The organism is Clostridium sp. USBA 49 (assembly GCF_900167505.1).
Taxonomy (GTDB): domain Bacteria; phylum Bacillota; class Clostridia; order Clostridiales; family Clostridiaceae; genus Clostridium_AT; species Clostridium_AT prolinivorans.
In genome coordinates, this window is the sequence record NZ_FUYD01000016.1 from 1 (window position 1) to 41,058 (window position 41,058).

A 41,058-nucleotide genomic window follows, 5' to 3' on the forward strand; every position below is an offset into this window, starting at 1 on the left:
CCCATCTCATAGCGGATTGCTCCTTTCATTAAATCTTCATGCGAAGATTTAATAATATGCGGTATTAATCTCCCTTTCGGGAGGCTATCCCCCACTATGAGGCAGGTTATCCACGTGTTACTCACCCGTCCGCCGCTAGAAACAAAAGTTTCTCGCTCGACTTGCATGTGTTAGGCACGCCGCCAGCGTTCGTCCTGAGCCAGGATCAAACTCTCAATTTAAAAGTCTGATTTTAAGCTCATGCTTTATTTATCAAAAGAATTGCTGGTTATTACCTTATTCTCTGTTTAATTTTCAAAGACCAATCATTTCGCTGTCATCTGACAGCTTTTATAGTTTATCATCTATTAATTTTTTTGTCAACAATTTTTAATATATTTTTAAAAAATTACTTTTTATATTTTAAAAAGTTCTTCAATTTCCTCTTGTGTCATTTGTGATATTAAATTTTCTTCAACATTTTGCTCATCATTCATAACATTTTTTATTATAGATTTCTTTTTTTCTTGTATATTATATATCTTTTCTTCTATAGTTCCACGAGCTATAATTTTAATTACTTCTACAGTTTTCTTTTGGCCTATTCTATGTGCTCTATCTGTAGCTTGATCTTCAACTGCAGGATTCCACCAAGGATCAAAATGAATAACAACATCTGCTCCTGTTAAATTAAGCCCTGTACCCCCAGCTTTTAGAGAAATTAAAAATACACTTCCCTTTCCTTCATTAAATTGTTTAACCATTTTTCCTCTTTCTTCACTCTTTGTTTGCCCATCTAAATACATATAATCAATTTTATTATTATCTAATCTTTTAGCAATATTTTTTAATACAGTAGTAAATTGAGAAAATAATAAAATTCTATGGCCTTTTATAATGCTTTCTTCAAGAAGATAATCTAATGCTTCCATCTTTCCGCTTTCTCCATTAAAATTTTCTACAAACACAGATGGATCGCAGCAGATTTGTCTAAGCCTAGTTAACGTTGATAATATTTTAATTTTACTTTTATTAAAACCTTTTTCTTTTATTTCTTTAGAAATATCATTTTTAGCGTCTTCAATATAAGCTGCATAAAGCTTTTTTTGTTCTTCTGACATCTCTACTACAAGTTTTTGTTCAATCTTTGGCGGCAGCTCTTTTATAACGTCTTTTTTAAGCCTTCTTAAAATAAAAGGCTTTATATGTTTATTAAGTTCTTCTAATGCTTTCATATCTTTGTTTTTAACTATAGGTATTTCATATTTTTGAGAAAATTTTCTATTAGATAGTAAATAACCTGGCATTAAAAAATCAAAAATAGACCACAATTCAATAAGTGAATTCTCTATTGGAGTACCTGTTAATGCAAAATATCCATCTGCTTTTATATCTTTTACTGATTGAGCATTAACAGAAGAAGGATTTTTAATTTGCTGAGCTTCATCTATTATACAATATCTGAATTTTATATTTTTATAACTTTCTATATCTTTTCTTATAAGAGGATAAGAAGTTATAACTATATCAAATTTTTCTATTTCTTTTACTTTTTCTTCTCTTTCTTCTTTGCTCCCGGAAAGAACTAAAACTTTTAAATTCGGTGCAAATTTTTCTATTTCATTTTCCCAATTATATATTAAAGAAGTAGGTGCTACTACTAAAGATGGCTTTTTATTTTCATTATTTTCTTCTATTTCCGATTCTATAAATGCAATTGTTTGAAGTGTTTTCCCAAGCCCCATTTCATCTGCTAATATACCTCCAAATCCACAAGCAGCCAATGTTTTAAGCCATTTAAATCCAAATTTTTGATAGTCCCTCATTATACTTTCTAAATGTTTAGGAGGGGTAAAATCTATATCTTTTACTTCTTTAATAGTATTTACAAGTTCTCTGAATTTTTTATTTTTTTCTATTGAAATCTTACTATTTTTTAATTTTTCATCTATGTAAAAGGCATTATACTTTGAAAGCAAAACCTTTTGCTTTTCTAAATCTGAAGCTTTTATATCAAGATATTCTACCATATTTCCTATATCTTGAATTTCCTCATTTTCAAGAAACACAAAATTGCCTTCTTTAAGTTTATAATATTTTTTCTTTTGTTTTATTGCTTCTAAAATGTTTTTAAGTTCTTTTTTATCTACTCCATCTATATTAAATGTAAATTCTAAAAGATCTTCATCGTTAAGTTTTATACTAGACTTAATATTTGAAGAAGTATAGACTTTCATATTTTTAAAGCTTTCAGAATAATAAATATCTGCATATTCCTGAAGTTTATTTATATCTTCTGTTAAAAACTGAATTATTTTTTCTTCATCTTTAAGAGCATACTTATATCTTTCCTCTTCAAAGCCTATACTTTTTAATAACGCTATTAAATTTAATTCTTCTTTTATATTTCTTATTAAAATTTTATTATCATTATTTTTATAATTTTCATTTAAAGAATTTATTTGTATATCACCATAATTAAATATTACATCACATAATATTGATTCTTCAACTTTATCAAAATATATAGTAGTTTTAAGATCTTCTCTATATAAATCTTTTTTTAACGATTCATCAATATTTATATTTTTACTTATCTCTTTTAAATTAGGTATAACATATGCTGCTACTTTTTCTATATCTTTTTTATTAAAAACCATACTTTTATTTGAAGAATTTATAACTTCATTAAAAAAAGGAATATATGTCTTAGCCTGATTTTCACTAGGCTTGTATATATTATTTTTATAAAAAAAATACTCTGCTTTTCTTGTTATAGGAATTGGAATATCATTGTTTTGCTTAATAATTAATCCATTACTATTTATTTTAATATCAAATTCTAAAGGAATATCTTCTTCTAATATAACTACATTTTCCATATTAATATCATTTATAATAATATGAAATTTTTTACCTTTCATTAAATCTAAAAGCTTTTTTACCTGAGTATCATTCAAAAAAACTTTTTTACCCGAAAACACTCCTTTAAATTTACCTAAAAATCTATTTCTATCAAGTGATGATATAAATTCATCCATTTCATATATTTCAACAAGTAAATCAATAATCTTTTTATCTTCGTATTTAAAATCAAATATTTCAGGATCATAAATAAAATTTTTGCTAAATTCAATAACTTTATGTTTATTTTTTGCTACAGATAAAAATTCTTTTATATTTTTTATAACATATGTTTTGCCTTCACCAACCTTTAATTCAATTGAATTAAAAGTTTCTTCATTAAAGTTATTTATTTCAAATTTTATATCTAAATCCAGTTCCCTTTTATTAATTTTATCTGAATTGTTTATAATATTGTTTTTAAAATATTCAATTATTTCGTCAACATCCTTTGAAATTACTGTACCTTTTCTTTTCATTAATTCTTCTTTTTCTCTATTCCATTTTAATAATACTGCTACACAATGTTTACATATATTATTATTATTTATTGTATAAATACAATTACAATCATATTGTAAATTCCCAGTATCAATTTCTATATCTAAATTTACATCATATACATTAATTCCATAAGCTGATTCAACTGATGATTTTATATGCAAAATATTTCCTTTACTTGATTCATACATATTAAAGTCTATACTTCTTACTTTATTTCTTAAATATAAATCAAGTCCTCTAGAATATATTACATCCCCAATTTGTTTTTTCATAAGTTTTTCATCTATATCAAACATTATTCCACCTCAACTATATTTTGCATATTATAAATATCTAATTTCAAAAATAAACTCCTATTAAAATAATACTCATCTATTTTTAAAATAAATTTTTATTTGCTTAAACTATTTTATTTTACTAAGCTATATTTAGTTCTCATATTAAATACCTATATTAATATATTTTAAACAAAAAATTTAAATAATAAAATAAATATTTATAAAACTTAATATTTATTTGTTAAATATTATTATTTTATTAAAAAGAGTAAATTTTTGTTATATAATAAATATATAATAATTGCACCAAATTTTGGAGAATATAATTATATAAATTTAGAAAGGAGTAACAATATATGAAACTTGAATTAAATAAAACATATAATGGTTTTAAATTACTTGAAGAAAAAAATATTGAAGAATTAAATTCTATAGGAAGAATTTTTGAACATGAAAAAAGCGGGGCAAAATTATTTCATTTAGAAAACGATGATGATAATAAAGTTTTTTCAATAAGTTTTAGAACACCTCCAAAAGACAGTACAGGGCTCACTCATATACTTGAGCATTCAGTACTTTGTGGTTCTAGAAAATTTCCATCAAAAGAGCCATTTGTAGAACTTATAAAGGGATCTTTAAATACATTTTTAAATGCTATGACTTTCCCTGACAAAACAATGTATCCTGTTGCCAGCAGAAATCTTAAAGATTTCCATAATTTAATGGATGTATATCTTGATGCAGTTTTTTATCCTAACATATATAAATACCCTGAAATAATGATGCAAGAGGGTTGGCATTATGAATTAGAAAATAAAGATGATGAACTTACATATAAAGGTGTAGTTTATAATGAAATGAAGGGAGCTTTTTCTTCTCCAGAATCAATACTTATGAGAAAAATTCAAGAATCTTTATTTCCTGATACTCCTTATAGTTTTGAATCTGGCGGAGATCCTGATGTAATACCAGAACTTACTTACGAGCAATTTATTAATTTTCACAAAAAATACTATCATCCATCTAACAGCTATATTTTTCTTTATGGAGATATGGACATATTAGAAGAATTAAAATTTATTAATGAAGAATATCTAAATAATTTTAATAAACTTGAGATAAATTCTGAAATTGCTGAGCAAAAACCTTTTATTGAAGAAAAAAAAGTTATATATAATTATCCTATTTCTTGCAATGAAAAAGAAGAAGATAAAACTTTTTTAAGTTTAAACTTTGTAATAGGTAAAGGAACTGATAAAGAATTATCTTTAGCTTTTGATATTATTGAACATCTATTGCTTGAAACTCCTGCAGCTCCATTAAAAAAAGCTTTAATTAATGCTAATTTAGGCAAAGATGTATTTGGTTCTTATGATAATAGTATACTGCAACCTACTTTCAGCATAGTGGTTAAAAATTCTAATGAAAATAAAATTGAAGATTTTAAAAAAGTTATATTTGATACTCTTACTGATCTTGTAAATAATGGAATAGATAAAAAATTAATTGAATCTTCAATTAATATTAAAGAATTTCAATTAAGAGAGGCCGAGTATAACGGATATCCTAAAGGACTAATGTACGGAATAAGGTGTATGGACAGTTGGTTGTATGGTGAAAGTCCTTTTGTACATTTAGAATATCAAGAAGCTTTAAATTCTATAAAAAAAGCTCTAACAACAGATTATTTTGAAAAACTTATAAGTAAATATCTTATTAATAATCTTCATCGTTCTTTAGTTGTAATTAAACCTAAAAAAGGTCTTGCTGAAGAAAAAAATGAAGAACTTAGAAAAAAGCTTGCAAATTATAAAGCTAGTCTAACAGAAAACGAAATTTCTAAAATTATTGAAAATACACATAAATTAAAAGAAAGGCAAGAAACTCCTGACCCACAGGAAATATTAGAAACTATTCCTTTACTATCATTAAAAGATATTGAAGTTAAAACTGAAAAACTTCCTCTTTTAGAAAAAGATTTATTAGGAATAAAAACTCTCTTTCATCCATTATTTACAAGTGGAATAGGCTATGTAAATTTATATTTTGATTCAAGTACTGTCCCACAAAATTTACTGCCTTATATTAGTTTATTATCTTCTATACTTGGCAAAATAGGAACTGAAAAATACAGCTATGAAGAACTTTCAAATATAATAAATATAAATACTGGAGGCATAAGATTTTCCGGAGAGGCTTTTTCTGAATGTGGCAGTAACACTATTTTTTATCCTAAGTTTTCAGTAAGAGCTAAAGCTTTAATAACAAAGCTTCCTAACCTTATGGAAATATTAGGTGAAATATTAACTCATAGTAAATTCGATGATGAAAAACGTTTAAAAGAAATAATTCAAGAAATGAAATCAAGATTAGAAATGAGAATGTTACAAAGAGGTCATACTGTAGCTGCTAAAAGAGTTTGTTCTTATTTTTCACCTATAGCTAAATACGAAGAAACTCTTATGGGATTATCTTTTTATAAATTTATTGTAGATTTAGAAAGTAATTTTAAAGATAAAGTTAAAGAAATTATAGAAAATTTAAATAAAGTTTCTACATTAATATTTAATAAAAATAATCTTCTTGTAAGTTTTACTGCTGAAGACAAATATTATAAAATTTTTGAAGAAAATTTTCCTGCGTTATTTGAAAATCTAAATGACGAAAATTTATCTTATAATGATTATAAATTTGAATTTGGTGCATTAAATGAAGGTCTTATGACTTCTTCTAAAGTTCAATACGTTGCTAAGGCATATAATTTTAAAGAATTAGGATACTCTTATAACGGACATCTACAAGTTTTAAAAACTATAATAGGCTATGATTATTTATGGAATAAAATTAGAGTTCAAGGAGGAGCTTATGGTGCCTTTGCTAATTTTCAATGGGGAGGTAACACAGTTTTCAGCTCTTATAGAGATCCTAATTTAAAAGAAACTTTAGATGTTTATTCTAAAGCTGGAGATTTTATTAAAAATTTTGATGCAGATAATCGAGAAATGACAAAATATATAATTGGTACTATAAGTGAACTTGATTCACCATTGACGCCTGCAATGAAAGCTATTGTATCAGATGAATATTATATAAGACATGTAAGTTATGAATCTTTGCAAAAAGAAAGAACTGAAATACTAAATACTACTAAAGAAGATATTAAAAATCTTGCTAATTTAATTACCGATGTTATGAATCAAAATTATTTCTGTGTTCTTGGAAGTGAAGAAAAAATTAAAGACAATAAAGATATATTCGGCTCTATAATAAATGTATTTGAATAAATATAAAGGATACAGTATTAAACTGTATCCTTTTCACTTTCCGCTAAAACCACCCAAAGTTTTCTTTAAGTTTTAAATTCCATGTATATTTATTCTTGATATTTATTCTGATTACTATTTAAAACTTCATCATATTTTTTTCTTACACTCTTTAAATCATGCCAAAATAACTTTTTTTTACTTTCATCTCTAAATAATGCTGCTGGATGAAATGTTGCAATCATATAGCATCCTTTTCTTTCAATCCATTTACCTCTATCTCTTGTTATTTTCCAATCTTTGCTTATTACAAATTTCATAGCTACAGAACCTAAACAAACTATAATTTTAGGTCTTATTAAAGCTGCCTGATTTCTTAAATAAGGAAGACAGGTTAAAGCTTCTTCATCATAAGGAGTTCGATTATTTTCAGGTCTGCACTTACATACATTACATATATAATAGTCTCTTTCTCTTAATAAATCTAACGCTGTTAATCCTTTTGTTAGAAGCTGCCCTGCTTTTCCTACAAATGGTTTACCAAGTCTATCTTCATCTGCTCCAGGTGCTTCTCCAATAAACATAATAGGTGCTCTTAAATTTCCTTCTCCAAAAACAACATTTTTTCTGTTATTTTTCAGTTCACATTTTTCACATGTATTACACTGCTCATAGAGTTCTTTCCATTTAAGCACAATAACCACTCCAAAATTTACTAATATGAGTTTTTAATTTTCATTCTTTCTCTTGTAATTATATTCTCTATTGGTCAGCTTATTGCTAACTTTATTATACATTATTACCCTATGTTTTTTCACAACATTATTATATCACAATATCCTAAGAATAAAAAAATCAGCTTAAAAGCTGATTTTTTTATTCTATTTTACTAAATAATTTTACTCCAACAGAAGTTAATAAAAAATATAAAATTAAATCAAAAGCACCATAAATAACAGCCAATACTCCAAAAGCAGTCCATAGATTTAATTTAAGCCAAACAACAGCCCCAATAGTTAATGCTAAAATTATAAATCCTAAAATCATTGATATTAAAGCATTCATATTATTTTTAACTGCCCTTTGTTCATTATCCCATAATAGTTTAGGGAACATTAAATCTATAAATATACCTACAAAATTTGTGAAAAATGTAATTATTATTGATAATATAGTAATCTGTATAATTAAATAAAAGGGTGGCTTTAATATTATAGAGGATGTCAATATTAAAAGTGCTAACCCTATAAAGTTTAATATTACACCTGATAATACTTTAGAAATAATTTGTTTTTTATAACTTATCGGAAGATATTTACATGTAAAAATGTATTTTCCTTCTCTAGATATAGCTGTAGATGCTGTTGGATTAGATGTAGATATAAACATAATTACTCCAAAACATATTGCAATTACAATTCCTGATAAAGTAGAGCTATTTAATAAATTTCTAACCTTGCTTAATTCTTTCATCATATCCGGTTGAGATAAAAATGGTAAAAATAAAATTATAGGAAATAAAAAATTTATTACTACACAATTCATAAAGTAAGCTGGTGTCCTAAATAAAATTTTTAATTCTTTAATTAAATAGGCTCTTAAAATAGAATTTTCTTTAATATTTTTCTTTATTTCATATTTGCTTAATTTTCTCTGCTTTGATGAAGTTTCTGAAATACCAATAACACCTTTAAAATAAATTTTTTCCCCAATAAAGAGTAATATTAATATAAAAACTGCATTTATTAATAAAAAAATAAATATGTTAAATAAGCCTTTTATTTCTCCACTATAAAGCATAGAATTTACTGCAAATTTTGTATTTGGAAATATAGTTTTTGAAGTTCCAACTAATGAGTTTTTTCCCTGCATCATAATATTTATCATATCTTCAGTATTTTGGGTACTTGATCCTAATTTTTGAAAAATCCAATTAAATCCTAATCCAATTGCAAGACCTAAAATACCAGAAACAGTTTTAAAAAGATCTTTATTTTTGGTAAGTGGAATAAATTTCATAATTACAATGCTTATAATAGATGAAATTACTAAAGGTACAATAGGTAAAGTAAAAAAAACTATCGCTAAATATAAATAATAAATAGCACCTATATTGCTCATAACTCCGTAAATAATCATTATAGGAAGCAAGAATATAATTTCAGTTATATATTCATATATTAATACTACTGTAAACTTTGATCCTAATATTATAGATGGCTTTAATGGTAGTGGTAATAAATTTTCTATATCTGATGAAAAATAAAAAGTATTTAAAACATAAAAAAATCCAAATATAAATATTATAAAATTAGATACTGAAATTACTAATTCAATCAATAATCCTTCTTGATTTATTTTAATAAGTTCTTCATAGGAAGCTTTTGCCATAGCTGCAAAACCAAAAATCATAGGTATAAAAGCTATAGCTATAAGTACAATAAAAGCTATAGTTTTAGGGAGCTTTTTCTTATCCTTTTGTACTAAACTTTCTCCACTGCTTTTTAATAAAACTTTAGTTAAAATTAAAAATTTACTCATTTTCAGTCAACTCCAAAAACATCTTTTCTAATGATTCATTAGACTTAAAATGCTCCCTCATTTCGTCTAAAGTCCCACAAAATAATATATTGCCTTTATTTATAATAGCTACTTTATCACATATTTTTTCAGCTACTTCTAATACATGAGTTGAAAAAAATACAGTTTTACCATTTGAAACATGCTCTCTCATCATTTCTTTTAATGTATAAGAAGATTTAGGATCAAGCCCTGTTAAAGGTTCGTCTAAAATCCAAACTGAAGGTTCATGTATTAAAGCTCCAATAAGTACTATTTTTTGTCTCATACCATGAGAATAGCTTTGTATTTTATCATTTAAAGAATCTATCATTTCAAATCTTTTAGAAAGTTTTTCAATTCTTTCTTCCCTAATTTCTTTTGGTACTTCATAAATATCTGCCATAAAATTTAAATATTCAAGTCCTTTAAGTCTTAAAAACATATCTGGATTATCAGGAACATATCCAAACTGTTTTTTAGCTTCAATTGGATTGTCTTTTATACTTATACCGTTTATTTTTATTTCTCCACTATCACTATTTAAAATTCCAGTAATCATTTTAATAGTAGTACTCTTTCCCGCACCATTAGGTCCTAAAAATCCGAAAATAACTCCTTCTGGTATTGTTAAGTTTAAATCGTTCACCGCCTTTGTAGTACCATTATAACTTTTGTTTACATTATTAATTTCAATCATATAAATTTCCCCCAAATAAAAAATATTATTACTATATGTAATTATGTGATAATTATATATATAAAAATACCAATTTTCAAGTTATGGTAATCTGTATTATATAGTATTAATTACCGTTTATTGTTGCAAAATGTGTATTTTTTAGATAAATCTATAATTATCTTAATTTATCTTAATCTTTAATTAAAATATAAGTCTGGTCAATGTAACTGCGGCAATTATTGCAGTTATATCTGCTAAAATTGCTGCCCATAAAGTATGTCTTATTTTTTTGATTTTAACTGCTCCAAAATATACAGTTAGTGTATAAAAAATTGTCTCTGTAGTACCCATTATTATTGAAGAAAGCATACCTATAAAGCTATCAGGTCCATATTTTATTAATATATCAGAAAGAACTCCTAAAGCTCCACTTCCTGAAAGAGGCTTTATAAATATTAAAGGAAGAATCTCTGGAGGAAGTCCTATAATGCTTACCAATGGTTTTACTAAAAAAATAAAATAATCTAATGCCTTAGATTCTCTAAAAACAGCAATAGCAACTAACATAGCTAAAAGATATGGAAATATTCTAATACATATTAATATTCCATCTTTTGCTCCTTCTACAAAACATTCATAAACTTTAACCCCTTTAATCATTCCATAAACTATAATAATTAATATAATTATAGCTATTATAGACTTTATAGCATAATCAAAAGAAAAAATTTTTTCAAAAGGTAGTTTCGTAAAAAGTAGTATTGATGACTTTAAAAAAAATTGTCCTAAATAATTAATAAATATCATATTATAATTTCTCCTTGTTTATTTTTAATGCTTTGTTTATATACTACTTATTTTTAAAAATATCTTTGAAGTATTTTACAATATATTACGCCCATAACTGCGGCTATTATTGAAGCTATTAATGCTGGAATAATAACTCCACCTGGATTTTGAGAACCACTTGCAGCTCTTACAGATATAACAGTTGTTGGTACAAGCTGAATACAAGCTGCATTTAATACTAAAAACAAAGACATATCATCACTAGCAACACCTTTATTATGATTTAATCTATCCATTTCTTCCATAGCTTTTATTCCAAAAGGAGTAGCGGCATTAGAAAGCCCCATCATATTTGCAGTCAAATTCATTATAATTGCACCCATAGCTTTTTCATCTTTGGCAGCATCTTTAAAAATTAATTTTAATATAGGTTTTAAAAACTTAGCTAAATTTTCAGTTAATCCACTTTTTTCTGCAATTTTCATTACACCGCACCAAATACATAAAATTCCTGATAATTTAATAATAAAATCTACTGTAGATGAAGCTGTGGATATAATTGAATTAGATATAATATCTCCTCTGCCTGTAATTAATCCAATAATTATTCCAATTGCTAAAATAAAAAACCAAATAATATTAATCACATTTCATAGCTCCCTTCAAAGACTAATATAATCTTAAATGTTTTATAAATTATAGTTTATTTTTTTAATACTGTTATTTATTTTATTCTCTATTATTTATATGATAGTATTTCATTACTATTGCATTTAATTTTATATAGTGCTACCATTTATATATAAATTTAAGAATTAAATAGGAGGCAAAATATGACCTTAAGAGATATAATGAAATATATCGAAAGCGAATATAAAGTTATAAACCATACTCCTTGTGAAATATGTGGCGGTGATTATTTAACTGAAGATATACAAATTGCACTTATTGATGATATTCCTTATGATTTATGTGCATGTGTTTGTTCACATTGTGGACATGAAAAAATATTTGAATTTTCAGCGCCTTTTATAAATGAAAATGGAATGAAAAAAATAAGAAATAATTTAAACTAAAGGAGAGTGCAAATGAAAGAAGATAGTTTAAAGATAGTTCAAAAAGATATTGATGAGGCTTTAGAAATGGTTGAATCTATGGAAAAAAATTTAAGTCAGCAAAGTTTTTCTAAGGAAACGGTAAAAGAAAAATTTGTTTTTTTATCTCAAAAACTTCAAGAACTTGAATCCATATTAAAATCTGAAGGTATACTTTAGTGGAGATACTTTTAAAAAATAGAAAATAAATTCTAGATTTTACTCAACGTTTATTGTTCATATTTTATTTATTTACGCTAAAAATCTCCATATTCATTTTTGATTTATAATTTATAATTTAATAAAATAAATCCAGTAGTAAATAGCAAAGCCTTCTACTGGATTTATTTTTAATATTTTAATAGTTAACTCAACATGACATCTATCATAAAAAGTCTTGTCTTCATCGGAGTGAAACTTTTCCACTCCGATTTAAAATATTTTATTCAAAGTATCTAAAACACTATATTTTTAATGATTTTTTATTTTTGGAAATATCTATTAAGAAGTCCCTGGAATGCCTTCCCATGTCTTGCTTCGTCTTTAGCCATTTCATGTACTGTGTCATGAATTGCATCATAGCCTAGTTGTTTTGCAAGTGTAGCTAGTTCTTTTTTACCTGCTGTAGCTCCATTTTCAGCAGCAACTCTCATTTCAAGATTTTTCTTAGTAGAATTTGTTACAACTTCTCCAAGAAGTTCACAGAATTTAGCAGCATGTTCAGCTTCTTCATAAGCTGCTTTTTCATAATATAATCCTACTTCTGGATATCCTTCTCTAAACGCTTGTCTAGCCATTGCTAAATATAGACCAACTTCAAAGCACTCTCCATTAAGATTTTCTTTTAAGCCTGCTATTACTCTTTCGTCAAGTCCTTGAGCTACACCAATTCTGTGTTCATCTGCCCAAACTAATTCTTCAGATTGTTCTTCAAATTTTTCTGCTGGAGCACCACAAACTGGACATTTTTCTGGTGCAGTTTCTCCTTCATAAATAAATCCACATACTTTACAAACAAATTTTTTCATAGTCAATTCCCTCCATATAACATGATATATTTTATTTAATTATTTTTGTTTTGAACAATTATTATTTATTAATAATTATTTTCCTTACATAAAATATAATATCACTTTTTAAATTTTTGTCAATAGAAAAAATAAAAAAAATTGCCTTTTTTACGATTGATTGATTTATAATAATGCCATAATATATAACAATTTTTCCTGATAAATGTACAAAAATAATAAAAAAGCTGCCAAATTGGCAGCTTTTTTATTTTAATGTACTGTATTACTAAAGACCTAGTAGTGAATCTATTTTCTCTTTATCAAATCCAAGTATTGTTTCATCATCAATTTTTATAACGGGTACACTCATAAAACCCATATCCATAAGTTCTCTTCTATATGAAGCGTCTTTTATATTCCTTTCTTCAAAAGCTATTCCTTTTGATTTTAAATATTCTTTTGCTTGTGTACAATATGTGCATGTATCTGAAGTATAGATTGTAACATTTTTCATTATTATCCCTCCAATTTATATTAAACAAAAAAAATTATTATATAATAATATATTAATCATTGGACAAATTATTTGTCAATATATTTTTATATTTGATTAAATGAAAATATTTTATACAATATAAATATCTAACTTCAAAAATTAATATATTTTTTATAAAATAATAATCGTCTTTTTGCTAAAAATAATATATTTTCTTATTATATGTGCAACAAGCAGTTATGTTAGTGATATACTGACTTATATTATTGTTTTAACAAATTATATTTATGTTTAATATTTGATGTATATAATAATAGTAAAATATTTTACAGTAAAGGAGATTGTAATGAAAAAAAATAATAAAATCTACAAAGATAAAAATATTATTTCAAATAAAAATATAATTACACATAAAGAACAAAATTCTGAAATTAGAATAAATAAATTTATAAGTGAAAAAGGAATATGCTCAAGAAGAGAAGCTGATAAACTTATTGACGAAGGAAGAGTTACTATAAATGGTATTAAAGCTGAAACAGGAAGTAAAGTAAAAAAAGGTGATATAGTTAAATTAGACGGAAAGCCTCTAAAAAATAAAGAAAATCTTGTATATATAGCTCTTAATAAACCTGTAGGAATAGTATCTACCACTGAAAAAAAAGTAAAGAACAATATAATTGATTTTGTAAATTATCCAAAAAGAATATTTCCAATAGGCAGATTAGATAAAGATTCTCAAGGGCTTATTCTTTTAACCAATGATGGAGATATAGTAAATAAAATTTTAAGAGCTGGGAATAACCATGATAAAGAATATATAGTAACTGTTGATAAACCTATAACACCTGAATTTATAAAAGGAATGTCTATGGGAGTTAAAATTTTAGGTACTATTACTAAGCCATGTATTGTAAAAAAAGAAAGTAAATATGTATTTAGAATAATTCTTACTCAAGGATTAAACAGGCAAATTAGAAGAATGTGTGAAGTTTTTGGGTATAAAGTATTAAAATTAAACAGAATAAGAATTATGAATATACATCTTAAAGATCTTCCTATAGGTAAATGGAGATATCTTACAGAAGAAGAACTTATAACTTTAAATAAGCTTATACATAACTCTATAAAAACCGAAGAAGCTTCAAGGGTAAAATAATATGAACATTATCCACAACACTGTGGATAATGTGTTTATACTTTTGTGGATTATTTTATTTTAAATATAGCCATTAAATTATTAGAATTTTCTTAACTTTCTTTTAAATATATGTTATTATATATTTAAGGATAATTTAAATTGGGAGGCAAAGCATCATGAGTGATAACGTTATCTGGGTTGATTTTAAAAATAAAAACAAATTTAAAAACAATAATAAAAATAAATTTAAAGAATTTTTTATGAAAATTCTTAATAAATTAAAGAATATTTTTTACTTTTTCTCAAAAACTCATAATTCTAATAATCATAATAATCGTAAATCTACATCCCCTTATCATAAATCTATATTATAACTCTATTATTTTTGTAATTAATTTTTAAATATTAAAATCTATAATTTATAATTTTAAACCAAATAAAATTTTTATAAAAACTATTAAGTTTTATAGTATTTAGGATGTAAATATTTATAAAGCAATTTGTAGTCTATTTTTTTCAAATTATAAATATATAAAATAATTATCTTTCAAAAACTATTTTTTCTTAGAATTGACCACTATATTTTAAAGTAAATTGATAATAAACATACTACTCATTGTATAATGAAAATTTATTTACAGCTTATTGCAAGATTAATCATAAAATTTATATTGCAAAATAAAAGGCTCTTAATTTTTAAGAACCTTTAAAATCCATAAAGTTAAGAGCCTTTTATCATTATCTAATAATATATATCAGAAAATTCAATATGAATTCTCTCTACTTTTTCTTGGGCATTATCAATAGTTACTGCAATTTCATTTTCACTTGTTAATTTTACTGGAAGTTTAATAGTAAACTCACTTCCTACATTAACTTTGCTTTTTAAAGATATGCTTCCTCCATGAAGTTCAACCAATGATTTTACAAGATTAAGTCCTATACCGCTTCCTATAATATTTTTTGTAAAACTTGTATCTACTTGTTTAAATCTATCAAACACAACTTCAATTTTATCTTCTGGTATACCTATTCCTGAATCTTTAACTTTTATTACAATCCAATCCCCTTTATCATAAATATTAACCCAAATTTTGCCCCCTTTATTAGTAAATTTAATAGCATTAGATAATAAGTTTAATATTATTCTTTCAATTACATATACATCACAAGCCATGTATTTTTCTTCAACTTCAGTATCAAATTCAATATTTATACCTTTACTTTCAATATATTGCACAACAGAGAGTGTAATGTCTTCAACGACACTTACTATATTATAGTTTTGCAGATTTAACTTTAAAAAACCAGAATCAATTTTGCTTAAATCAATAAGATTGTTTACAAGTTTAAGCATTCTATAAGAATTTTGTTTCATACTTTTTATATATTTTTTTATATTTTGCTTATTTTCATATATGTTATCATTTATAATATAATATTCTATAAGCTGTAATGCTCCAAATATAACGTTAAGAGGTGTTCTAAGTTCATGAGATATGTTTGCCATAAATTCATTTTTTACTCTATCACATTCTTTAGCTTCTTCTAATGCTTTTCCTTTCTTTTGTGCATCTTTTCTTTCTCTTATATCTCCAGCAACTACTAAAACTCCTTTTTTATCTTTTAAAACATAAGGAGAAGATTTAGTTTCTACATCTATAATTTCTCCATCTTTAGCAATTAATTTTATTTCTATCAAATCTGTAGTTATTCCTTCTTTATATACTTTATTCATTCTATCTATAATTATTTTATGATAATCTTCATGAACATAATTCATTACTTCTTTACCTAATATATCACTATAATTTTCATATTTTAAAAGCTTTAAAGTAGCATTATTTACAAACACAAATTTGCCATCGCATTGAGCAAACATTGCATATGGCAGAAAATCTAAAAGAGCTTGATAATTTTTTTTACTTTGATTTAATTTTTTGTTTATGTCTTCTAGTTCTTTTGTCCTATTTTCTAAATCACCATAAGCTTTTCTAAGTTCATAAAAAATCATATCATAAGGCTTTTGAAGCGTAATATTAACTATAAATTTATATATAAAGTAAAAAGATATTAATTTAAATATATGACCTAATATACTAATAATGCTTGTATAATTTATATAAACAGCAAAACATAATTGTGAAGCAGCCATAAAAGCTGTGGATAATATTAAGAATTTAGACATTCCTTCACGAGCTTTATTATTATTAAATAAAATCACTGTTATTATAAAAAATATAGCAAACATTATATACTCGCTTATTCTTTTAAATAATGTTAGTCCTATGTTTGGATCATAACAAACTGGGAAATAATGAAATTTAAAAATTAAAAAGAAAAATATTAGTGCTGATACGTAATGAAAAATTATAAAGTTTGAAGCTTTGGTTATTTTTTCTTCTTTTAAATTAAATATACAAAATAAAAAGAATACACTTGTTTGTATATATCTTGCTACTAAATAAAATTGAATTGATAAATTGTATTTTTCTATATTAAATATTCCTCCATTATAAGATGTTAAAACATGTAAAAAATCAAAAGAGCTTATAAGTAAAAAACACATACCTAAAAACATAAAATTTGAATTTTTAGAAACCCCATAAGTATTTTTTGCTATTATAAATATACTAAATCCTGTTATTACACTTAATATTTCAACCAAATTATGGAAAATAAAATAATCTTTAATATTTACATGATACAAAATTAACATTATAATTACGCCTATTGTTAATTTTTCCATAATTTTTAATTTATATTTTTTATTATTTAATTTTTCTGCATAATAATTAAGTTCTCTAACCATAACTTCTTCTCCTCTTTAGTAAATAATAAAATAATAATACTTATTTAGCATTATTATTTATCTATATTCTACATATTAACTATATTTCCTCCATAAAAATTTATTTTATGATTTATTATATTCAAATACTAAAATATGTAATGTATTATATTGTCTTTTTATGTTAAAATAATTTTGATAATTATTATGAAAATTTTATATGTATAAATAAAAAATATATTTTATTTTAAAGGAGATATATATGAGAATTGGAATGGGTTATGATGTGCATAAATTAAAAGAAGGTAGAAAACTTATATTAGGAGGCGTAGAAATACCTTATGAAAAAGGTCTTTTAGGACACTCAGATGCAGATGTACTTTTGCACGCTATAATGGATAGCCTTTTAGGAGCTGCTGCTCTTGGCGATATAGGGAAACATTTCCCAGATACAGATGATAAATATAAAGGGATATCAAGCCTTATTCTTTTAAAAGAAGTTGGAAAACTTATAAAAAGCGAAGGTTATTATATAGAAAATATAGATTCAACTATTATAGCTCAAAAGCCTAAAATGGCAAGTTATATTCCTAATATGATAAAAAATATATCAGAAGCTTTAGATTTAAGTTACAATAAAGTTAATGTAAAAGCTACTACAGAAGAAGGATTAGGTTTTACAGGAAAAGGCGAAGGAATATCCGCACAAAGTATATGTTTATTAAACAAATAGACATCCAACATAAAAATAAATAACTTTGAAATCTTTTATATCTATAAATAATAATTGTGTTTTCATAAATAGAGTATAAATAGGAAATACTAGGGAAAAATAATATTATAATGCTTAATTTTAATGAATGGAGGTATATTTATGACTGGAGCAAATAACAATGAAAACAATTCATTAGATGATCTTTACAGTAATTTTGGAAGCACAAGCGATAGCGAAATGGCTCAAGAAATAAGCAGTCTTAAAGAACAGCTAAGCAGTATGCAGCAGGCTCTTTATGATATACAATCCAGTTCTCTTATTTCTTCAGAGAATTTTAATTCCTCTCAAAATAACGGGAATAATGGAAATCAAAATAAACAAAATAACCAGAATTCTAATGGAAACTTTAAAAATTCTCAAGCTTTAAATACACTTTTAAAGCAAATAAGTGATTTTAGAAAAGAAGCTCAAAAGCAGCAAGAACAAGCTCAAATGGAAGTAGAAAAGTCTATTTCTCAGGCTATACAAATTTTACAGCAAGCTAATGATCAAATACATTCAAATGCAGCACTAACGCAAATGAATGTACTTATAGATCAAGCTCAGCAGCAACTAAACGGTATGGGTTCTATGCCAAAAAATAACGAAGGTAAAAAAGATAAAAATAAGGCTTAAAATAATAAAGTTATGGAAAAGCTTAAAAGAGAATTTTACAAAAAAGATGCAGTTACAGTTGCAAAATGCCTTTTAGGAAAATATCTTGTTCACTTAATAGATAATGAAGAAGTTATAGGAAAAATTGTAGAAACAGAGGCATATATGGGCCCTACTGATAAAGCTGCTCATTCTTATAATAATAGAAGAACTCCTAGAAATGAAGTTATGTATGGTAATCCAGGTTTTGCCTATGTTTATATGATATATGGAATGTATAACTGTATGAATGTTGTTGTAGAGGAAATAAATAAGCCTCAAGCTGTATTAATAAGAGCTTTAGAACCTGTAAAAGGTTTTGAAATCATGAGTAAATTTAGATATAAAAAAGATTATAAAATAATTTCTAAAAGAGAAAAATTAGGCTTGACTAACGGTCCAGGTAAACTTTGTAAAGCACTAAATATAGATAGAACTTTAAACGGAGAAGATTTATGCGGATCAAGGCTTTATATATTAGAAAATGATATTAAAGAAAATTTTCATATAGTGGCTTCTAAAAGAATAAATATAGATTACGCAGAAGAAGCTAAAGACTATCTTTGGAGATTTTATATAAAAGATAATACTTATGTATCTATTAAATAATTATATAATCACTTTTATTATCCTTTCTTAATATAATATTTCTCTTATAATTAAACTCATAATTAATTATTTTATAATAAAAACTCAATTAAATAGTATTTTATTAGTAGTTACAATTAACTTATAATTGCTTGTATTTATAACACACAAATCAAACCAACAGAAAGTTACATAACTTGCAATTAACATAACATATATTTGCTTGTATTTTTATCATAGATTTGTAACATAATAAATTTAAAATAAATTAAATAAAGGAAGGATAATATTTATGGAAACAGGAATAGTTAAATGGTTTAATCCAGAAAAAGGTTATGGATTTATATCTCAAGATGGAGGAGACGATATTTTTGTTCATTATACAGCTGTAAAAATGGATAAGCAACTTGAAGCTGGTAATGAAGTACAGTTTGAAATAGTTCAAGGACGGAAAGGTCCTCAAGCTGCTAATGTAAAAATATACTAAATTAGATATTATACTAAATTAAATCTGAAAATTTTAATATAAAGCTAATATAAAACTAATATAAAACTAATAAATAACTAATATAATAAGACTTATATATAAATCATGCACATAAAAGTAAAATATTTATTCGTACTTTTATATGCATGATTTTTTATATTTTGTTATTTTCCCATAGATTTTATAAATGAACTATTTAAGTATTTGATTACAAATATTTTTATGTTGTTATTTTTCCATCTTTGTATTGAGGTACAATATTTATTATACTTTTTTGGCAACAATAATTAATATCATCTATAAGATTTAATTTTTTAATCTTTTTATAGTGATTAGCATATTTTATAAAGCTAAAAATATCTTCATTGTTTTTATAAATATAATGGGCAGTTGTACCTATATCAGAAAGTTCTATATCTTTTTTTAAAATTTTTAAACAATCAATTATATATCCACTGCAAATAAAATCATCTATAGAAAATTCATCATAAGTTCCAGCATTTATAAATACAACATCATTATTAAGTTCTATTATCTTTTTAGCTGCAGCCTCTCCATTTATTAAAGCTGCAATTAAAATATTTTCAGCTCCTTCTGCACTTTTTATAGCTCTAGTTCCATTAGTAGTTGTAAGCACTATTGTTTTATCTTTAACTGTTTCTTTTGTATATTCAAGAGGAGAATTAGAACAATCAAATCCTTCTATTTTTACAGCCTTTCTTTCGCCCCCTAATATATACTTATCTCTATTTTCTTTTAAAAATTTTAAAGCATCTTCAATAGTTAAAACAGGTATAACTTCTTTACATCTATTATTGATAGCTGTAACTATCACTGAAGTTGCTCTGAGCATATCTATAACAACTACCGTTTTATCTAAAATTTTTTCTTTTTTTATATCCCCTGCAGAAATAATAATATCCACTTTCATAAATCTCACCTTTATATAATTAAATTAATAATTGCAATATTATTAATTTAATTATATCACGGTTATATTAATTATCCATTATTTATATTTGTAATTATTTTTTTATATCTTATTTTGCATATAAAAAAAGTTAAAAGTGGTAATATTACCTCAAATATAAAACCATAATATGGATAAACTTTTAAATTCCATTCCGTAAGTTCCATCATATCATCTGAAACTAAAAATGCTAAATTCATTAAAATTAAAGCTGTAGGTGTAACTATAAATCTATAATCATTAAAATTAAAAATTTTAGAAATGCCTTTTGAAGCACCTAAAAGAGAAATACTTATCTGAACAAATCCTGCAATTAAAAGCACAATTGATACAGCTGATTCAAGTCTTTGAAGAAAATACCCTATATTTATTTTTTCAACAGCATTATATGTAGAATAATAAGTTGTAGACATAAAATATGAACCTAATACCATTATATTTCTTGCTGCAATAAAAACTAAAACAGTTCCTGATAATAAAAGACCTGATATATAAGTTTTAAAAATAGATTTTTTATCTTTTAAACATGAAAAAACCATTGTGAATATAACTGTTTCTGCAAATGGAAAAGAAAAGGCAGAAAAGCCTCCTTTAATAACTGGTTTTACTCCATTTTCAAGTATAGGTAATAAATTGTTAATCTTCATATTAGGTATAGACAATATTAAATTCATAAAAATTATAAATACAAGAAATACTATCAATATTTCTGCCCATCTTCCAAGAACTTCAATTCCTTCTTTTACTGCCCAAGTAGAAAGAAACATAAGCATTCCCATAAACACTATTTTAGGAGTTTCATTTAATCCTATAGTAGATACAAATTCGCTAAAAGTATATAATACTAAAGCTCCTATATGAAGAGCATACCATATATATATAAGGCTAATAATTCTTCCAATAATTTTACCAAAGGCTAAATTTAAAATATCAAATATATCCTTACCTTCAAACATAGAAAGAAGTTTTGCATAAATCATTAATACAGGTAAAGCCATTAATATACCTAATATTTTTGCAAGCCATACATCTTTTAGTGCTGCACCTGCCGTACCTAAAACTAAAGCACTTCCCCATATAAATAATATAATTAATATTATACCTTGTTTGTCTGAAATTATTTCTTTATTCATTTATAAATCACATCTCCTGAAATTGCTTTAATATAGGTTTAAAAAGTTTTGTTGTAATTGATGCTATGCTTTGCATTTCACTGCCTGATGCTATGTTTACACTAAGAATTAATGGTAATAGCATAACAATAATATATACTAAAGCTTTCTTTTTTGCCTTATTTTTGTATAATGGTATTACTTCTATAAAAATTATAAACATATATATAAATATTGTTAACAGTAAATTCACCAATTACTCCTCCTTTATAGGCTTTGAACTTATTTCGCTTCCTTTAATTATAAAATCAACATTTATATTTACTGGAAGTTTTTCAAACTCCTCATCCCATTTTGGCTTTAAACTTTTCCATAAATTTTTATTTTCTATGTTTATTTTATCTCCAAATGAAAAAATGTCACTTTTATATTCATTTTGCATTTTTTTTACTATATACTCTAATCTATTTTTAAGCTTTTTTTCAGCATCTTTTTTTATTTTCTCTTTAACATCTTCTTTATAAAAAGGTATACTTCCATTAACTTCTCCAATGCTTACAGTAGTTGTAATATAAACATTTACTTTAATTTTACCATCTTCATATTCTGGTTTTATTTTTGTTTTGTTTTTAAATACTTCAAAGGTAATATCACTATCACTTTCTGCTATATCTTGAACAGCCCAAACTCCTCCTTTTAATTTTCCCATAACCCATAATGCATATTGAGTTTCTTCTCCTGTTAAGTAGCCTACTACTTTATTATATTTTAATACAGCACTGCCTTTAATTTCTGGTGTTATATTATCATTTCCATGAGTTATGTCTATAAGAGGTATTAAAATAGCTTTTTCTTTAGATGCAAGATTTTCTATTACATCCGTAAGCATAACTTTAGGATATTTTGAAGAATCCTTTTGATTTTCTAATATATATTCAAGTTTAGTATTTCTAAGTTCATTTTCTTTATGGCCTGTTTCTAATATTTCCTTTGCTGTATCTTTATTAGATATCAATATCATTAAATTTTCTCTAGGCTCTACATCTCTATAAAAAAAATCAAGTACAGATGAAATATCTTCAGAAGCAATACTTTTGCTTAAAATTCCTACACTTGCATGTGCCCAAAATAATTTTTTACCTGCTATTTCTATAAATCCTCTTACTGCTTCAAACATTGTTGCTCCTTTATATTCATAAATATTTGACATATACTGTGATTGATTTTGTCCTGTTTCAGGCCTTACAATCTCTACTGTAAGTATATATTCATTATCTATTTTATCTATTGCAAAAGCCATAACAATATTAAACCTTTCAATATCTTTATAGTTCCAGCAAGAAGTGCTTAAAAATGTATTTACTATTATCATAAATATAAGCAGCAATTTTTTGAAAACTTTCATAAATTGTTCCACCTTTAATTTTTTATTTTACGCTGCCTTTGCCTGTCTTTATTAAATAGTTTTGGACGAAAATTCATATAAGGCCAAGGTTTTCTAACGCTTGCATCCCTCATATCTTCAAATCTTATAATTGAGCTATTCATCATATAAGGAATTCCAAATGATCTTATTGAAACTAAATAAATAAATAAAGCCATAATACCAAATATATAACCATATAAACCTAATATTGATGAAAGAATTAATAATATAAATCTGATTATTATAAGTACTCCTACCATATTAGGAAGAAGAAAAGAAGCAAGACCTGTTAACGCCGTAACTATTACCATAGGAGCACTTACAATTCTGGCATTTACTGCTGCATCTCCAAGTACTAAAGCGCCTATAATACTTACTGCCTGACCTATAGGTTCTGGAAGCCTTGCTCCTGCTTCTCTTAATATATCAAACCCAATTAACATAAATACAGCTTCAACTATAGTAGGAAATGGAATACCAATCCTTGAAGCATATATACTTAAAAGAAGTGATGTTGGTATTAATTCCTGATGAAAACTAGTTATTGCAACATACAAAGAAGGAACACTTATAGATAAAAAAAATGCAAATATTCTTAAAATCCTATTAAAAGAAGAAAATATATAATTATTATAATAATCTTCATAACTTTGAAAATATTCTATAAATATATAAGGAAGTGTAAGTACAAAAGGAGTTCCATCGCATAAAAGTACAATTCTTCCCTCAAGTATTTTTCCTGCTGCTGTATCAGGGCTTTCTGTACTTCCTATAGTTTTAAATATGGAAAGTGGTGCATCAGATATAAATTCCTCTATATATTGAGATTCTAATACACCATCTATATTTATTTTACTTAACCTTCTTTTAAGTTCTTCAAGTATATCAGGTAAAACTAATTTATCTAAATAGCATAAAGCTATCTTAGTTTTTGTTTTTTCTCCTAATTCCATAAAGGTAAATTTTAAATCTTTATTTTTTACTTTTCTTCTTATAAGAGTTGTATTTGTAATAATACTTTCAGTAAATCCTTCTCTAGGACCTTTTACTTTCTTTTCTGAAGGAGGTTCATTTATAGTTCTTGTTGGCCATCCTTTACTATCTAAAACTAATGCTTCATTAACACCATCCATAAGAACTATAGTATCGCCATATAGCATACCTCCTATCATTTTATCAATATCTTCTTCTTTTTTTACTTCAGAGACATTTATAACATTTTTAGCTATTATATCTAAAATATTTTTAGGAGATATTCTCTCTATTATATTTAAATTTTGCAAATTAACATCCATAAGCTGCTCTATTATGTATTCGACAATTACTTGTTTGTTTATCATACCATCTGCATATATAATGCAATATCTTAAATTTCTATTATACTTATTTTGAATTTCTCTAAATTTTATTGTGTCGTCACCTTTAAATATTTTTTTAAATAAATCTATATTTTGAGCAAGTACATTTGAAAGTTTAATAAAAATCACCTTCTTATTTTTTTACTTATTTTATTATTTGCATATTCTGACAATATATTCTTACATATAAGTGAGTATAAATATATATTTTTTACATAAACTAAATCATAAAAATTATAGTGGTGATAGTTATGAATAATTTTTTCAAAAATTTATTATATAAACAAGACAAAAATCAAGGTATTCAGTATAAAGAAATAGAAACATCAATAAACAATATATTTAAAGGTGAAGAAGAAAATGTTAATGCACAAACACCTAAAAAATTAATTCCTTCTAAAAATCTTGAAAGAAATAAAAAATATATACAAACAGTATTTACAAAATGTGATGACATAATTTATAGAGAAATAAATATTATGAGTGATAATAAATATAATGCTGTTTGTATTTATATAAAAAACATGATATCTTCACAAATTGCTGAAAATATTATTAATAAATTAAGCAGCCATCCTTCTAATTATCAACATATAAACAATATTAAAGAATATTGTAAATCTGCTGCTGGGATTGATGAATCTGATGAAATAGAGGATTTAAATCAAATAGTTGAAGCTATTACTGAAGGTGAAATGATTTTAATGATTAATGGAATTGATAGAGGATACTCAATTGATATAAAAAGTCCCCCTTCAAGATCCATAGAGCAGCCTGTAAGCGAAAGCGTTACAAGAGGTCCTAAAGAAGGATTTATAGAAGACCACTATATAAATATTTCTCTTATACGTAAAAAAATTAAAAGTCCCAACCTTAAAGTAGAAGGTTTAAAAGTTGGAAGGCAAACCAACACAAATTTAAGTATAGTTTATATGGAAAATATAGCAAACAAAAGCATTGTAGATGAAGTTAGAAATAGAATAAAACAAATTGATATAGATTCAGTTTTAGCATCAAGCTACATTGAAGAATATATAGAAGATAGCCCATTTAGTATATTCCCAACCATATTTAGAACTGAAAAACCTGATGTAGTTTGTGGAAAACTTTTAGAAGGAAGAGTTGCAATTTTTATAAATACCGAACCAGTTGTTTTAATTGTTCCTACTCTTTTTGTAGAATTTTTTATGTCTCCTGAAGATTATTATTTAAGATTTTACGCTGCTACATTATCTCGTATTATTAGATTTTTATCATTTATATTGTCTTTAATATTACCTGCAGCTTTTGTATCTTTAGTTACTTTCCATCATGAACTTTTACCAACAGAATTAATTATAAATATCATAAGAGCAAGAGCAAGTATACCATTTTCTCCAATGTTTGAAGCTTCATTTATGCTTACTACTTATCTTGTTTTGCAAGAAGCTGATCTTAGGATGCCAAAAACTATGGGGCAGGCTGTAAGTGTAGTAGGTGGTTTAGTTTTAGGTCAAGCTGCAATAAGTGCAGGTATTGTAAGTACACATATGATTATAATTGTAGCATTTTCAGCTGTATGTGCTCTTGCACTGCCTACTCCAGAACTTCAAATGCCTTTATCCTATATTCGTTTTACACTTTTAATGTTAGGAGGATTTGCAGGTATGGTAGGACTTACATGCGGATTAATATTTATAGCCATACACCTATTATCTTTAGAATCTTTTGGAGTACCTTACTTTTCTCCATTAAGCCCACTAAAACCTCAAGAACTTATGTATGATACATTTATAAGATTCCCCATCTGGACTATGAAAAAAAGGCCTAAAACTATAATAGGTAAAGACAGTATAAGAAGAAAAGGCAAGGTAAAAACTAAACCTATAACTGAAGATGAAAAAGATAAATGTAGTTAGGTGATAAAAATATGAAAAAAATTATAATTATTTTTTTATTAAGTCTACAGATGTTTGCATTTACTTCTTGCGTAGGCAATAAAAAAGAAATTCAAAAGATATATTTAGTAGTTGCTATGGGTATAGATTTAACTCCGGATAAAAAATATGAAGTAACTTTGCAGGTGTTAAATCCTTCAGCTTCATCTACTCAAGAATCATCTAATTCTACTTCTCAAAGTAATGAAATTCTTATTTATTCAGGCATAGGAGATACTTTCTACGATGCTGTTTTTGAAACTTCTAAAGTTATGGGTAAAATGCAACATTTCGGGCATTTAAAATATATTGTACTAAGCAAAAGAGTTGCCGAATACTCAGATAAAACTTTTAAAGATAATATATTTAGATTAGAAGATATTAGATTAAATACTCCTTTGCTTGTAACTAAAGGAAATGCATCTGAAATAGTGTCTGCAAGAACAAAAGAAGGAATTATTCCAACTTATGTTGTAGATAATCTTCTTGAAAGGCAGTCTATTATAGGATATAGGCCTTATACTTACTTACTTGATTTTGTAAATCAAGTAAATAGTGAAACACCTTATCCTGTGACTGGTGTAATTGAACTTGTAAAAGGTGAGGATAAACTTGGCTCTGAAACATTTAAGCTTTCAGGTTCTGCTGTATTTAAAAAAGATAAATTAATAGGATTTTTAAATGATAAAGAAACAAGGGGCTTAAACTTTATTAAAGGCAGAGTTGATAGAGGTAACATTACAGCTTATTCTTCTAACTTAGGTAAAATATCACTAGAAATTTCAAATTCCTCCAGCAAAATTAAACCTGTATTAAAAAATGATAGCATAAATATCCAAATAAAAATTAAAACATTATCTGTACTTAGAGCTGCGCCTTCTCTGCCTGATCCTGTTAAAGATCCGAAAATTATGGATGAATTAAATGATGCTCAAAATAAAGCTATAAAAGATGAAATAAATCTTGCTTTAAATGCAGCTCAGCATAATTTAAAAGCAGATATATTTGGCTTTGGAGAAAAAATTCATAAATCTTCTCCAGAAAAATGGAATTCTATAAAAGAAAACTGGGATTCTTTATTTGAAAATGTGGATATTAATATATCTGTAGAATCCAAAATAAGAACTACAGGTTCAATATTTAAATCCATGGAATGAAAACAAAGGAGAGAATTTTTATGGAGAAAAAAATATCACCTTATGAGCTTTTATCATCAATGTTTATTCTGCCATATGGAAGTGCAATATTATTTTATTTAGCTCCAGATGCAAAGCAAGATGCATGGTTTTCTATGCTTTTTTACATAATTCCAGCTATAATTCTTGTATTAGTTCACATAAAGCTTTTTGAATTTTATCCAAATGATACTTTAGTTACATACATGCCAAAAATTTTTGGCAAATTTTTGGGAAGTTTTTTAAGTTTATTATATATTATATATTTTATTTATGCATCAACTAGAGTACTTAGAGATTTTTCAAGTCTTATTGTTAGTTCTTCTATGCCTCAAACTTCTGTTTTATTTATATCTTCTCTTATAATGATTGTTGTAATTTATGGAGTAATAGTTGGTATACAGACTTTAAGCAGAGCTTCTGAAATATTATTTATTATTATGATGTTGGGTCTTTTATTTGCTGTTTTATTTCTTGTAAATACTAAATTTGTGCTAAATATAGATAATCTTTTTCCTATGTTTGAAAATGGAATATTATTCCCTATAAAAAAAGGATGGTCTCTTATTACCTTCCCTTACGGAGAATTTACTGCTTTTACAATGTTATATAAAAATCTTAATGATACTAGTAAAATAAAAAAAACTGTTATTAGTGCAGTAATATTAGAAGGTGTCTGCTTAACTATAATTAACATACTGTTTATTACAGCTTTAGGCGTAAATTTTGCATCATCATCTGTTTTCCCTCTGCTTGAAACTTTACGTCTTATAAAAATAGGAGGTTTTTTAGAAAGATTAGATATAATTATAATAGTAACTATGGTTACAGGTGGGTTTATGAAAATAAGTTTTTTTATGTATTTTGCAGTTTTAGGCATAACTGATTTTTTTAATATAAAAAGTACAAAACTTTTATCTATTATAGTAGGCATAATAATTTTATTTTCTTCTGAAATTATTGCTAAAAATTTCCCACAACATTTAAAAATAGGTTTAGATGTTACAGTAAAATATATACATCTGCCAATGCAGACAATAATACCTTTATTAACTCTTATAACTGCCTGGTTTAAAAATAAAAGTAAAAATAAAACCTACTGACTTTATAAAATAAAATTAGCAGGTCTTATTTATTTTTAAAAGTTTCTCTATATATAATTTTTGTAGGAACTATAATTTTATTTTGTTCATTTTCTCCTTTAATTGCTTCTATGATTAATTTAGCTGCCTCATAGCCAAGAGAATAAGCATTTATCTCCACAGATGTAAGAGAAGGATTTATAAGTTCTGATGAAGGTATATTATTAAAACTTATTATTTCAATATCTTCAGGAATTTTAAGACCTTTTTCTTTAACAGCATCTAAAACTCCAAAAGCCATAACATCATCAGTAACGACAAAAGCTGTGGGATGTTCTTTCATATCTAAAAGCTTTATTGTACTTTCGTAGGCTTCTTCTTTAAGATATTCTGAATGTTCTTTAATATACTGTTTATTAATAGGTATATTATACTTTCTTAAAGCATTTAAATAACCATCAAGCCTATCTAATGAAACAACAAATTCATATGGCCCACATATAAATGCTATTTTTTTATGCCCATTTTTTATAAGTTTTTCTGTTACATCAAAAGAAGCCTGAACATTATCATTGTCTACATAAAGCGTTTCTTTTGAATTTAAAGGTTTGCCTATAACAACCACAGGAGTATTAAGTTTTTTTAGTGTTTCTAAAGCAGCATTATCTACAGAAGAATATGTAAGTATAATCCCGTCTACTCTGCCACTCATTACAATACTTTCTATAGATTTAATCTGTTCCTCTTCTGTTTTGCCAGTAGATAAAAGTATGCAGTAGTCTTTTTCATGAGCTGCAGCTGCAACACCACTTAATGCCTCTGGAAAAAAAGGATTTAAAAATGCACTTTCAGTAGATTTAGGCATTACTACACCTATAGTATTAGTAGATTTATTTACTAAACTTCTAGCTATAGCATTTGGATGATATCCTAAACTTTCCATAGCTTCTCTTACTATTTTTTTCGTTTCTTTACTAATTCTAGGGCTATCAGATATTACTCTTGATACAGTTGAGGGAGATACTCCTGCCTTTTTGGCAACTTCCTTTATTGTTATTTTCATAGTAATCCTCTCTTACTACTTTTTTCTTTCCAAATAAGAAACGCAATTACAAATACGGTAGCTTCCTTAAAGTTTCTAATATCAAAACCAGTCTCTTTATTTATTTTATCAAGCCTATATATAAGTGTATTTCTATGTATATATAATTTTCTTGCAGCATCACTTATATTAAGCCCGGAATTTACAAATTCATCAATAGTATCAATAATTTCTTTATCAAATAAATCAAATTTATCTTTAAGTTTTAATAAAAGTTCGTCTTTTATTTCTTTATTAATATTTAAAACTATTTTCTCAAAAAGCACTTTATCATAGAAAAAAATTTCATCTTTTATTTTAAAAGTTTTCCTTAAAGTAAAACATTCTAATGCCTGCTCATAAGCTCTTTTAATATCTTTTATATCATATATAAGATTACCATAACTTATAGTGCATTTGCAATATAAATCTGATACAATAGATTGTCTTATACTTTCAGCATGTTCATTTACTTCATCAAATAATCCTAATATTATAATTCTATTTTTATATACAAAGCTTATTGCTTCTTTTTCATTATAAAGCTGCCTTATAATATTTAATGCTTCTAACTTACTTCCATCAACATCTATAAGAAATAAAGCAGCCCCATCTAGCAAAAAAGGAAAATCTTTTTCTACATAATTTGTAGATGCATCTTTCCCTTCTATTATTTCAATGATAGATTGCTCTCTTATTGAGTAAAATTCATTATACTTATTTTGTATTGTATATTTTAAAAGTCTGCTGCAGTTTTCTAAATTTTTAGGCAGCCTTAAGCTGCCCTTAGAGTTACCAAGGCTTATAAATATGTTATAAGTTTCTATATTTTCTGCATTCTTTAAGCCCTCATACATATATGTTCCATCATCAAGTATCAAATCAAATTTTAAACCTGTATTTAAACTTAAATCTTGCAGAAATTCACGAAAATTATACATATTAAAGCCCCCTTAAATTTTATACTATTAAATTATTGTATTTTCTGTTTCTTTGTCAAATACATGTATTTTACTTGTATCTAAAGCTATCTTTAATTTGTCTCCAGCTTTAGCCTTTGAAGTTCCATTAACTCTAGCAACAATATTTGCTTTTCCTTTTACAAGATAAATATAAGTTTCTGCTCCCATAAGTTCTGTAACTTCAACATTTGCAGTTATTACAGCATCATTATGTTTAGCAATAAACTCTTCATCATCATCTATGTTTTCTGGTCTTATACCCATTATAACTTCTTTTCCTACATATCCTTCTTTCTTTAAAACAGCTGCTTTATCTTGTGGAAGAATTATTTTATCTTCACCAAATACAAGAATTATATTACCATTGCTTTCTTCAACTTTAACGTCTATAAAGTTCATCTGTGGTGAACCTATAAATCCTGCAACGAAAATATTAGCTGGATGATCGTATATATATTGAGGAGTATCAACTTGCTGAATAACTCCATCTTTCATAACAACTATTCTTGTACCCATTGTCATAGCTTCTGTTTGGTCATGTGTAACATATATAAATGTAGTTTGTAATTTTTTATGAAGTTTAGAAATCTCAGTTCTCATTTGAACTCTCAATTTAGCATCAAGGTTAGAAAGTGGTTCGTCCATTAAAAATACTTTTGGCTCTCTAACAATAGCTCTACCTAAAGCAACTCTTTGTCTTTGTCCACCAGAAAGTGCTTTTGGCTTTCTATCTAATAAATGCTCTATATCAAGAATTTTAGCTGCTTCTTTAACTTTTTTGTCTATTTCAGCTTTTGGAACTTTTCTTAATTTAAGACCAAATGCCATATTGTCATATACACTCATATGTGGATATAATGCATAGTTTTGGAAAACCATAGCTATATCTCTATCCTTTGGTGCTACATCATTTACCAGCTTGTCTCCTATATACAACTCTCCTTGAGATATTTCTTCAAGACCTGCTATCATTCTAAGAGTTGTTGATTTTCCGCATCCAGATGGTCCAACAAAAACTATAAACTCTTTATCCTCTATATCGAGACAAAAATCTTTAACTGCTGTAACATTTCCTGGATATACTTTATAAATATGTTGTAATGATACACTTGCCATTATAACATTCCCCCTAACATTATTTATTATGAACATATTATTCTTTGAATTCATATGCTCATATCTCTTTGGAATACATTCATTTTATCATGTAAACGGTATAAAATCTATTCGTAAAGCCTACAAAAGTAAAAGTATCATTTTGTAGAAAAATACAAACCTTGATACAAATCTTTTTTTATTAATTCTCTATCTATAGAATTTAGTATTTCCCATTTTTTTAAACTCCACATAGGTCCAATAAGAAGTTCTCTTGGAGAATCTCCTGTAAGTCTATGAATTACCATATTTTCAGGCAGCATAGCTATAGACTTAGTTACTAAATCTATATATTCTTCTTCCTCTAAAAAATTTAATTCTCCATTTTCATATAATTTAACTAATGGAGTGCCTTTCATAAGGTGAAGAAGATGAAATTTTATACCTTTAATAGACTTTGTAGAAATATATTTAATAGTATTTAACATATCTTCATGTGTTTCCTTTGGAAGTCCAAATATAGTATGAACTACTACATCTATATTCTTTTTATTAAGCTTGCATAAAGCTTTTTCAAATGTATCTAATGTGTATCCTCTATTTATAATTTTTGCAGTATTATCGTTTATAGTTTGAAGTCCTAGTTCTACCCAAACATATACTTTATTGTTTAGTTCCTCCAAAAGATTTAAAACTTCATCAGAAAGACAGTCTGGTCTTGTAGCTATAGCTAATGCAACTACCCCATCCTCTTTTATAGCTTCTTCGTACTTTTCTCTAAGAACATTTACTGGTGCATAAGTATTAGTATACGCCTGAAAATAGGCTATATATTTTCCTTTTTTCCATTTTTTACTCATCATTTTTTTTATATCTTCAAATTGAGAAGATATAGAAAAATTTCTGCTACCAGCAAAATCTCCCGAGCCTCTTTCACTACAAAATATACATCCACCTTTACTTATTGTTCCATCTCTATTAGGGCAAGAAAAACCTGCATCTAAAGATATTTTAAAAACTTTTTCACCAAATTTTTCTCTTAAAAAATAATTTAAACTATAATATCTTTTACCTCCCCATTCCTTTTTCATATATATCTTCCTTCCTATATCTTAAAAATATAAATTTAACCATAATGTTTTTAATTATTAAGCTTTTTTCTCTTTAAATTTTTTTAAATCAAGTTGATATTTACCCGCTTCTTTTTTTAATGCTTCATCACTCATATCCTTTTGAATAACTTCATAATTTAGAACATCTTTATCAAAAGATGAAAAAACAATTTCAACTTTCCCATAAGGATATTTTTCTTCAAATTTAAAAGGTATAAGTTCTCCGCTATCTGTGTTATAAACTCTTATACATCTTCCTGTATTATTTTTATTATACTGTACAAGTATAAATTTTTCACCATTTGAAAAAGACATAAATTCTATTTTTGAATCCTTTATTAAATCCAGTGGAATCATTTCTTTACCTATAGGTTCTTCTCTTGCCATAGTGCTTCCTTCTCCTTGCCCTCCTTGAGCCTTTGAATCTTGGGACTGAGATCCTTTATCACCCTGACCGCCCCCACCTTTTCCTCCTTGAGCAGCCATACTTTCATCAATTTTAATAATTCCAACAAAAGAATCTTTGTCATAAGTTGATACAGCTATTCTTTCTCCTTCATAACCAAAATTTATAACAGAAAATTTATCTTTAGGAACTACCTGTTTTGATAAATTACCTTCATCATCTTTTGAAAATATATACTGAGGAAAGCTTGAGATATCTGCAAGAAGATTTGTCTTTACATTGTTTTTATTTCTAACTCTAATAGTATTATCTTCTAAAAATGCTTCTTTTCTTATTTCGTTTTTTACTTCATCTATTTTATATTCTGAACCTTCTTTTTTTACTTTTATACTGCAATCATCTAAAGTAGCTACAGGTTTATTTAAATTCATTCTTGCTACTTTAAGCTTAAAAAATCCGCTTTCTCCTATCTCACTTGTTTCATCTATACTATAACCTTTAACTTTAAGCTCACTTTCCCCTTCCTCTTTAGTTTTTTGTGCAAGTTCACTACTATAAAATTTTTTGGCGCCTTCTAAATTATCCTTCATAAGTTCTTTCATATAGTTATCTACAACATTTTGTGCAACCATTAAATCAAATTCAGCAGTTTTTGCTTTTTCTTCTTTAGGCGCTTCTTTTTTACATGATATAAATGTACTTAATATAAAGCTTATAAGAATAAATGATAAGAGCTTTTCTATATAATTTTTTTTCATGCTTTTCCTCCTTATCTTTATAGTAATTATATATATATAGTTTACCAAAAATCAAAAATTTAATTTATAAATACATTATTTTATAAATTTTTTATATATTTATATAGAATAGAAGTTTTATTATTTTTTTGGAGGGATTTTTTTGTGTAAAAATTTTAAGCTTTCTTTTCAGATTGCAGCAGTTTTTATTGGAACAATAGTAGGCGCCGGATTAGCCTCTGGGCAGGAAATTAGACAGTTCTTTACTGAATATGGCTATAAAGGTTTTTTAGGGATTTTACTTTGCACCTTAATTTATATAATAATAGGCTACATGATAAGTTCCATAAGTTTAAAATATAATTTAAAATCTTATAATGAAATAATAAATTTAGTATTAAGACCTAAAATATTTGCAAATTTTACAGATGGCATTACAAGCCTTTTCCTTATAAGCGGAGCTGCTATAATACTTGCAGGAAGTGGTGCATTAATTCATCAATATTTTGGTGTTTCAAAATGGGTAGGAATAATACTTATGGTCTTAATATCTATTTTTGTTCTTCTTAGGGATACTAAGGGACTTATTGAAATAAATTCTTTTATAGTGCCTTCTCTTATTATAGTTTTAATTACAGTTTTTATATTATATATATTTTTCAACAAAGATATAGTGAGTCTTACATATGTAAAAAGTATGCCTAGTTATAAAAGCAATTGGTTTTTATCTTGTCTTTTATATAGCGGATTTAATATACTTAGCTGCAGCGGAGTTTTGGTTCCCCTAAATTATGAAACCAAAAATAAAAAAAGTATGCTTATAGGAATTATTATTGGATCTATTGCTTTAGCTATACTTGCATCAATTATAAATTTTATGCTTTTATTAAATATTCCATACATATTTAAATATGAAATACCTCTGCTTTACATAGCAAACAGATTTGGAAAACTAATTCAAATACTTTTATTATGTATTATATGGCTTGAAATGTTTTCAACAGAAGTTTCTGATGTATATAGTGTTGGAAAAGCTTTATCTCAAACTTTTAATATATCTTATAAAACTTCAGTTATTTTAGTTATATTAATAGCAATTCCAATATCTCAAATAGGATTTGTAAATCTTATAAGTATAATTTATCCAGCTTTTGGTATTATAAGCCTTTTATTTATGATTCAATGTGTGTATTTTTATTTTAAACATTAAATATATAAAATGATTAAACCGCAATAAATTGTAAATAAATTTCCATTACACAATGTGTAGTATCTTTATTGTTGATTTACTTTAAAATATAATGATCAATTCTAAGAAAAATAGTTTTTGTGAGATAATCATAAATTATTTTTGTGATAAAATATAATTATATATTTAAATATATTTCTAAACATATATTGAGGGGGTACTAAATGTTAGAACTTTTAAGTAATTGCAGACTTTGCCCTAGAAACTGTGGTGTCAACAGGTTAAAAGGAGAAATTGGATTTTGCAAATCAAGTGATAAAATTAAAGCGGCAAGAGTTTCACTGCATGAATGGGAAGAACCTTGTATTTCCGGATCAAGAGGATCTGGAACAATATTCTTTTCTGAATGTAATTTAAAATGTGTTTTTTGTCAAAATAGTTCTATAAGTTATGAAGGCATAGGTAAAGAAATCTCTATAGAAAGGCTTTCTGAAATATTTTTAAATCAGCAAAGTCGTGGTGCTCACAATATAAATTTAGTTACTCCTACACATTTTGTACCACAAATAATTGAAGCTATAAAATTAGCTAAAAAAAGGGGACTTATGCTACCTATTGTATATAATACCAGCAGTTATGAAAATATAGAAACTATAAAAGCTCTCAAAGGGTATATAGATATATATCTTCCTGATTTAAAATATTTTAATGATAAATATGCAGTAAAATATTCAAACGCTCCAAATTATTTCAAAACAGCTTCTAAAGCTATTGAAGAAATGTACTTACAAGTTGGTAATCCTGTATTTAATAAAGAAGGTTTAATGGAAAAAGGAGTTATAATTCGCCATCTTATGCTTCCTGGGCTTTTATTTGATTCTAAAAAAATTATTGAATATATATATAAAACTTTTAAAGATAATGTTTATATAAGTCTCATGAATCAATACACACCATTTAATAATGTAGAAAAATATCCTGAGATAAATAAACCTTTAAATCCAAAACATTATAATTCTCTAATTGATTATTGTTTAAATTTAGGTATAAAAAATGCCTTCATACAAGATGAAGGCACTGTTTCTGAAAGTTTTATACCAAAATTTGATTTAAGAGGAGTATAATTTTAAAATATTTTTATAATATCTTAAGTTTAGAGCCTAAAATATATAATAGGCTCTATTTTAAATTTTATATTTACTTAAATCTCCCTTGAAATTTTCTGTAATATTTTTAAATTCATGAATGTTATCTATAAGCCTTTTAATTTCATTTGTATAATTTGAAACACTAGCACTTACTTCTTCTGATGAAGCTGAATTTTCTTCAGCTATGGCTGCTAAAGATTCAATATTTTCATAAATACTTGCTATAGAATCTGTTTCTTTATTTAATTCATTTATTGTCTTAATTGTAGATTCTGCAACAGTATGTATTGAATTAGTTGCTTCATAGCTTATATCTCTGACCTTCTCAAGATTGCTTGTTTCACTTTCTAATACTCCATATTGACTTTCTATTTTATCTACAAGAAGTTTTATTTCCTCTACAAATTGAGCAAGATTTGCATTTATTTCTTCAACCGCACTTTTAGATTGTTCTGCAAGTTTTCTGACTTCTTCTGCAACAACTGAAAAACCTCTACCAGCCTCTCCAGCTCTTGCTGCCTCTATAGAAGCATTTAATGCCAATAAATTTGTCTGCTCAGAAATTCCCGATACTATAGATACTATTTGAGTTATATTTTTAGCTTTATTTTCAAGCTCAACTCCCTTGTTTTTAACTTCTTTAAATTTATCTAAGCTATTTAAAATGTTTTTACTTGTATTATTAACATTTTCATAACTATGATTAATTTTTTCAATAGCTTTTTCAAGTTCAACCTTATTATAATTTTCATTTTCTACTATAGACTTTAAAGATTGAATATTATCATTTAATATAGCAACTGCATTTTCTGTATTTTCTGCTTGGCTTACAGAAGTATTAGCAACCTCTTCAACTACATCTGCTATTTCCTTTGAAGTTATATTCATAGAGTCTGATATCTGATTTATTTTATCTGCAAAAGTATTCATTTCATCTGTTACACCTTTAAATCCAACAAAATCAGCTCTAACTATTTTTTTATGTTCTGTAACATATTTGAATAAATCTTCAAAAAAATCTCCTGTTACTATTTCTATGTCTTCTACAAAATCGCTATTATTTAATTTTTTTAAACTTTCTTCTAATAATTTTTTAGGCCTTGTTAAAGCTGATGAAGCTATAAATGCAGATAATGCAGGTATAAAAGCTATTGGTATAATTTTAGCATAGCTTACTGTACCTATAATAGGAATTAAACTAATAACTGTAAATAATAAAGTAAAAATTGAAACTTTTATTCCAAAATTTCTTATAAATCCTAGAGATAAAAGCTTATTAAATGTATATTTCTTTTTATAAAATATATCTTTTTCAAATGTAAGTTTTAATTTAAGAAAGTCTTCTCCTCTTTCAATCTCTTGTATTTCTATTTTTTCATTAAAAGTTTCGGCACTTCCTTGAAGCATACCTAAAAAGTAATCAAACATACCTCTTTTAGATCTATACGAAAAAATAGCTTCTCTGCTTGAAATTGGAGTAATATTAAGAAGCGGTGGTGTTGCCCCAGGTAATCTTTTTACCATAACAACATGAACATCATACATAGACTTTAAAAATGAATATAAATTTTCATGTTCAAAAAATGCTGGAAAATCTTCAGCAAATGATTTTATATTATAATTTCCTATATTCCTCCAAAGCTCTTTTACTTCTATATTTTGAGATTTTGCAATATCGGCTATAACTCTCATTATTTTAGAATCATCTACATTCTCTGCAGGTGAAAAAATTTTTTTGCTGCTCCACCCATTACTTTCCATAATTTTATCTACTATATCATTGCCATATAATTTTCTGCAAGTTTTCATCCAAGCGGCTACTACTGTACCCTTCATATATGCTCCTCCTTTAGCTTACACTCTTATATAGGTAAACAACTTTTTATAAAAAATACATAAATTTTTTATACTTATATTTCGTTAAAATTTATTATTTCTTTAACAAAATATCTGAAAATTTTTTAAAATATAAAATGAAAATAAATTTTATAAAATACTATAAAATAATTTATATTTATATGTATGAATTATTTCTTAATATATTATAATTATATCATAAGTAATTATTTAAGGGGGATTTTTAATTGAAAAAACTTATTATAATAAATATAATTTTAATAATTATATCGTTAATAATATTTTTCCCACGTTCTATAGAACATGGTATTGTTGTAAATTCTAATTCTAAATCAATTAATGTGATTATAAACGGAAAAGAAAAAAAATATATCTATAAAGGTTCCACTTTCCCAAAATTTACTGTAATTAATTTTAAATATAATTTACTAAAAGCATATGATTTTGAAATAGTTAACCCTCTAGAAGATAGAATTATGCTTAAAACTTCATCATATTACGATACGGAAAATTCAGGTCAAATAAATCTGTCTAAAAAAAAGTTTTTTTATAATATAGATAAAAATAATAATATATCATTAGGAAAAGCTAAAGATATTATAATTGGAAAAAATAATATAAAATCTTTTAAAAATAAAAAAGGTGAACTTAAAACATTTATTGTATTTCCAGTAGATTATACTACAATAAGAGTTGGATTATCGAGTACTAATTTTTCATCTATTTATCATAAAAATATGAAAATAAAATGTAATACAAATTCTAAGCTTTACAGTATAAGGGATAAATTTTCCATTGATATACCTAAAGAAAGTATAATTTTTATAGAACCCAAAGATAAAGATTTAAAAATTACAATAAATAACACAAATGTTTTATTTAAAAATAGAGTTTATTTAAGTGGAAATGATTTATCAATGGAAAGTTTAGAAAGAGGTAATCCTTCTTTTACTCCAGTATATAATGGAATATTGGAATTTAATATTTTAAAAAATGGTATGACAGTTATAAATGAAGTAAATATAGAAGATTATCTATCTAAAGTAGTTCCTTCTGAAATGCCATCTTTTGGAGGTATTGAAGCTCTTAAGTGTCAAGCAGTAGCAGCAAGAACTTATGCAATATCAGATATGATATCTAATAGATTTGAAAACTTAGGTTTTCATGTAGATGATAGTACTAAAAGTCAAGTATACAATAATATAGAACAAAACAGCCTTGCTACAGAAGCTGTTATATCTACTAAAGGCATAATAATGACTTATGAAGATAACCCTATAGATGCTAAATATTATTCTACATCAGCAGGTACTGGAGCAGATTATAAAGATGTATGGTTTAAATCTGATGGGAGTTCAGATAATAAACCTTATATACAAAATAATAATTATCTTATACCTAAAAAAGAACTGCCAAAATCTGAAAAAGAATGGCTTGATTTTTTTAAAAATACAAATATTAAAGCTATAGATAGTAATTATCCTTATTTTAGATGGAAAGTTGAATATTCAAAATCAGGTATTACAACTGCTTTAAATAAAACTTTAAAAAATCTATATTCTGTAGAAAATTATAGAGATTATATAACTGTTTATAAAAATTCAAAAAAAATAAAAGAAATGCCTATACTTAAAGATATTAAAGATATTAAAATATTAAAAAGAGGTAAGAGTGGAATAGTAAAAGAGATATCTTTTATTTTTTCAAATGCTGTTGTAAATGTGCAGGGTGATTCTTATATAAGAAGTTCTATAAAATGTAATGAACAATATACAAATGAAAAAACAGTTTTAATAAGGCAAAATGGAACATCCCTTACTAATATAGCTTCTCTTCCTTCTTCATTTTTTTCTGTAGAAAAAAACGAAAAAGGCTTTATATTATATGGCGGCGGTTTTGGTCATGGTGCAGGAATGAGCCAATATGGAGCAATTGAGCTTTCAAAAAATGGAATAAAATATAAAGATATTTTAAATATCTTTTATAAAGGTATAAATATAGAAAGTATATATTAAACACCATAACAATTAAAAACTCACATTGCTAAAAATTTTTTTCAAAAATATAGCACAAGTCAAATGATTTTTGTTTATTTAAATTAGTAAGTTTAACAAAAACATTTGGTTTGTGCTTATTTTAGAGCCTGCAAAAAATTTTGTGTAAACTGAATAAAAAGCACTCTTTCTTGGCAAGAATTTGGATAGATAATATACCAAATATTTACAAGAAGGAGTGTTTTTTATGTCGAATATTTCTAAAGAAATTTTAAGAAATTATGTTAATGAGCAGAACTTTAAAAGTCCTAATGATGTTTTAGCTGCTATGAAAGAATTATTTAAAGAGGTACTGCAAGAAGCATTAGAAGCAGAAATGGATACACAGCTTGGATATGACAAGTATGATGTTACTGAAAAACAAACCTCAAATAGTAGAAATGGATACTCAAAGAAAACTATAAAAAC

The 41,058-nt window shown here is 25.6% G+C and carries 37 protein-coding genes and 1 rRNA gene; 16 read left to right on the forward strand and 22 right to left on the reverse strand.

Annotated elements, in window-relative coordinates:
• Positions 1-221, reverse strand: a 16S ribosomal RNA gene (locus B5D11_RS11315); the annotation flags it as partial.
• A 174-nt stretch (positions 222-395) separates the two neighbouring features.
• Positions 396-3,683 (reverse strand): SNF2 helicase associated domain-containing protein, encoded by a 3,288-nt coding sequence (locus B5D11_RS11320; RefSeq protein WP_078683137.1) that lies wholly within the window; start codon positions 3,681-3,683, stop codon positions 396-398.
• A 338-nt stretch (positions 3,684-4,021) separates the two neighbouring features.
• Between B5D11_RS11320 and B5D11_RS11325 the strand changes: the two genes are divergently transcribed.
• The gene (locus tag B5D11_RS11325) at positions 4,022-6,949 is read left to right on the forward strand and encodes an insulinase family protein (protein ID WP_078683138.1); all 2,928 of its coding nucleotides are present in this window, start codon (positions 4,022-4,024) and stop codon (positions 6,947-6,949) included.
• Positions 6,950-7,038: 89 nt separating this feature from the next.
• Here B5D11_RS11325 and B5D11_RS11330 read toward each other — a convergent pair whose 3' ends face one another.
• The 5 genes from B5D11_RS11330 to B5D11_RS11350 all read right to left on the reverse strand — a co-directional run bounded on the left by B5D11_RS11330 (position 7,039) and on the right by B5D11_RS11350 (position 11,605).
• Positions 7,039-7,623, reverse strand: coding sequence for a uracil-DNA glycosylase (locus B5D11_RS11330; RefSeq protein ID WP_078683139.1), 585 nt, complete (start codon positions 7,621-7,623; stop codon positions 7,039-7,041).
• A gap of 181 nt (positions 7,624-7,804) precedes the next feature.
• Complete coding sequence (locus B5D11_RS11335) at positions 7,805-9,469, reverse strand: putative ABC transporter permease subunit (RefSeq protein ID WP_078683140.1); 1,665 nt, start codon at positions 9,467-9,469, stop codon at positions 7,805-7,807.
• The gene (locus B5D11_RS11340; RefSeq protein WP_078683141.1) at positions 9,462-10,187 is read right to left on the reverse strand and encodes an ABC transporter ATP-binding protein; all 726 of its coding nucleotides are present in this window, start codon (positions 10,185-10,187) and stop codon (positions 9,462-9,464) included. Before B5D11_RS11340 ends, B5D11_RS11335 begins: the two co-directional genes overlap by 8 nt.
• 183 nt (positions 10,188-10,370) lie before the next feature.
• Complete coding sequence (locus B5D11_RS11345) at positions 10,371-10,829, reverse strand: spore maturation protein (RefSeq protein ID WP_078683171.1); 459 nt, start codon at positions 10,827-10,829, stop codon at positions 10,371-10,373.
• Between the two features lie 200 nt (positions 10,830-11,029).
• Complete coding sequence (locus tag B5D11_RS11350) at positions 11,030-11,605, reverse strand: nucleoside recognition domain-containing protein (protein ID WP_078683142.1); 576 nt, start codon at positions 11,603-11,605, stop codon at positions 11,030-11,032.
• A gap of 186 nt (positions 11,606-11,791) precedes the next feature.
• Here B5D11_RS11350 and B5D11_RS11355 point away from each other — a divergent pair, with 186 nt between their 5' ends.
• Positions 11,792-12,034: a metal-binding protein gene (locus tag B5D11_RS11355; RefSeq protein ID WP_078683143.1), complete on the forward strand. Its 243-nt coding sequence runs from the start codon at positions 11,792-11,794 to the stop codon at positions 12,032-12,034.
• 12 nt (positions 12,035-12,046) lie between these two features.
• Positions 12,047-12,232, forward strand: coding sequence for a hypothetical protein (locus B5D11_RS11360; protein WP_078683144.1), 186 nt, complete (start codon positions 12,047-12,049; stop codon positions 12,230-12,232).
• Positions 12,233-12,343: 111 nt separating this feature from the next.
• Here B5D11_RS11360 and B5D11_RS13005 read toward each other — a convergent pair whose 3' ends face one another.
• The 3 genes from B5D11_RS13005 to B5D11_RS11370 form a co-directional block, all read right to left on the reverse strand.
• Positions 12,344-12,478, reverse strand: coding sequence for a hypothetical protein (locus B5D11_RS13005; protein ID WP_278320361.1), 135 nt, complete (start codon positions 12,476-12,478; stop codon positions 12,344-12,346).
• A gap of 56 nt (positions 12,479-12,534) precedes the next feature.
• Entirely contained in the window at positions 12,535-13,080 is a 546-nt protein-coding gene (locus B5D11_RS11365) for an NADH peroxidase (RefSeq protein WP_078683145.1), read from the reverse strand.
• A 268-nt stretch (positions 13,081-13,348) separates the two neighbouring features.
• Positions 13,349-13,576, reverse strand: a complete 228-nt coding sequence (locus tag B5D11_RS11370) for a glutaredoxin family protein (protein WP_078683146.1) — start codon at positions 13,574-13,576, stop codon at positions 13,349-13,351.
• Between the two features lie 328 nt (positions 13,577-13,904).
• Between B5D11_RS11370 and rluF the strand changes: the two genes are divergently transcribed.
• Positions 13,905-14,714 carry a 23S rRNA pseudouridine(2604) synthase RluF gene (gene rluF / locus B5D11_RS11375; RefSeq protein WP_078683147.1) on the forward strand — a complete coding sequence of 270 codons (810 nt, stop codon included), beginning with the start codon at positions 13,905-13,907 and terminating at the stop codon, positions 14,712-14,714.
• 158 nt (positions 14,715-14,872) lie between these two features.
• A complete protein-coding gene (locus B5D11_RS11380; RefSeq protein WP_078683148.1) occupies positions 14,873-15,070 on the forward strand; it encodes a hypothetical protein in 198 nt (65 codons plus the stop codon).
• Between the two features lie 368 nt (positions 15,071-15,438).
• On the opposite strand, the gene B5D11_RS11385 is transcribed toward B5D11_RS11380, so the two are convergent.
• Complete coding sequence (locus B5D11_RS11385; protein WP_078683149.1) at positions 15,439-17,508, reverse strand: sensor histidine kinase; 2,070 nt, start codon at positions 17,506-17,508, stop codon at positions 15,439-15,441.
• 241 nt (positions 17,509-17,749) lie between these two features.
• On the opposite strand from B5D11_RS11385, the gene ispF reads away from it, so the two are divergent.
• From ispF to B5D11_RS11405, 4 genes are all read left to right on the forward strand, one after another.
• Positions 17,750-18,220 carry a 2-C-methyl-D-erythritol 2,4-cyclodiphosphate synthase gene (ispF, locus tag B5D11_RS11390; RefSeq protein WP_078683150.1) on the forward strand — a complete coding sequence of 157 codons (471 nt, stop codon included), beginning with the start codon at positions 17,750-17,752 and terminating at the stop codon, positions 18,218-18,220.
• 141 nt (positions 18,221-18,361) lie between these two features.
• Positions 18,362-18,877, forward strand: a complete 516-nt coding sequence (locus tag B5D11_RS11395; RefSeq protein ID WP_078683151.1) for a hypothetical protein — start codon at positions 18,362-18,364, stop codon at positions 18,875-18,877.
• A gap of 12 nt (positions 18,878-18,889) precedes the next feature.
• Complete coding sequence (locus tag B5D11_RS11400) at positions 18,890-19,504, forward strand: DNA-3-methyladenine glycosylase (RefSeq protein ID WP_078683152.1); 615 nt, start codon at positions 18,890-18,892, stop codon at positions 19,502-19,504.
• A 271-nt stretch (positions 19,505-19,775) separates the two neighbouring features.
• On the forward strand, positions 19,776-19,970 hold the full coding sequence (locus B5D11_RS11405; protein ID WP_078683153.1) for a cold-shock protein: 195 nt from the start codon (positions 19,776-19,778) through the stop codon (positions 19,968-19,970).
• 220 nt (positions 19,971-20,190) lie between these two features.
• Here B5D11_RS11405 and B5D11_RS11410 read toward each other — a convergent pair whose 3' ends face one another.
• The 5 genes from B5D11_RS11410 to B5D11_RS11430 all read right to left on the reverse strand — a co-directional run bounded on the left by B5D11_RS11410 (position 20,191) and on the right by B5D11_RS11430 (position 24,965).
• Positions 20,191-20,901, reverse strand: coding sequence for a 2-phosphosulfolactate phosphatase family protein (locus tag B5D11_RS11410; protein ID WP_078683154.1), 711 nt, complete (start codon positions 20,899-20,901; stop codon positions 20,191-20,193).
• Between the two features lie 71 nt (positions 20,902-20,972).
• Complete coding sequence (locus B5D11_RS11415) at positions 20,973-22,073, reverse strand: GerAB/ArcD/ProY family transporter (protein ID WP_078683155.1); 1,101 nt, start codon at positions 22,071-22,073, stop codon at positions 20,973-20,975.
• 7 nt (positions 22,074-22,080) lie between these two features.
• The gene (locus B5D11_RS11420) at positions 22,081-22,305 is read right to left on the reverse strand and encodes a hypothetical protein (protein WP_078683156.1); all 225 of its coding nucleotides are present in this window, start codon (positions 22,303-22,305) and stop codon (positions 22,081-22,083) included.
• A 3-nt stretch (positions 22,306-22,308) separates the two neighbouring features.
• A complete protein-coding gene (locus B5D11_RS11425) occupies positions 22,309-23,457 on the reverse strand; it encodes a Ger(x)C family spore germination protein (RefSeq protein WP_078683157.1) in 1,149 nt (382 codons plus the stop codon).
• A gap of 14 nt (positions 23,458-23,471) precedes the next feature.
• Positions 23,472-24,965: a spore germination protein gene (locus B5D11_RS11430; RefSeq protein ID WP_078683158.1), complete on the reverse strand. Its 1,494-nt coding sequence runs from the start codon at positions 24,963-24,965 to the stop codon at positions 23,472-23,474.
• Between the two features lie 122 nt (positions 24,966-25,087).
• On the opposite strand from B5D11_RS11430, the gene B5D11_RS11435 reads away from it, so the two are divergent.
• The 3 genes from B5D11_RS11435 to B5D11_RS11445 are packed head-to-tail and all read left to right on the forward strand — an operon-like array spanning position 25,088 to position 29,030.
• Entirely contained in the window at positions 25,088-26,734 is a 1,647-nt protein-coding gene (locus tag B5D11_RS11435; protein ID WP_078683159.1) for a spore germination protein, read from the forward strand.
• A gap of 11 nt (positions 26,735-26,745) precedes the next feature.
• Entirely contained in the window at positions 26,746-27,909 is a 1,164-nt protein-coding gene (locus B5D11_RS11440) for a Ger(x)C family spore germination protein (RefSeq protein WP_078683160.1), read from the forward strand.
• A 20-nt stretch (positions 27,910-27,929) separates the two neighbouring features.
• Positions 27,930-29,030 carry a GerAB/ArcD/ProY family transporter gene (locus tag B5D11_RS11445; protein WP_180377013.1) on the forward strand — a complete coding sequence of 367 codons (1,101 nt, stop codon included), beginning with the start codon at positions 27,930-27,932 and terminating at the stop codon, positions 29,028-29,030.
• Positions 29,031-29,055: 25 nt separating this feature from the next.
• Here the strand turns inward: B5D11_RS11445 and B5D11_RS11450 are convergent, their stop codons facing one another.
• The 5 genes from B5D11_RS11450 to B5D11_RS11470 form a co-directional block, all read right to left on the reverse strand.
• A complete protein-coding gene (locus B5D11_RS11450) occupies positions 29,056-30,072 on the reverse strand; it encodes a LacI family DNA-binding transcriptional regulator (protein WP_078683162.1) in 1,017 nt (338 codons plus the stop codon).
• Entirely contained in the window at positions 30,069-31,031 is a 963-nt protein-coding gene (locus B5D11_RS11455; protein WP_078683163.1) for a PucR family transcriptional regulator, read from the reverse strand. The genes B5D11_RS11450 and B5D11_RS11455 overlap by 4 nt, the downstream gene beginning before the upstream one ends.
• A gap of 27 nt (positions 31,032-31,058) precedes the next feature.
• The gene (ugpC, locus tag B5D11_RS11460; protein ID WP_078683164.1) at positions 31,059-32,168 is read right to left on the reverse strand and encodes an ABC transporter ATP-binding protein; all 1,110 of its coding nucleotides are present in this window, start codon (positions 32,166-32,168) and stop codon (positions 31,059-31,061) included.
• A 137-nt stretch (positions 32,169-32,305) separates the two neighbouring features.
• Positions 32,306-33,238 (reverse strand): TIGR01212 family radical SAM protein, encoded by a 933-nt coding sequence (locus tag B5D11_RS11465; RefSeq protein ID WP_078683165.1) that lies wholly within the window; start codon positions 33,236-33,238, stop codon positions 32,306-32,308.
• A gap of 57 nt (positions 33,239-33,295) precedes the next feature.
• Positions 33,296-34,423, reverse strand: a complete 1,128-nt coding sequence (locus B5D11_RS11470) for a hypothetical protein (RefSeq protein WP_078683166.1) — start codon at positions 34,421-34,423, stop codon at positions 33,296-33,298.
• 142 nt (positions 34,424-34,565) lie between these two features.
• Between B5D11_RS11470 and B5D11_RS11475 the strand changes: the two genes are divergently transcribed.
• Entirely contained in the window at positions 34,566-35,612 is a 1,047-nt protein-coding gene (locus B5D11_RS11475) for a YkvI family membrane protein (RefSeq protein WP_078683167.1), read from the forward strand.
• Between the two features lie 203 nt (positions 35,613-35,815).
• Positions 35,816-36,715 (forward strand): radical SAM protein, encoded by a 900-nt coding sequence (locus tag B5D11_RS11480; protein WP_078683168.1) that lies wholly within the window; start codon positions 35,816-35,818, stop codon positions 36,713-36,715.
• 60 nt (positions 36,716-36,775) lie between these two features.
• Here the strand turns inward: B5D11_RS11480 and B5D11_RS11485 are convergent, their stop codons facing one another.
• Positions 36,776-38,575: a heme NO-binding domain-containing protein gene (locus tag B5D11_RS11485; RefSeq protein ID WP_078683169.1), complete on the reverse strand. Its 1,800-nt coding sequence runs from the start codon at positions 38,573-38,575 to the stop codon at positions 36,776-36,778.
• Between the two features lie 248 nt (positions 38,576-38,823).
• Between B5D11_RS11485 and B5D11_RS11490 the strand changes: the two genes are divergently transcribed.
• Both B5D11_RS11490 and B5D11_RS11495 read left to right on the forward strand, forming a co-directional pair.
• Complete coding sequence (locus B5D11_RS11490) at positions 38,824-40,611, forward strand: SpoIID/LytB domain-containing protein (RefSeq protein ID WP_078683170.1); 1,788 nt, start codon at positions 38,824-38,826, stop codon at positions 40,609-40,611.
• Between the two features lie 226 nt (positions 40,612-40,837).
• The coding region (locus tag B5D11_RS11495; protein WP_180376947.1) for a transposase at positions 40,838-41,058 on the forward strand (221 nt) is incomplete at its 3' end.

Coding starts and splice junctions, on each gene's coding strand:
- B5D11_RS11320 (WP_078683137.1), bottom strand. CDS start 3,683: ATGTTTGATATAGATGAAAAACTTATGAAAAAACAAATTGGGGATGTA.
- B5D11_RS11325 (WP_078683138.1), top strand. CDS start 4,022: ATGAAACTTGAATTAAATAAAACATATAATGGTTTTAAATTACTTGAA.
- B5D11_RS11335 (WP_078683140.1), bottom strand. CDS start 9,469: ATGAGTAAATTTTTAATTTTAACTAAAGTTTTATTAAAAAGCAGTGGA.
- B5D11_RS11340 (WP_078683141.1), bottom strand. CDS start 10,187: ATGATTGAAATTAATAATGTAAACAAAAGTTATAATGGTACTACAAAG.
- B5D11_RS11345 (WP_078683171.1), bottom strand. CDS start 10,829: ATGATTAAAGGGGTTAAAGTTTATGAATGTTTTGTAGAAGGAGCAAAA.
- B5D11_RS11355 (WP_078683143.1), top strand. CDS start 11,792: ATGACCTTAAGAGATATAATGAAATATATCGAAAGCGAATATAAAGTT.
- B5D11_RS11360 (WP_078683144.1), top strand. CDS start 12,047: ATGAAAGAAGATAGTTTAAAGATAGTTCAAAAAGATATTGATGAGGCT.
- B5D11_RS11365 (WP_078683145.1), bottom strand. CDS start 13,080: ATGAAAAAATTTGTTTGTAAAGTATGTGGATTTATTTATGAAGGAGAA.
- B5D11_RS11370 (WP_078683146.1), bottom strand. CDS start 13,576: ATGAAAAATGTTACAATCTATACTTCAGATACATGCACATATTGTACA.
- rluF (WP_078683147.1), top strand. CDS start 13,905: ATGAAAAAAAATAATAAAATCTACAAAGATAAAAATATTATTTCAAAT.
- B5D11_RS11380 (WP_078683148.1), top strand. CDS start 14,873: ATGAGTGATAACGTTATCTGGGTTGATTTTAAAAATAAAAACAAATTT.
- B5D11_RS11385 (WP_078683149.1), bottom strand. CDS start 17,508: ATGGTTAGAGAACTTAATTATTATGCAGAAAAATTAAATAATAAAAAA.
- ispF (WP_078683150.1), top strand. CDS start 17,750: ATGAGAATTGGAATGGGTTATGATGTGCATAAATTAAAAGAAGGTAGA.
- B5D11_RS11395 (WP_078683151.1), top strand. CDS start 18,362: ATGACTGGAGCAAATAACAATGAAAACAATTCATTAGATGATCTTTAC.
- B5D11_RS11400 (WP_078683152.1), top strand. CDS start 18,890: ATGGAAAAGCTTAAAAGAGAATTTTACAAAAAAGATGCAGTTACAGTT.
- B5D11_RS11405 (WP_078683153.1), top strand. CDS start 19,776: ATGGAAACAGGAATAGTTAAATGGTTTAATCCAGAAAAAGGTTATGGA.
- B5D11_RS11410 (WP_078683154.1), bottom strand. CDS start 20,901: ATGAAAGTGGATATTATTATTTCTGCAGGGGATATAAAAAAAGAAAAA.
- B5D11_RS11415 (WP_078683155.1), bottom strand. CDS start 22,073: ATGAATAAAGAAATAATTTCAGACAAACAAGGTATAATATTAATTATA.
- B5D11_RS11425 (WP_078683157.1), bottom strand. CDS start 23,457: ATGAAAGTTTTCAAAAAATTGCTGCTTATATTTATGATAATAGTAAAT.
- B5D11_RS11435 (WP_078683159.1), top strand. CDS start 25,088: ATGAATAATTTTTTCAAAAATTTATTATATAAACAAGACAAAAATCAA.
- B5D11_RS11440 (WP_078683160.1), top strand. CDS start 26,746: ATGAAAAAAATTATAATTATTTTTTTATTAAGTCTACAGATGTTTGCA.
- B5D11_RS11445 (WP_180377013.1), top strand. CDS start 27,930: ATGGAGAAAAAAATATCACCTTATGAGCTTTTATCATCAATGTTTATT.
- B5D11_RS11450 (WP_078683162.1), bottom strand. CDS start 30,072: ATGAAAATAACAATAAAGGAAGTTGCCAAAAAGGCAGGAGTATCTCCC.
- B5D11_RS11455 (WP_078683163.1), bottom strand. CDS start 31,031: ATGTATAATTTTCGTGAATTTCTGCAAGATTTAAGTTTAAATACAGGT.
- ugpC (WP_078683164.1), bottom strand. CDS start 32,168: ATGGCAAGTGTATCATTACAACATATTTATAAAGTATATCCAGGAAAT.
- B5D11_RS11465 (WP_078683165.1), bottom strand. CDS start 33,238: ATGAAAAAGGAATGGGGAGGTAAAAGATATTATAGTTTAAATTATTTT.
- B5D11_RS11470 (WP_078683166.1), bottom strand. CDS start 34,423: ATGAAAAAAAATTATATAGAAAAGCTCTTATCATTTATTCTTATAAGC.
- B5D11_RS11480 (WP_078683168.1), top strand. CDS start 35,816: ATGTTAGAACTTTTAAGTAATTGCAGACTTTGCCCTAGAAACTGTGGT.
- B5D11_RS11485 (WP_078683169.1), bottom strand. CDS start 38,575: ATGAAGGGTACAGTAGTAGCCGCTTGGATGAAAACTTGCAGAAAATTA.